General features: G+C 59.6%; 57 protein-coding genes (1 of these 57 only partly in view). 18 read left to right on the forward strand and 39 right to left on the reverse strand.

The window, feature by feature from the left end:
- The 3 genes from RBT76_08510 to RBT76_08520 all read right to left on the reverse strand — a co-directional run.
- On the reverse strand, positions 1-338 hold the 5' portion of the coding sequence (locus RBT76_08510) for a polysaccharide deacetylase family protein (GenBank protein ID MDX9857816.1). Its footprint begins 727 nt before the window's first position; the window shows 338 of its 1,065 coding nt (coding positions 1-338); the start codon lies at positions 336-338; the stop codon falls past the left edge of the window.
- 36 nt (positions 339-374) lie between these two features.
- Positions 375-1,427 (reverse strand): GNAT family N-acetyltransferase, encoded by a 1,053-nt coding sequence (locus RBT76_08515; protein MDX9857817.1) that lies wholly within the window; start codon positions 1,425-1,427, stop codon positions 375-377.
- Between the two features lie 104 nt (positions 1,428-1,531).
- Positions 1,532-2,437, reverse strand: a complete 906-nt coding sequence (locus RBT76_08520) for an SGNH/GDSL hydrolase family protein (protein MDX9857818.1) — start codon at positions 2,435-2,437, stop codon at positions 1,532-1,534.
- Positions 2,438-2,664: 227 nt separating this feature from the next.
- Here RBT76_08520 and RBT76_08525 point away from each other — a divergent pair, with 227 nt between their 5' ends.
- Positions 2,665-3,273 carry a glutathione peroxidase gene (locus RBT76_08525; GenBank protein ID MDX9857819.1) on the forward strand — a complete coding sequence of 203 codons (609 nt, stop codon included), beginning with the start codon at positions 2,665-2,667 and terminating at the stop codon, positions 3,271-3,273.
- Between the two features lie 122 nt (positions 3,274-3,395).
- Here the strand turns inward: RBT76_08525 and asnB are convergent, their stop codons facing one another.
- The 4 genes from asnB to nadE all read right to left on the reverse strand — a co-directional run bounded on the left by asnB (position 3,396) and on the right by nadE (position 8,446).
- Positions 3,396-5,396: an asparagine synthase (glutamine-hydrolyzing) gene (gene asnB / locus RBT76_08530; GenBank protein MDX9857820.1), complete on the reverse strand. Its 2,001-nt coding sequence runs from the start codon at positions 5,394-5,396 to the stop codon at positions 3,396-3,398.
- Positions 5,397-5,429: 33 nt separating this feature from the next.
- Entirely contained in the window at positions 5,430-6,995 is a 1,566-nt protein-coding gene (locus RBT76_08535) for a class I adenylate-forming enzyme family protein (GenBank protein MDX9857821.1), read from the reverse strand.
- Positions 6,996-7,162: 167 nt separating this feature from the next.
- Complete coding sequence (locus RBT76_08540) at positions 7,163-7,426, reverse strand: acyl carrier protein (GenBank protein ID MDX9857822.1); 264 nt, start codon at positions 7,424-7,426, stop codon at positions 7,163-7,165.
- Positions 7,427-7,483: 57 nt separating this feature from the next.
- The gene (nadE, locus tag RBT76_08545; GenBank protein ID MDX9857823.1) at positions 7,484-8,446 is read right to left on the reverse strand and encodes an NAD(+) synthase; all 963 of its coding nucleotides are present in this window, start codon (positions 8,444-8,446) and stop codon (positions 7,484-7,486) included.
- Between the two features lie 529 nt (positions 8,447-8,975).
- On the opposite strand from nadE, the gene RBT76_08550 reads away from it, so the two are divergent.
- Positions 8,976-10,496 (forward strand): Wzz/FepE/Etk N-terminal domain-containing protein, encoded by a 1,521-nt coding sequence (locus tag RBT76_08550; GenBank protein MDX9857824.1) that lies wholly within the window; start codon positions 8,976-8,978, stop codon positions 10,494-10,496.
- Here RBT76_08550 and RBT76_08555 read toward each other — a convergent pair.
- Both RBT76_08555 and RBT76_08560 read right to left on the reverse strand, forming a co-directional pair.
- Positions 10,493-11,947: an O-antigen ligase family protein gene (locus RBT76_08555; GenBank protein ID MDX9857825.1), complete on the reverse strand. Its 1,455-nt coding sequence runs from the start codon at positions 11,945-11,947 to the stop codon at positions 10,493-10,495. The genes RBT76_08550 and RBT76_08555 overlap by 4 nt on opposite strands.
- Positions 11,948-12,013: 66 nt before the next feature.
- Positions 12,014-12,205, reverse strand: coding sequence for an ATP-binding protein (locus RBT76_08560; protein MDX9857826.1), 192 nt, complete (start codon positions 12,203-12,205; stop codon positions 12,014-12,016).
- Between the two features lie 39 nt (positions 12,206-12,244).
- On the opposite strand from RBT76_08560, the gene RBT76_08565 reads away from it, so the two are divergent.
- The 3 genes from RBT76_08565 (at position 12,245) to RBT76_08575 (ending at position 16,545) form a co-directional block, all read left to right on the forward strand.
- Positions 12,245-12,382 (forward strand): hypothetical protein, encoded by a 138-nt coding sequence (locus RBT76_08565; protein ID MDX9857827.1) that lies wholly within the window; start codon positions 12,245-12,247, stop codon positions 12,380-12,382.
- A gap of 146 nt (positions 12,383-12,528) precedes the next feature.
- Entirely contained in the window at positions 12,529-14,502 is a 1,974-nt protein-coding gene (locus RBT76_08570; GenBank protein ID MDX9857828.1) for a DUF3857 and transglutaminase domain-containing protein, read from the forward strand.
- A gap of 3 nt (positions 14,503-14,505) precedes the next feature.
- The gene (locus RBT76_08575) at positions 14,506-16,545 is read left to right on the forward strand and encodes a DUF3857 domain-containing protein (protein ID MDX9857829.1); all 2,040 of its coding nucleotides are present in this window, start codon (positions 14,506-14,508) and stop codon (positions 16,543-16,545) included.
- A 10-nt stretch (positions 16,546-16,555) separates the two neighbouring features.
- Here the strand turns inward: RBT76_08575 and RBT76_08580 are convergent, their stop codons facing one another.
- The 14 genes from RBT76_08580 to RBT76_08645 all read right to left on the reverse strand — a co-directional run bounded on the left by RBT76_08580 (position 16,556) and on the right by RBT76_08645 (position 26,513).
- Positions 16,556-18,262, reverse strand: a complete 1,707-nt coding sequence (locus RBT76_08580; protein ID MDX9857830.1) for an ATP-binding protein — start codon at positions 18,260-18,262, stop codon at positions 16,556-16,558.
- A 53-nt stretch (positions 18,263-18,315) separates the two neighbouring features.
- A complete protein-coding gene (locus RBT76_08585) occupies positions 18,316-18,765 on the reverse strand; it encodes a hypothetical protein (protein ID MDX9857831.1) in 450 nt (149 codons plus the stop codon).
- 10 nt (positions 18,766-18,775) lie between these two features.
- Positions 18,776-19,936: a hypothetical protein gene (locus tag RBT76_08590; protein MDX9857832.1), complete on the reverse strand. Its 1,161-nt coding sequence runs from the start codon at positions 19,934-19,936 to the stop codon at positions 18,776-18,778.
- A gap of 186 nt (positions 19,937-20,122) precedes the next feature.
- Positions 20,123-20,611, reverse strand: coding sequence for a DNA starvation/stationary phase protection protein (locus tag RBT76_08595; GenBank protein ID MDX9857833.1), 489 nt, complete (start codon positions 20,609-20,611; stop codon positions 20,123-20,125).
- A 78-nt stretch (positions 20,612-20,689) separates the two neighbouring features.
- Positions 20,690-21,103 (reverse strand): Fur family transcriptional regulator, encoded by a 414-nt coding sequence (locus RBT76_08600; GenBank protein ID MDX9857834.1) that lies wholly within the window; start codon positions 21,101-21,103, stop codon positions 20,690-20,692.
- 195 nt (positions 21,104-21,298) lie between these two features.
- Entirely contained in the window at positions 21,299-21,628 is a 330-nt protein-coding gene (locus RBT76_08605) for an RNA-binding protein (protein MDX9857835.1), read from the reverse strand.
- A 243-nt stretch (positions 21,629-21,871) separates the two neighbouring features.
- Positions 21,872-22,207 (reverse strand): RNA-binding protein, encoded by a 336-nt coding sequence (locus tag RBT76_08610; protein ID MDX9857836.1) that lies wholly within the window; start codon positions 22,205-22,207, stop codon positions 21,872-21,874.
- Between the two features lie 434 nt (positions 22,208-22,641).
- Positions 22,642-23,142 (reverse strand): GNAT family N-acetyltransferase, encoded by a 501-nt coding sequence (locus RBT76_08615; GenBank protein ID MDX9857837.1) that lies wholly within the window; start codon positions 23,140-23,142, stop codon positions 22,642-22,644.
- 3 nt (positions 23,143-23,145) lie between these two features.
- Positions 23,146-23,559: a DUF4440 domain-containing protein gene (locus tag RBT76_08620; protein MDX9857838.1), complete on the reverse strand. Its 414-nt coding sequence runs from the start codon at positions 23,557-23,559 to the stop codon at positions 23,146-23,148.
- Positions 23,560-23,662: 103 nt separating this feature from the next.
- Positions 23,663-24,436, reverse strand: a complete 774-nt coding sequence (locus RBT76_08625; protein MDX9857839.1) for a sulfite exporter TauE/SafE family protein — start codon at positions 24,434-24,436, stop codon at positions 23,663-23,665.
- Between the two features lie 52 nt (positions 24,437-24,488).
- Entirely contained in the window at positions 24,489-25,133 is a 645-nt protein-coding gene (locus RBT76_08630) for an HAD family phosphatase (protein MDX9857840.1), read from the reverse strand.
- Positions 25,134-25,148: 15 nt separating this feature from the next.
- Positions 25,149-25,499, reverse strand: coding sequence for a n-acetylglutamate synthase (locus RBT76_08635; GenBank protein ID MDX9857841.1), 351 nt, complete (start codon positions 25,497-25,499; stop codon positions 25,149-25,151).
- A 23-nt stretch (positions 25,500-25,522) separates the two neighbouring features.
- On the reverse strand, positions 25,523-26,053 hold the full coding sequence (locus RBT76_08640; GenBank protein MDX9857842.1) for a 2'-5' RNA ligase family protein: 531 nt from the start codon (positions 26,051-26,053) through the stop codon (positions 25,523-25,525).
- A 10-nt stretch (positions 26,054-26,063) separates the two neighbouring features.
- Complete coding sequence (locus RBT76_08645) at positions 26,064-26,513, reverse strand: DUF3995 domain-containing protein (protein ID MDX9857843.1); 450 nt, start codon at positions 26,511-26,513, stop codon at positions 26,064-26,066.
- A 144-nt stretch (positions 26,514-26,657) separates the two neighbouring features.
- Here RBT76_08645 and RBT76_08650 point away from each other — a divergent pair, with 144 nt between their 5' ends.
- From RBT76_08650 to RBT76_08660, 3 genes are all read left to right on the forward strand, one after another.
- Entirely contained in the window at positions 26,658-27,155 is a 498-nt protein-coding gene (locus RBT76_08650) for a hypothetical protein (protein MDX9857844.1), read from the forward strand.
- Between the two features lie 48 nt (positions 27,156-27,203).
- On the forward strand, positions 27,204-27,728 hold the full coding sequence (locus RBT76_08655; protein MDX9857845.1) for a hypothetical protein: 525 nt from the start codon (positions 27,204-27,206) through the stop codon (positions 27,726-27,728).
- 85 nt (positions 27,729-27,813) lie between these two features.
- Positions 27,814-28,038, forward strand: a complete 225-nt coding sequence (locus tag RBT76_08660; GenBank protein MDX9857846.1) for a (2Fe-2S)-binding protein — start codon at positions 27,814-27,816, stop codon at positions 28,036-28,038.
- A gap of 105 nt (positions 28,039-28,143) precedes the next feature.
- Here the strand turns inward: RBT76_08660 and msrB are convergent, their stop codons facing one another.
- The 5 genes from msrB to RBT76_08685 all read right to left on the reverse strand — a co-directional run bounded on the left by msrB (position 28,144) and on the right by RBT76_08685 (position 32,818).
- Positions 28,144-28,569, reverse strand: a complete 426-nt coding sequence (gene msrB / locus RBT76_08665; GenBank protein ID MDX9857847.1) for a peptide-methionine (R)-S-oxide reductase MsrB — start codon at positions 28,567-28,569, stop codon at positions 28,144-28,146.
- Between the two features lie 659 nt (positions 28,570-29,228).
- Complete coding sequence (locus tag RBT76_08670) at positions 29,229-30,542, reverse strand: PAS domain-containing protein (protein ID MDX9857848.1); 1,314 nt, start codon at positions 30,540-30,542, stop codon at positions 29,229-29,231.
- A gap of 141 nt (positions 30,543-30,683) precedes the next feature.
- On the reverse strand, positions 30,684-31,097 hold the full coding sequence (locus RBT76_08675) for a hypothetical protein (protein MDX9857849.1): 414 nt from the start codon (positions 31,095-31,097) through the stop codon (positions 30,684-30,686).
- A gap of 95 nt (positions 31,098-31,192) precedes the next feature.
- Positions 31,193-31,930, reverse strand: coding sequence for a glycerophosphodiester phosphodiesterase (locus RBT76_08680; protein ID MDX9857850.1), 738 nt, complete (start codon positions 31,928-31,930; stop codon positions 31,193-31,195).
- Between the two features lie 138 nt (positions 31,931-32,068).
- Entirely contained in the window at positions 32,069-32,818 is a 750-nt protein-coding gene (locus RBT76_08685; protein ID MDX9857851.1) for a peroxiredoxin-like family protein, read from the reverse strand.
- A 410-nt stretch (positions 32,819-33,228) separates the two neighbouring features.
- Between RBT76_08685 and RBT76_08690 the strand changes: the two genes are divergently transcribed.
- Together RBT76_08690 and RBT76_08695 are read left to right on the forward strand one after the other, a co-directional pair.
- On the forward strand, positions 33,229-33,648 hold the full coding sequence (locus RBT76_08690; protein ID MDX9857852.1) for an Hsp20/alpha crystallin family protein: 420 nt from the start codon (positions 33,229-33,231) through the stop codon (positions 33,646-33,648).
- 109 nt (positions 33,649-33,757) lie between these two features.
- Positions 33,758-35,263: a DegQ family serine endoprotease gene (locus RBT76_08695; protein MDX9857853.1), complete on the forward strand. Its 1,506-nt coding sequence runs from the start codon at positions 33,758-33,760 to the stop codon at positions 35,261-35,263.
- Between the two features lie 80 nt (positions 35,264-35,343).
- On the opposite strand, the gene RBT76_08700 is transcribed toward RBT76_08695, so the two are convergent.
- Positions 35,344-35,817, reverse strand: coding sequence for a VOC family protein (locus RBT76_08700; GenBank protein ID MDX9857854.1), 474 nt, complete (start codon positions 35,815-35,817; stop codon positions 35,344-35,346).
- Between the two features lie 282 nt (positions 35,818-36,099).
- Between RBT76_08700 and RBT76_08705 the strand changes: the two genes are divergently transcribed.
- Complete coding sequence (locus RBT76_08705) at positions 36,100-37,506, forward strand: serine hydrolase domain-containing protein (protein MDX9857855.1); 1,407 nt, start codon at positions 36,100-36,102, stop codon at positions 37,504-37,506.
- A gap of 122 nt (positions 37,507-37,628) precedes the next feature.
- On the opposite strand, the gene RBT76_08710 is transcribed toward RBT76_08705, so the two are convergent.
- The 6 genes from RBT76_08710 to RBT76_08735 all read right to left on the reverse strand — a co-directional run bounded on the left by RBT76_08710 (position 37,629) and on the right by RBT76_08735 (position 43,161).
- Positions 37,629-37,988: a VOC family protein gene (locus RBT76_08710; protein ID MDX9857856.1), complete on the reverse strand. Its 360-nt coding sequence runs from the start codon at positions 37,986-37,988 to the stop codon at positions 37,629-37,631.
- Between the two features lie 34 nt (positions 37,989-38,022).
- Complete coding sequence (locus RBT76_08715) at positions 38,023-39,411, reverse strand: acetyl-CoA hydrolase/transferase C-terminal domain-containing protein (protein ID MDX9857857.1); 1,389 nt, start codon at positions 39,409-39,411, stop codon at positions 38,023-38,025.
- Positions 39,412-39,628: 217 nt separating this feature from the next.
- Positions 39,629-39,928, reverse strand: coding sequence for a hypothetical protein (locus tag RBT76_08720; GenBank protein MDX9857858.1), 300 nt, complete (start codon positions 39,926-39,928; stop codon positions 39,629-39,631).
- Between the two features lie 241 nt (positions 39,929-40,169).
- On the reverse strand, positions 40,170-41,819 hold the full coding sequence (locus tag RBT76_08725) for a sigma-54-dependent Fis family transcriptional regulator (GenBank protein ID MDX9857859.1): 1,650 nt from the start codon (positions 41,817-41,819) through the stop codon (positions 40,170-40,172).
- A gap of 146 nt (positions 41,820-41,965) precedes the next feature.
- Positions 41,966-42,664, reverse strand: coding sequence for a pirin family protein (locus RBT76_08730; GenBank protein ID MDX9857860.1), 699 nt, complete (start codon positions 42,662-42,664; stop codon positions 41,966-41,968).
- A 62-nt stretch (positions 42,665-42,726) separates the two neighbouring features.
- A complete protein-coding gene (locus RBT76_08735) occupies positions 42,727-43,161 on the reverse strand; it encodes a MarR family transcriptional regulator (protein MDX9857861.1) in 435 nt (144 codons plus the stop codon).
- Positions 43,162-43,360: 199 nt separating this feature from the next.
- Here RBT76_08735 and RBT76_08740 point away from each other — a divergent pair, with 199 nt between their 5' ends.
- Positions 43,361-44,179, forward strand: a complete 819-nt coding sequence (locus tag RBT76_08740) for a class I SAM-dependent methyltransferase (GenBank protein ID MDX9857862.1) — start codon at positions 43,361-43,363, stop codon at positions 44,177-44,179.
- 18 nt (positions 44,180-44,197) lie between these two features.
- On the opposite strand, the gene RBT76_08745 is transcribed toward RBT76_08740, so the two are convergent.
- The 4 genes from RBT76_08745 to RBT76_08760 all read right to left on the reverse strand — a co-directional run bounded on the left by RBT76_08745 (position 44,198) and on the right by RBT76_08760 (position 47,216).
- The gene (locus tag RBT76_08745) at positions 44,198-44,860 is read right to left on the reverse strand and encodes a hypothetical protein (protein MDX9857863.1); all 663 of its coding nucleotides are present in this window, start codon (positions 44,858-44,860) and stop codon (positions 44,198-44,200) included.
- Positions 44,826-45,431: a L,D-transpeptidase gene (locus tag RBT76_08750; GenBank protein MDX9857864.1), complete on the reverse strand. Its 606-nt coding sequence runs from the start codon at positions 45,429-45,431 to the stop codon at positions 44,826-44,828. Before RBT76_08750 ends, RBT76_08745 begins: the two co-directional genes overlap by 35 nt.
- Positions 45,428-46,492: a L,D-transpeptidase family protein gene (locus tag RBT76_08755; protein MDX9857865.1), complete on the reverse strand. Its 1,065-nt coding sequence runs from the start codon at positions 46,490-46,492 to the stop codon at positions 45,428-45,430. The genes RBT76_08750 and RBT76_08755 overlap by 4 nt, the downstream gene beginning before the upstream one ends.
- A 118-nt stretch (positions 46,493-46,610) precedes the next feature.
- A complete protein-coding gene (locus tag RBT76_08760; GenBank protein ID MDX9857866.1) occupies positions 46,611-47,216 on the reverse strand; it encodes a hypothetical protein in 606 nt (201 codons plus the stop codon).
- A 438-nt stretch (positions 47,217-47,654) separates the two neighbouring features.
- Here RBT76_08760 and RBT76_08765 point away from each other — a divergent pair, with 438 nt between their 5' ends.
- The 6 genes from RBT76_08765 (at position 47,655) to RBT76_08790 (ending at position 56,376) form a co-directional block, all read left to right on the forward strand.
- The gene (locus RBT76_08765; GenBank protein ID MDX9857867.1) at positions 47,655-50,543 is read left to right on the forward strand and encodes an AAA family ATPase; all 2,889 of its coding nucleotides are present in this window, start codon (positions 47,655-47,657) and stop codon (positions 50,541-50,543) included.
- 232 nt (positions 50,544-50,775) lie between these two features.
- Positions 50,776-52,230: an APC family permease gene (locus RBT76_08770; protein ID MDX9857868.1), complete on the forward strand. Its 1,455-nt coding sequence runs from the start codon at positions 50,776-50,778 to the stop codon at positions 52,228-52,230.
- Positions 52,231-52,240: 10 nt separating this feature from the next.
- Complete coding sequence (locus RBT76_08775) at positions 52,241-53,356, forward strand: class I SAM-dependent methyltransferase (GenBank protein ID MDX9857869.1); 1,116 nt, start codon at positions 52,241-52,243, stop codon at positions 53,354-53,356.
- A gap of 123 nt (positions 53,357-53,479) precedes the next feature.
- Complete coding sequence (locus RBT76_08780; protein ID MDX9857870.1) at positions 53,480-53,656, forward strand: hypothetical protein; 177 nt, start codon at positions 53,480-53,482, stop codon at positions 53,654-53,656.
- Entirely contained in the window at positions 53,646-55,583 is a 1,938-nt protein-coding gene (locus tag RBT76_08785) for a sigma 54-interacting transcriptional regulator (GenBank protein MDX9857871.1), read from the forward strand. The genes RBT76_08780 and RBT76_08785 overlap by 11 nt, the downstream gene beginning before the upstream one ends.
- Before the next feature lie 214 nt (positions 55,584-55,797).
- Positions 55,798-56,376, forward strand: a complete 579-nt coding sequence (locus RBT76_08790) for an OsmC family protein (protein ID MDX9857872.1) — start codon at positions 55,798-55,800, stop codon at positions 56,374-56,376.
- Positions 56,377-56,567: the final 191 nt, after the last annotated feature.

Consider the following 56,567-nt stretch of genomic DNA (forward strand, 5'->3'; position numbering starts at 1 on the left):
AGGGCGTAGTCTGCAAAATCGCTGTCGGCGTCGTCAAATGTGATCAGCGCCGTGCGTCGCTCGATAGTTTTCTTGCCGTCCAGAATATCGATGAACGCGGGTAGATCGACAACGTCGAAATACCTCCCGATAGCATCGAGATGATCGGCGAACAGCCGGTAATCGAGCCCCCAGTCGTATCCGAGGAAGCCGACTTTGCCCTTGTCGTGGTCGACCACGCGATGATAGGTGAAAACGACCAGCATGGGCTCCGACGGAAATCGCAGTCTCTCGAGAGCGAATGCGAGTCGCCAGAGTCCGCAGCGTTGTCCGATACGGTCGATGAGTTGTGCCAGCATCCCTGCCATCAAACTACGTTGGTTGCGTGCCGCGGGCTATACGTCGTTGTCGCCGTTGGTGAAGTGCCACTGCTCGGACGAGTACGCCAGTTCCCGGTACGGCGCTCCCTGATCGGCATACACGATTACCTTGATTCGATCATCAGCGCGCATTTTGAAACCGAACTCCTCGAATTTCGCGTACATGGCCGGATTGCCGAAGAAGAAGAAGGTCAGGGTATCGATTCGTTCGGCGCGCGACCAGAGGATGAATTCTCCGATCAGCGGCTCAAGTACGGTCCGGTTGTCGACAGTGAAAATGTCGTTGATGCTGATGTCGTTGTCACTCGTGCGAAAAACGATGTAGCCGAGCAGCCGCGACGCTTTCGCGTCGCTGAGGGCGAACACCCGATAAGACTTGTAGGGACACTCGGCAAACCGCCAGTTCAGAAAGCGACTGGAGCGCGCGGCAACCATGGCATACTGCCGTGATCCTTCCTCGCTGAGGGTATCGAAGCGACCATCGAACTCGGTAAGGATTTCGTAGCGATACATGCCGTTATCACGGTATTTCCGCTCCTTTGACGCCAGGGCCATAACACCATCGACGGGTTTCGCCAGAAGCCCGGACAACGCGCCGATTTTCACCACGCGCTGGACATAGGATCGGGCGTGTAACACTTTGACCATGCGTTTCAGGCCGCCGATGATCGTATACCCTGCCCGCTCCGTGATGCGGGCCGAATTGGCGTTGGGAGTGCCCACCAGAAAGGGGTACCCCGCGACGTCCTTGTGCGCAATCATCGCCTTCCGCAGGGCGAGGGCCAGTCCCTGGCGACGATGCTCGCTGTTGACGCCGAGGTCGCCGCCGAGGCCAATCATGACTCGCGTGCCGCCGATAATCATCTGCTTCGGAAAACAGGCGATCGACCCGACTATCGTGTTGTCTTTCGGCTCGCGGACGATCCAGCAATCACCGGGTCCCGCAGGATTATCCTGATAGAACCATTTGAATTTCTTTACCGGCCAGCCGTGAAACTGGGTATCCCAGAATCGGACGATGTCTGCGCCGTCTTTGGCCAGGTCAGCTCTGAGGATTTTGTATTCCATATCGCCGTATGCTTTCGCAAGTAGTCAACGTCTCCGAGTAATACCGGTTGTCATTTCCGTGTATCGACAGAATCTCTGGACGGCTGAGAGCCGCCCGCATTGCCTCAGGATTGCGCGTGGACCGCGGACCACTGGGGCCAAAGCGCGCGGAACATGGTCATAAACGCGGCAACCGCGGCCTTTGCGCCTTTCTCGTTGGGATGACTGTCGCCGGTCAGTCCTAAACGGTATTCGGCTTTCAGAAACCCCTTGTCATCGGCCAGCGTGCTGAACAAGTCGAAGACGTAGAAATTGTCCCGGCCGGTCTCACGCTGGTAGGCCGGCTGGAACTCGTTGACCAGCCAGTCGTTGAACGCCCGCGCCCGAGCCGCCATCTCGGCGGTCGTCGCTTCGGGCACGCGAGGCGGAGCCGTCATGTAAACGAAAAGCTTGCCCGGATGCGCAGCCATCAACGGTCGTATGTGATTGAACGTTGCCTTGTAGTTGGCGATGGTCTGCTCGACACCGTACGGATCGCCCGGCGGGGTCCCGTCTCCGACGATATCGCTGTTGGGGTAGCAGGGTTTGAACAGCACGATGTCGTTGGTTGTCCCGTCCTTGTGATAGCGATTGCCGGCGGAACTGAATTCGAGGATATCCTGCATGCTGCTGTCGAACTTGCCAGCCCAATGGCAGATGTCGGTGTGTTCGCCGATCTCGTCGCCGTAGGTTGCGCTCTTCACGAGAACCCCCATGGCCAGAAGCTCGTTGCGCAGGCCGCCTTCGTTAAGTAGGCGCCGCCCCACCGAGTGATGCAGGTAGACCATGCGGGCACCGTCATGCTTGTCCAGTTCGGCGGTGAGTTCGTTAACGGAGGCCGTGAGGCCGCGGTTGGCCGCCGCGCAATCAGCCTGTTTGGCCTGCCCTTCGGCAAACCAGGTGCGAAGGTTCATATATTTATAGACAACGTACGCGCCCACCGCGTTGCCAATCAACGACAACACGAGCAGCACTACAAGAGCGGTATTCATGCCCTTTCTCCCACCGGTTGTTACGGTCATAAGTCAGGTCCTTTCGTTGGAGCCGAAAGAATTCGCGCCATATGATGGTACATTTATCGGGTTCGGTCAAGTTTCCTCCATGCCAACGTCGGTCACGCTGGAACAACCGCCCCGGACCCGTGGTTTCTCAAACATCGATCTGTTCAGTCTTTGTACATTGTCACGACAAACCGGTGCCGTGCACCAGGAGACCATAAATGACCCGATTGTACTTTGCGTTCGTCATACTGCTGTCGGCCACCGGCCCCGCGATTGCGGTCGCTGCGGACAGCGCACAGCAGACTTCCCCAGGAAATACGGAGAACTCACCCATGAAGACCGCCACGTATACATCCATTCCTTTCGAGACAATCACCGGCGAAAAGACCAGTCTCGATGCTTACCGTGGGAAAGTGATTCTGATAGTCAACACCGCAAGCAAGTGCGGGTATACGCCACAGTATGACGGTTTGGAGAGGCTTTACCGTGAATACAAGGATTCCGGTTTGGTTGTAATCGGATTTCCGGCCAACAACTTCGGCGCCCAGGAACCGGGGACGAACGAGCAGATCATCGAGTTCTGTCAGACGACATTTGACGTGACGTTTCCGATGATGGCCAAGGTGAGCGTGAAGGGCGACGACAAGCACCCGCTCTTCAAGTACTTAACCGAGGAGTCTTCGTTGCCGGGAGAAATCGCCTGGAATTTCAACAAGTTCCTTCTCGACCGCGACGGCTGCCTTATAGCGCGGTATGAATCCAAAGTGACGCCGCAAAGTGACGAGTTGGTGGAGAAAGTCAGAGAGCTGATTCGAAAAGAAGGGTAGGCAGTCTCACCGAGAAGGGTATTGGTTGCCGAAATGCCGTAGACGTGTCATTGGGCGAGGTGACCTGATGACGTCATCTGTATCCTGTTTGTTGCTTATTCAGCCGGGCACGTCCCACCGGCCTATACGTTGCGCCCTGTCGCAGCGGACTCGTCATGCCACACGGTAAATGCCTCGCGCAGAGCCGGCTCCGGTCGGCGATAGGCATGGATGTAATGATGCGCCAGCAATTGGGTCGACAGAATCCCCACAAAAGACATGTTATCCTTGAAAGACAGGTGCTTCCCTGCCGACCGTCGGCATTTCGCCACCAATCGCTCGACACTGGGCGCATGGAACAGACCCGTCTTTTCCAGCGCTTCTCGCGAGAGCAGTTCCGCGACATATGCCGGCGAGTCATCCTGCACAAAGCAGTTTGAATCCGGCGCCATGTACGGCTGTTTTACGCGTTTCGTGATTTCGGGCGGAAGCTCTCGCGCCATCGCCTTCTTGAGCACGTATTTTTCGTTCAGGCCGAAGATCTTGTAACCGGGCGGAATCGTGGCGGCAAATTCCGCGACGCGGTGATCCAGAAACGGATACCGCCCCTCGATGGAATTCCCGGCGCACACCCGGTCTCCCTGCGACGACAACAGATAGCCCGACAGCAGCGAGCGTGCCTCGAGATACTGCGCTTTCGCGAGGTGGTGCCAGCGGTCGAACCCGTCCGGCAGATCCGATTGAAACGCCCGAAGGGCGTCGTGATCGTCCACAGCCGCTTTCACGTCGCCGCTGAAGAAGTCCTTGATCTTGGTGGTCGTACTGATACGGGGCAAATGCGAGAAACAGTACGTGTCCGGCTGGTCGAGCCCGATCTTGTAAAACTGTTCGAGGTAGAACCCCGCCTGCGGCCCCTGGCCGGGAAGAGTCGGGTAGAGCTTTCGAAGCAGCGCGGGCCGCCACTTGGAGTCGGGATTTTTCGCCCAGAAGGCGCGGATGATCGTTTCCTTGAACAAATCGTATCCCGCCAGCATTTCATCGGAGCCTTCGCCGGTCAGCACGACCTTGAAATCGGTCCGTCGTACCAGGTCCGACAGCAGATACAAAGGCGTCGGCGCCGTGCGCACGACCGGCCGCTCGGTGTGCCAGATCACCCGGGGAAATGCCTCGGCAATCGAGCGATAGGTCGCACAGACGGTGTGATGATTGGTTCCCAGATACTCCGCCATTTGATTCTGATATGCGGATTCGTCAAACGCCTTGTCATCAAACGTCACCGAGAAAGTCTCGATCCGGTTCGGCGTGAAATGCTTCACCAGTGCGGTCGTGACGGATGAATCCAGTCCGCCCGACAAGTAGGCCCCCACCGGGACGTCGGCACGCAGTTGCAGCCGGACGGCATCGACCAGCAGCGCATGAAGCTCTTCGGCGTACGAATCCACAGGCCGGGAGTAGTCAAACGTGGTCGGAAACAGCATCGACCAGTACCGTCCGGTCCGAAGCTTGCCGTGCTCGATTTCGAGCGAGCAACCGGCTTCGAGTTCGTTGATATTTTCGAACAAGGTTCGCGGCGGTGCGGAGGTCCACCAGGTGAACGTTTCGTCCAGTCCTTTCAAATCAAACCGTCGCGGCACGTTCGGATCGCAAAAGATCGCCTTGATCTCCGACGCGAAGTAGAAGCGGCCGTCGCAGACGGTGTAGAACATCGGGCGGATGCCCAGACGATCACGCGCGGCGAAGATTTTTGCATTGCGCTTGTCGTAAATGACGAACGCAAACTGGCCGTTGAAGTGCTGCACGCAGTCGGTCCCGTATTCCTCGTACGCATGCACGATTACTTCGGTATCCGAATGGGTGCGGAAGCGGTGGCCGCGTCGTTCCAGTTCGGGTCGGAGCTCGAGGTAATTGAAGATTTCGCCGTTGAAGGTCACCCACACCGAGCCGTCTTCGTTGCACAGCGGCTGCGAGCCGCCGGACAAATCGATAATCGACAGCCGGGCCTGCCCGAGCGCACAGCGGTTGTCGAAGTAGGCGCCGAATTCATCGGGCCCGCGATGCTTGATCGCGTTGACCATGCGGGCGATCAATTCGTGATCGGGCGCGGCCGGTTCGGTCATCTGGAAGTAGCCGGCTATTCCGCACATGATGTCATTCGTCACGCCCCGGCGGGATCGGTTCTATACCACACCCGACGCGTGCTGTTCCTTCAAAAGCAGTTTGTTCACTTTGCCGGATTGCAGTTTTGGCAGGCTGTCGACAAAGACCACGAAACGGGGGATCTTGTGAACGGCCAGCGTTTTCTGGCAGTGCGTCTGGATATCTTTTTCGCTGAGCGTACCGCCGTTTTTCGTGACAATGACGGCCTTAATCGCTTCGCCGAGGATGTTGTCGGGAACGCCGAAGACGGCAACCTCGGCGACCCTTTCGTGCTCCAGAATGCGCTCCTCGACTTCCTTGGCGCTCACCCGGTTGCCGCCCGATTTGATAATCTCCCGGCGTCGGCCGGTGATGAAGTAATAGCCGTCCTCGTCTTTGCGTGCCAAATCACCGGTATACAGCTTGCCGCCCTTGAGTACCTGGGCTGTCTCCTCGGGCTGTTTGAAATATCCCATCATCACGTTGGGGCCGCTGACGACCAGTTCGCCGGTCTGGTTGACCGGGACCGGCATGCCTGACTCGTCGAGAATCTCCACGGTGACGCCGGGCACTTCGACACCGATCGATCCAAGTTTGTCAACCAGGCGCTCGGGCGGAAGCCAGGTCACGCGTGGAGCGGCCTCGGTCTGGCCGTACATGATGAAAATCTCCTTGTGACCGAAGGCGTCGATAAGCTGACGGATCACCTCGGGCGCCATGGCGCCGCCTGCCTGTGTGAAATAGCGAAGGTGCTCGAGTTTTCGCTTCACGAAGGATGAGCCGTTGAGCAGGATCATGAAATGCGAGGGGACCCCGGAGAATCCGGTGGCCTGATGCTCCTCCATCGCATCTAGTACGACTTCGGGATACATGAAGCGGTTGTCGATAATCAGCGACCCGCCGCACGCCACGTGGGTCAGCAGCAACGAATTGCCGTAGATATAGTAGAACGGCAGGATGACCATGACAGAGTCCCGCTCCGTCAGCCGGAGGTACTCCACGGTGGCGAGCGTATTGGACACGAGATTGCCATGCGAGAGCATCACGCCCTTGGACACGCCGGTGCTGCCCGACGTGTAGAAAATCGCGGCAAGGTCGTGGCGACCGCTCTCGGCGAACGCCGACTCGTCCGGCGCATCGGGCAGAGGAATCGTATCGGCGCTTGCGATAATGTCGCCGATCGTTTCGCCGGGAATCCAGTCGATCACGCCGGAAAGCGGCTTGTCGGAGAAAAGATGTCGCACCGACTCGTTGCCCTCGACGATTTTAGCCAGATGCCTCCGAAAGCGCCCCTGTACGAACAGGACGACAGCCTCGGAGTCCTTGATGATGTCGTTGAGTTTGTCGGGGGCCAGCGACGTATCAAGCGGAACCGCGACATGACCGGCCTGAAAAACGGCGAAAAACGAAATCAGGTACTCGATCGAGTTCTCGAACAAAAGCGCAATGTGGCTGCGCTCGGGCAGGCCCAGGGAACGAATCCGCTCGGACAGTGCACAGGATCGCTGCCACCACTGGCCGAACGTGAGGCGCTCGCCCGAGGCGATCGCCGCCGTGTGCCCGGGACGGGCAGCGGCGGCCCGTGTTAACAGGTCGGCGACGTTCATGTGTTTCGTCGTGGGAACCGGCGGCTTTTCAGACCCGCTCATACTCTCACTGTGTGAAGCGACCATCTCAGGCGCGCCGGACGACGGACACGCCCCGTGACTGTTCGTCTCAGTTCATCGTGACGCCGCCGGCAGCGAGGCCGCTATCCGACGGCTCGCATCGTTTCTCAGCTCTTCTTGCGCTGGATAAAGGCAACCAGGTTTGCCACCGAATCCAGGTTGGCGGGCAGCATCTCGTCGTCGTCCACCGTGACGCCGTATTTCTCCTCGAGAAAAGTCGTCAGTTCCAGCACCCCGGTAGAGTCGATAATGCCATGCTCCATAAAGGAGTCAGTGTCCTCGAATTTCTCGGACTCATCGCCGAAGAAATACGTCTCGTAAATGAAGGCGCGAATTTCCTGCCGCACCGTCGCCTGATCTATTGCAGCCATGATTCTGTCCGTTCTTTCCAATGGTTCTATCCGTTACGCCACCGTGGTCGGTGATCATCATTTCGCCTCAAGCGGCGCGAGCCGCAGATACTCGGTAGCGGTTATCTTGCGCTGGATATTGGCGTATCCTTTTTCGGCCTGATCGGTACCGATGCCGAGCACCCGGGCGGCTTCGGCTGCCGGTACGCCGGTCTCCATGGCATGCCACAGCATGTCCATCGTGTAGAAGTCGAGCCCGAAAAAGAACTCTTCCTGGGTGACTTCGGCGCTGTAGGTATCGGTAGTCGGGGTTCGTTTGATGATCCCCTGCGGCACGCCCAGGTATTCGGCCAGTTGATAGACCTGGATCTTAAACAGGTGAGCAATCGGTTTGAGATCCGCGCCGCCGTCGCCGTACTTCACGAAAAACCCCTGCATATGCTCGTCTTTGTTGCCCGTTCCCACGACCGCCCAGTTGCGCTTTTCGGCGTGGTAGTAAAGGGTGGTCATACGAAGGCGCTGTTTGAGATTCGAGGCCGCAACGATCTGCAGGTACGCCTCCAGCGGCAGCCGCTTCGTCTTCTCGCCTGCCTTGTTGGCGATAGTCAGGTTGAAGAAGTTGAAGCTCTCTTTTTCAAGGATGTTGGACGGGATGGTGATTTTCGACGTGTACGTGTCGTCGAATTCGGGAAAGACGCTTTTGACCGCCTCGTCGCGCCGCTGATAGCAGCCCAGACCGGCCAGCCCGGCTGAGATATTCTCTTTAATCGTTTCGAAACCGAAGGTGGCGGCCAGTTCACGGGCCAATCGCTCGCTTTCGGGCGAGGAATCGGTCTCGGGCATCATGATTCCGACCACGCGTTTCGGACCAAGCGCCCGGGCGGCAAGCGCGGCGCACACCGATGAGTCGATGCCGCCGGATATTCCCACCACGGCGCCGGTTTTCTTGAGGTCCCTGCGGATCTGCTCGCGCAATGTCTGACACAGTTGATCGGCAACCTTCGCGGCGTCGATCCGTAGACTGTCTTTCGTGAAAGCCAACGCGTCACTCCTTATTCTCGGTTACTGCAATTCCACGTGCTGAACAGGAAACGGGGCATACCAGTCCGCCCCGTGGGGCGCCTTGCGGCCGGCTGTCCCGTCCGTGGGGCGCTTAGTCGATTGTATCGGCAGCCGGGCAAATCCCCTGAGCCGCTGTGACACAAAGAGTTTGGCTCGCCGGAAGGCAGGGCGCCCCCGACCGGATCCCACTCAATCATGTACCGGGTTACTCCCCAAATCGCTGCCGCCGGGCATGCCAATAGTACGTCGAACCCCCGAAAAAGCAATACTTTTCTGGACCCGGTGCCGACATACCCTTACAGGGAATCGCGGCCCGGTCCGGGGCTCCTTTTGACGTTGGATCATGACGTGAGAAGACCTATATTTTCCACGGGCAATCCGGCATTCGTCAGCCCCCGCAGGAACTTCCTGTTCGTCGGATGTTACAAGGTACAAACCGGCCGGGGTAGCCGGAAGTGCCCGGAAAAACCGCGCTTTTATCAAATAGTACAGACAGGACGGGACGGTTATGGACCTGACCAAGATCGATAAAGCACTCGATATCCGCGAATTGATGGGCATGGCGTGGCGCCGCAAGTGGCTGATCGTTATCCCGCTGATCCTCGTGGCCGCCGTGGCCTTCGGCAGCTCGTACCTGATCACGCCCGCGTACGAGGCGGCGACCATCATTCAGATCGATGCCGCCGTGTCGCTGACGCGAGAATTGGAAGCCATTGTCGGCGAGCAGGAGGGCCTTCGCCGTATGGGCAACAGCGAACGCCGCGAGAAACTCCAGGCCATTTTCAACGAAATCACTTCCCGCGCATACACGACCATTCTCAACGAGCGGCTTCGCCTCGAGCGGGTACCGATGATCGCGGAAGAGGCCCGGAAGATCGTGTCCTCGCGGCCCAACATGCCGATCGCCGATGCGCAGTCACGCGCCCTGCAGTCCTTACTGAAGGAGTCGGTCACCGTAGACTGGGCGGCCGGCGACCAGATCATGATCCGGGTCGAGGCAACCGATCCTCTGATGGCCCGCGACATTTCCAACACCCTCGGAGAAATCTACATCGGCGAGATGGTGAAACAAGAGCTGTATCAGATCCGGTCGTCGCAGGACTTCTCCGATATCCAGCTCGAAAAATATGAAAAGGAACTTCGGGATAAGACCGCCGAACGTACCAACCTCGAAAAGGAATACATGGCGATCCAGCTCGATGAGTCGATCACGTCGGAGTCCAACCGGTCGGAGATCACCGGAGAGATAGACAGGTCCTCGCGTGAGATGGAGAACCTTCGCGACGATGAAAAGCAGATACTCAACCGCCTCGCCGCAGCGGGTTTGAACAATTCGAAGATCGAACTCAAAAGCTCCGAGAAGAAGGATGAGCTCGAGCAGGACCTGAAATCGCAGCTTCGGCAGGTCGGCGACCTGATGATCCGCTATACCTGGTCCGACCCGCAGGTCATCAATTTCAAACTGAAACTGAACGGCCTGATCTCATCGATCGAGACCGAGAACCGTCGCCTGGTCAACGACCAGTTCGCGGACCAGAGCCAGGAAGTGCGCGACCAGCTGACACAGCTGTTTAACGTTCGCTCATCGCTTGATTATCTCTATTCGAAGAATCCGTATCTCCAGTCGGCGCTGGACGAACTGACCTCCAAAATGAACCTCATCCCGGAGTATGAGGCCCGCCTGGCGCAGTTGGAACGCGAAGTCGCCGCCAAGACCGATATTCGCGATCGGTTCAAGAGGCAGCAGGAAAGCTCGACCATTTCGCAGGCGCTTGTGCAGGACATGTCGTCATCCAAATACCGGGTGGTGGAACCCGCCAAGGCCGCGCTGTCGCCGTTCAAACCGGACCGCAAGCAAATCCTCCTGATGGGAATCATGCTCGGCCTGGTGGTGGGGGGCGCGGTTGCCGTGCTGGTCGAGCTGCTCGACAACTCGTTCAAGAAGGTCGAGGATGTTGAGGAAGCGCTGGACCTGCCGGTGTTCGGCGTGACCCCGCGCATGGATTTCCTGAAGAAGATGCCGTCTTAAGTCGACGGCGGAGCGCCCGATGGGCCGCGGAGTGCCTGGTTGGCCCGCGAGATGAGGGCCATGAAGAAGGAGGCCAGGAAACCAGCCTGTCCACCGAACAACCAACCCGCCTCAATCAGCGTTGAGACCAACAGCAGCAGACCAATCGCATAAAGGGCGGACGCGGTCGCTGTCATCGTCTTGTCCCTCGTTTTCTTCCATACCCGGCGAGCGATACCGAATTGCGTTGCGAACATACCGACAACGACGCCGGCGCCAATAAGTCCCGTTTCGGCCAGATAGTGCAGCGTCATGTTGTGGGCGGACAACCCGGAGATGTACATGGTGTACGGGTTGAATCGGGCCCCCGGATAGACATCGCCGTAGTGCTGGAACATCGCCGGCCCCATGCCCAGCACGGGATGGTCCAGAAAGGCCTCCATCGCCCGTTCCCACAGTTGTACGCGGAGAAGCAGGGTGCCGGTCGGTTCGAACCGCACCAGCGAGTCGAAACGCTCATAGACGCCGAGCAGCAGCGTCGGCTTCACCGCCACCAGCACCAGAGGGAGCACCGCCGCCAGGACCGCGAGTGAACCGATTCGGCGCGCCACCGAAGCGCTGACCGTAACATCATCGATCTGCGAAGAGCTCGTCGAGCGACTCTTACGACTCCGCCACCAACCGACGAGCAGCACGAACCCAGCCGCCAGCACGCCGAAGCCGATCGGAGCCCGACTCTGGGTACCGACGAGGGCGCCGAGCACGACGAGACTGCCCAGAAGGTAGGACAACCTCCAGCGCGGCGACCACACGGCGAAGCTTACCCCGACAGGCAAAGCAAGCATGCTCAACTCGTCAAGAATGCGAAGACTGAATCCGAATGAGCGTGCAATGCCGCCACTGGCTATGAACGGCACCAGCGCTATAAGCGAATGCGCCACACCGAGCCAGAAAAAAGCCTGGAGCAAACGGGTGGGCGATACGTGACGCGAGAGCCGGTAAGCGCCGAGGAACGCGCCAAGAAGGAACACCACACGGGCCAGCGGTCGAATAACTCGCTCGGGTGCGTACCCGAAGATTCCGGAAACACAGAGGACGACCACGAACGCAATGTACCACCACGCGATCACCGGCATCCGGCGCGGGGGACGGTCCGACAGGGTCACATCCAGGAACGCAGCCACGATCAGGATCAACGCGCTGATATCGAGCAGAATGAGCGGTACCGACTCAACCACAATGAACAGCAAATAGCAGCAGAAAACGAACTGGTAGAGCGCCCAGCGCGGATTGGTCACCAGAGCAAGGCCGACCGGAGTCGCGACTAGCACGGCTGCCAGGGAGGCGCGGTTGATCATCCAGAACACGAGCGCGGCAAGGACAAACACGAACACCGCCAGCAGCACAAGCAGTCCCATCCGGGATGGGGCGATGACGTGATCGGACCCCACTGACAAGCCCTCGGTCTTCATGCCGCCAAAGATACGTGCTAACCTCGGTTTGGTCAACGAATGGCGAGAGGCGGTTGTTCACCGCTGTTAGCGGACCGGGAGGGTGATCGTTACGGTCGTCCCTTTGTTCAGTTCGCTGTCGATCGCAATCCGGCCCCCGTGTTCCTGAATCACCCGGTTGGCGGTCCCGAGCCCCGAACCCATGCGTACCCGCTCCCCGGTCGCCTGGAAGCTTTTGTGCACTCTACGATGATGCCGGCAATTGTCGTCACACCGCACTCGGAACGCGCCCGGTCGCCGGAGCAGAGTGGTTAGCCCATGCGTTTCATCGCCGCCCTCACCGCCACCAGACGCACTCTCCGGAGATTAAAACCGGAGAACCGACAGCGCACGGAATCATCGAACCAGATGTCGACGCTTGGATCGGATATTGACATCACGATCCAGATTCTGTAATTTGACTCCGACAGTGATAACGATCCCGAACGTAGCGTCGGACGACGAATCGCACCAGACGGGGAAGCGCATGCGGATTCCAGGGCAACTCGCGGACCCGGTCAGCGATGCGGAATCGCCGGACGCAAAAGAGGGGGAGAAGCATCATGCCCAAATATCGACGGACCACCGGGTTGCGCGGGCCCGTTGCGTTTCTCGCCGCTTTTTTCATACTTCTTCCTGCCGGAGGTGTCGCTGGCGCTCCCGGTTGGGTCAAAGCAGCGATTGCGGCTGCCGAGGGAATCGAGGTGGATCCCGAGGCTCCTGCTTTGATCCTGCTTAACAATACAGACATCGAGATCAAAGCGGACGGTGGAGCCCGTACGAAGTCGCTGCGTGCGGTCAAAATCCTTTCCCCCAGCGGGGTAGCCGAGTCAAAGCTGGTTGTGCAGATCAGCGACTACACCCGGCTCGTCTCGCTGAAAGGATATCGCATTCGGCCTGACGGGAGTGAAGAGAATCTCAAAAAAGAATACGTCGTGGTTGTCGGCTTGCAGGAGAGCGCGGGATACCACGACGACCTCCGCCGTACGGTAGTGGTATGGCCGGATGTTTCCACGAACGATGTCTTCGCGTATGAATACGAACTCGACGAGAAGGATCGGTTTGACGGCTTCTTTCAGTCTTTTCTGTTTCAACGAGGATTACCGGTGGCGCGAACCCGGCTGACCGTATCGGTCCCTGCCGGCTGGGAACTGCATACGTCGCAACAGGCGCTGGATCCACTTACCCAGCGAGTCGAAATGGGAACACACATATGGGAAGGGGGGCCGCTGGCATACCGTCCGGAAGAGCCCTGTATGCCGCCCTGGAAGTACGTCGACCGCAGGATTTTGCTCAGCTGCTACAAGCCCGGATCTGTCGGCGGCTCACACTTCGCTGACTGGGGTGCGTGCGGCAGATGGACCATGCACCTTCATCGGGAACCATCGATCTGCGACTCGGCACTCCGTACCGCCACAAATGAAATCATCGCAGAAATCGACACCCCGACCGAGCGGCTGCGAGCAATCGCAGCGTATGTTCGAGACAATGTCCGCTATGTCGCGGTGGAAATCGGCGATAACCGATTCACTCCGCGATTCGCTCATGAGACTTTCGAGAACCGATACGGTGACTGCAAGGACAAAGTGACGTTGATGCGGGCGATGCTCGAGGCGGTCGAGATACCCAGCCGCCCGGTACTGGCCTCGATTGGCGGATGGGTAGACCGGGACTTTCCGACGCCGTTCCAGTTCAACCATGTTATCGTCGCCGTTCCCACTGCGAGCCTCCCGGGATGGGCGATCGAATCGAAGGCGGCCGTGAACGGTTGGCTCTACTTCGATCCTACCGATCCAGCGATCGCGCTGGGTGATTTGCCTACTGCCCTGTACGGCAGCCATGTGCTTCGATCAAGCGATTCCGCATCGGAACTTCTCACTTTGCCGGGCCTCTCGCCCGATGACCGGTTCCGCTCCTGTTTCGCCTCTCTCGTGCTAGACCGCGACGGCAGCATATCAGGCGATCTAAGGATCACCGACCGAGGCGCACGGGCGGCAGGTATCGCATATAATCGCGCGACAACACCGGTCACCGATCAGATCAGCGACCTTCAGGTTCGCATGAGTTCTGTCTTCCCCCAACTGACAATCAGCGACTACGCCGCAGATTCGGACGGCGATTCCGCCTGGATCACTTTGAGAGTATCCGGAACGGTGCCTCTGGTTCACGCCGGCGATATGATACTCCTTCGCGCCAATGTGTTCGAGACCGACATATGGGATGACCTGCCCAGAGGTCGGCGCGTGCACCCGGTCTGGCTTGGCGCGGCCGAAAGGACTGAGAGTGAAATACACTGGCACTTGCCGGAAGGATGGTCGTTGGCCGACCGTGCGGATTCTATCTCGTACCAGGGAGAACCCGGCGAGGTGACGTGCATGTACACGTTCGATCAGTCCAGGCTGACTGTTGACATGTCCACGACCAGCAACGGAGTCCTGATCGACCCGGAGCAGTATGAGTCGGCCAGACAATACGTACAGGTTCGCAGGAAGACTGATGATTTGACAGTGATGCTCAGCAGTAACGGAAAGGAGTGAACCGTGATTGGTCCCTGGATTCGCCGTGGACTCGTTGCTCTCGTACTTGCCGCCGTGACTTGCGGGCCGGCAGCGGTTGCCGACGACTTCGAGTGGGACGAAATCTCTAATGAGGATTGGGCCGTGGGTCCGGACTCAGGGAAGGGGATTTTCGATGCGGTCATGCTGTTCGAGAAAGTGACTGCCGACCACAAGAAACTGATGAAAAGCGATCTCAAGCACTCCGTATACAGACGGATTCGGATCATCGGCGCAACCGGTCGCGAGTGGGCTGATGTCGAAGTGCCGTTCCTCAACCTCGATCAAAAAGTCAAAGAGATCAGGGGGCGAACGGTCCTCCCGGACGGCAGTACGGTAGAGTTTGATAAAACCAAGATTCGCGAAAAAGAGACGTTCAAGAGCAAAGGGCAGAAGTATACGCAGGTATCTTTCTCGCTGCCTGGGGTGTCCGAGGACTGTATTGTCGAGTATTACATTCGCTACGACCTCGACTCGTATACGGCTGAGTGGATAATCCAGAAAGACATTCCGCTGCTACGTTTTGAACTCAACTGGATACTGCCGACCTTCAATTTCACCGTTACCGAAGAGATTGAAGAGGAGCTCCGCGACCTCGTGACCCCCAACTACCTCTGGTTGAACACACACTCGCCGATTGACGTGCAGCAACTCCCCAACCTGAAGGCTCCCGAACGGCTGGTGGTCAGTTGTGGATTTGTGCCGGCCTTCAAAGCAGAACCATTCGCGCTGCCGGCGAATTCGCTGAAAACAAAGCTTTACACCTATTACGGATCCCGTGTTCCCCCCCCAACCTACTGGGGCCGAGAAGCGGCAGACCTCGAGAAGATGAGTCGCGACTTCTGCAAGAAGAACAAGGAACTGCGCAGGATCGTGCAGCGCTTTGCTGACCTTCCGACCGACGAGGCCAAAATCGAAGCCGCCTACAATTGGCTGCGTGACAGCATTCTGAATCTCTCGGCCTACGATCTTGTCGAATACGAGAACGGCGTGCGAAAGAAGTTGACGCCGAAGGACATCGCGGATGTGAATGACCTCTTCAAGTATCGATATGGATGGCGCCCCGATCTCGACAAAGCACTTGTCGACATGCTTCGCGAAATGAACATTGACGCCAAATACTGCTATGCCAAAGACAGATTCGACGACCTTTTTGTATCGGAAGCCAAGTACTGGCAATTTGACCGGTCGCTGGTGGCCGTTCCCCTGCCGCAGCCGGGGAAGTACTCGTTCTATGCGGTCGGGCACGAGGTTACGCCTTTCCGCTCCGTGCCGTGGTACCTCGAGGGCGTGCAGGTATTGCTGGGAGGCGCCAATGATTTGATGGCAGTCGTGCCGTTTTCAGGACCCGACTACAGCACTTCCGAAATCAACTACTCCGTCTCGATCCTGGATGATCTGTCGACCGACGCTGTTATGCAGGCTAGACTGACCGGTCACGACGCCCGCGACGTCCGAGTAACACTCCTGGATGCCGATTCCACCGATTTCGCGCCGTTGCTGGCGTCGGAAACCGAGGAGCGGTACCGAAACGCGAAGGTTGATTCGATTGTTGTCGACCAACTCAACGACATCACAAGTCCGGTCGTTGTTTCGTGCCGGTTGTCGTACCCGGACCTCACGACCGTTGGAACGAGACTGCTACTCAAACCCTTCGACTTTTGCACGATTGCCGACAACCCGTTCAGCGCCCCGGAACGTAAAACAGTGGTGCTCTTCGATTATGCCTGCCAGTTGAATGAAACTGCGTTTATAACGCTCCCTACCGGGTATCAGCTGCAAGCCCTGCCGCACGATACGTCATTCGAAAACGAGATCGGGCGGTGCGTGGTCGGTTTTCAACAGAACGGCAATTCAGTGGTGGCTCAGCGATTCTTCACGTTGAATCACCCTTTCTGGGGGGCCGCAGATTATTCCAGAATCCAGGCGTTGTTCCAGGCTCGGCAGGCATTTTCCGGAAGTATCGTAGTGTTGCAGCAGGTGGAAGACGGCGACGGCGGCATCAAGCAGTCGTCGGGCCGCTAATCGATTGAACTCAGCGAACCGGGAGGGTGATCGTTACGGTCGTCCCTTTGTTCAGTTCGCTGTCGATCGCAATCTGGCCCCCGTGTTCCTGAATCACCCGGTAGGCGGTCCCGAGCCCCGAACCCATGCGCACCCGCTCCCCGGTCGCCCGGAGTCCGATGTCAAAGATCCGCTGGAGGTTCGCGCGTGGGATACCGCGCCCGGTGTCGCTGATCGTGATGCGAATGGTGCGCTGCTCCGCCAGAGTGCGGATCGTGATGACACCGTCACCCCGGATCGATTCGGCGGCATTCTTGATCAGATTCAGAAAGACCTGGTTGAGCCGCGCCGGGTAACACAAGACCCGCGGTAGTTCGCCGTACTCCCGATGCACGGAAATGTGCTGCATGAGATCCGATCCCAGAAGGTGAAGACTGGCATCGAGCCCTTCATGAATGTCAACCCGCTGGTACTGCGCTTCATCGAGCCGGGCAAAATTTTTCAGGCTTCGCACGAGTGTCGCGATCCGCTCCGACGCGGTCGTCATGACCCGGATATTCTCCGACAGCACGCCCATCGACTTGGCGCGCTCCTCGTTCGAGCGATCGTCCTCCTCCAGTCGGACCAGGCAGCGGCGCGCAATATCGGTCGAGCTCAGGATCGCCCCCACCGGATTGTTGATTTCATGCGCGACCGCCGCAACCAGATCGCCCAGCGACGCCAGCTTCTCCTTCATGAGGAGCTGCTCCTGGGTCTCGCGAAGTTGTGCCATGGCGAGTTCGAGATCCCGGTTGGCCTGCTCGATTTCACTCTTCTGCTTTTCCAGACGGTCGGACTTCTGCTCCAGTTGCGCGTATGTCTTCTGAAGCTCCCCATGGCGCAGGTGAAGTTGCCGCGCCTGCTCTTCGGTCTTGTCGCGGGCGCGCCGCAACGAGCCGGTCATGTCGTTGAATGAATCCGCGAGTTGCCCGATTTCGTCGCCGCTGAGCACCGGCAATCGCACGTCCAGATTACCCGCCGCCACCTGCCCGGCGGCTGCCGCCAGCAATCGAACGGGCCGGGTCATCAGCCGAATGAACACGGCGATTGTGCCTCCCGAGACCAGCACGGAGATGATCAGCAGCATCACGGCGAACCCGCGCGTGCGATGGTACGCCTCGGCGGCGCGGTTGCTGGCCAAATCCGAAGCCTGTCGGTTCACCCGCACCAGTTCCACCAGCCCGTGACTGACATCCGCGAACACGTCTCGCGCGGCGCCGTTCAGCAACGCCATCGCGGTGTCGCTCCCCGCCACCGTCGACAGGGCAAGGAAATCCATGCTCAGGCTCTGGTACTCGTCCCAGCGGCGGTCGTACTCGTCGTACAACGCAGCTTCTTCGGCAGCGTACACGTCGTGCTCCCCGAACTCGTCGCGCAGGTCTTCGTAACTGTCGCGGTTCGCGTTGATCCGATCGACCAGCGCAATCATCCGTTCCTGCAGCTGGCGCCGCTCCGCGTTGTCGGTCGCTGCCGCGAGCTGCAACTGGGTCAGGCGAAGTTCCGCGGTAACGCTGTTGATATCGGAAATCGCGATCACCCGGGGTATGCGCGCAACCGTCAGCCGGTCGATTTCGTCTTTCAGTTCGCCGACCCGCGTGATGAAGTACCCGTTCAGCATCACCATGATAAACAGGATCAGCCCGAAACCGATCATCTGTTTGGTGATGATGCGATAATCCCTGAAGCGCCTGATATGCATGTCGCCAGTCGTGCCTGTCGAAACCTGCGGATGGTGAACGAAGCGGCGGTGCGTCACTCGGAGATCGTGAGCAGCACCTTTACGTTTTCCGGAACCTTTGCCTTCGAGATGAAGCCGATCGCCCCGGGCGTGGCGAGCACTCGGCGCACGACCTCTTCCTCGTCGCGAAGGGCGTCGGGAGGACGCCCCTCCCCGGAGAGCATGTTCTTGAGCCAGATAGACCGCATGCGCGAAGATGTTTTGCCGAGATAGTCGAAGAAGCGGTCACGGAGATCCTGATGGTCATCCAGATCCAGCACCACAACCCGGGTGCCGTCGCTCCACGCCGTGATGTCACCGGTATAGAAGTCCAGAAGGGCGTTCTTGTCCAGGACCGTGTCGGGCGCGGACCGGTGTGCGATCACGACAATCGCCGAGTCTGCCGGATCGGCCGCGGCCTGGCCTTGACGCTCGGCCGCGAGCATGGTCGTTGTGATCAGCAGGATCGTGAGCAGTCGTCTCATCAGTCACTCCCTAGAAAAACGCCGAAACGGCGACTCCGACATAGTGACTGGCCGTGAATAACTCGAATCCCTCCCCCTCAAGCTCCCCCATTACCCGTGCCCATTGCGCCTTGACCGTAATGCGGTCGTTGATCCTGCAGGCAAGGCCGACGGTTGGAATCTCCAGTTCAAACCGCTGATCGACATGCAGCGGATTGAATGTCTGCGCGCTGAAGAGGTCGAGAAAAAACTCTTCCTGCGTTTTCCAGTAGCTGACATACGCGGTCCAGCGGCTGTCGATATCGAACCCCGCCGTCGCATAATAGAATGCCAGATCGAGATCAACTTCCGGACCTTCGTTGTCGAACTGCACGGTGATGATTTCGCCCTCGAGGAACAAGCCCTGCGACCGGTAGGAAAGATCCGCGCCGAGCCGCAGCCGCCCCAACTCCCGCCCGGCATCGATCTCGCCGAACTGCTCCTGGATGATCTCGTAAAGCAGATTGCTGCGGTCATAGCTGGCCGAGAACCCGAATTTCAACTCGTCCCTGCGGAACCCCACGCGGCCGCCGAGCAGGAAGGTGTCGGTCGTGTCAACGCCGGTCTGCCCCTCGTTTGGATCGCTGTTGATATTCGGGCTGTTGCCGACATAGGCCGCATAGTCCAGCTTGTACCCCTGGTACGGCACGAATCCATAGGCCTGCACGTAGGCGCGGTTCGGTACATACTGGTCGATCGGCACGATCTCCTCGAGCGAGGATTCGTAGGCGATCGGCCGGATGATGTATGGAAGGATCGGCGTGCGATTTTTGATCTCGTTCAGGTTGTTGAAGATGGGAATCTGAAGCCCCAGTTTCACGTTGAGTCGGTTGTCCAGTCGGTACCGTACCCACGCTTCCTGAATATCGAGCGTTCCCCAGTTTTTGTTAGCCGAGAAATTGTTGGTGAATTCGAAATTGACAAAAGACGTCCAGTTGGAGGCCAGTTCCTTTTGCAGGAATACATTGAGATGCTGCAACAGAAAGGAACTGGACTTGTTGGCGTCTTTTGACTCTTCGTGCTTGAACGTGCTCTGGAAGTAACCGAACAGATACAGATCACCGTTCTCGTCGGCCGTCGCCGGTGAGCTCGGCCACAGACACACGATTAGAAGACATGACAGAGCAAGCGCTTTGGCGGTATTCAGGGACATAGACTCCTCAGAGGTTGCCGCGCTGCACGGGCGGCGGCTCGCGAGTCAATGTACGCAGGAGTCGTCAGGAGGACAAATGAAAAGAACGCGCTCGTTTCACTCGGAGCCGGCCGAACGCAAAAGCCGCCGGGCCAGACGCCCGGCGGCCGAAGTGAATCGTAGAGCAGTGCGTGGTTGGGACGCGGCCTACGCGTGGCGGCCGGCCTTCGACTTCTGCAGGTACGCCCGCAACATCCACATGTCTTTTTCGAGCCCGTCCGCCATCCCGTCCAGCAGATTGGCCGTGCCGCGATCGGAAGCCTTTTCCGCTTCTTCGATCGCCTTTCCCATCTGGGTATGGAGGATGACGAAATCGCTCAAGACCCGGTTGACCATCTCATCGGCCGACGGTATCTCGCTGTCCTCTTTAATCGTGGCGTTCTTGACGGCTTCGGACAACGTACCGATCGGCGATCCGCCGATCATGAGGATCCTCTCGGCGACATCGTCAACGATGTCGGCGAACTTGTTGTAGAAGTCCTCGAACTTCGCGTGGAGCGCAAAAAAGCGCTCGCCCGATACCTGCCAGTGGTAATGATGAAGCTTCTGGTACGCGACGATGGCGTTGGCCAGGATGGCGTTTAATCCGTTGGTGACGTTACTGTTGGACATGGTGTCCTCCTTCTTGGTTTTCATTGTTTCTCATACGCGATCAAAACTATTATAGTAACTATTCTGTATTAAGAATTGTTCCTATTAAATCGGCAAATTTTTTTAATTCTTCCGCCGGCATGTCTCGCACAGGCCTCTGATTTCCACCGACGACAGATGCAGGTCGCTCCAACCGGGAACCGACGGCACGCGCAACGACTCCAGGCCCTCCCAGTGGATATCCTCGATCCGCCCGCAGGAAGCGCAGACGAGATGCTGATGCAGATCGACGTTTGTATCGAACCGATAGCGGCCGTCGGGCGCCTGGAACCGGGACACGAGTCCGAGTTTCTCAAACGTATCCACGGTCCGGTAGACGGTGTCGAGCGATATCGACGGAATGCGGCGGTGGACAACGTCGTAGATCTCCTCAACCGACGGGTGGTCCTTGGCCTTATAGATGGCCCGGAAGACCTCCACCCGCTGGTGGGTGATCTTGAGCCCCTGCTCGCGACAGGCGCTCTCGAACCGGGTCATATGAGCTTTCATATCCTGCATGATTCTTGTGCCCTTTCAAAGGCTGAAACAGCAATTAAATAGGAATGGTTCCGAAAAGCAATCCGGTCCGGCAGCCGATGTCGATTTCCCGACTCGTATTGAAAACAGAAAACGGGGGCCGGCGAAATGCCGGTCCCCGTTCTTACAAGCTTGGCGCTCCTGATAAACCGGGGTTTACCAGTTGTCGCGACGGCCACCGCGATCGCCGCCACGACCACCGCGGTCACCACCACGGCCGCCGCCGCCGCGATCACCACGGTCATCGCGCGGGCGAGCTTCGGAGACGCGAAGCGTCCGGCCGCCGACGTCCTTGCCGTTCAGGGCGGCGATCGCCGCCTTGGCTTCTTCGGAGCTGGGCATTTCAACGAAGCCGAAGCCGCGTGATTCGCCGGTGAACTTGTCTTTGATCACCGCCGCACTCGACACCTCGCCGTACTGCGAGAAGGCGTTGCGAAGCTCTTCTTCGCCGGTTCCGTACGCCAGGTTGCCAACGTAGATATTCATGAGAGACTCCCGTTCTGTTTATCCCTTCGCGACCCCATGTACCAGTGGACATATCATCGGACAAGATAAACGTACTGTGCGCTTTGTAGCGCGTTTGCGTATCCGGCGTCCGGATCAGGCGGGGTCGCAGGGATACTTCTCGAACCTCGCGGCAGACCGTGCGGCAGGATACCGTTATCGTTACCATGCAGTGTCGCCACTGCGTTTGTGTTTTGACTTCTTTCCAATCTGGAGAATCGGACGTTACCAGCTCTCGCGATCGCGACCGCCGCCACCACCGCTTCGATAGCCGCCGCCACCTCCGGAGCCGCCTCGACGGCCGCCGCCGCCGCGCTCCGGCCGGGGCCGGGCCTCATTCACGGTCAACGCGCGACCGTTCAGATCTGCACCGTGCAAAGCGTCCAGTGCCGCCCGAGCCTCGTCGTCGTTGGCCATTTCAACGAAACCGAATCCGCGCGGTTTACCGGTCATGCGATCGGTGATGAGATTTACCCGCGTCACGGTCCCGAAGGCCTCGAACGCCTGGCGAACATCGTCTTCTGTCGCGTTATACGACAGATTACCCACGTAGATATTCATCTGACTCTCCACTAACAGATTGCCCTGCACGGCAGACGTACCCCCGACGAATGCGAAATGCAGAAAACATCACACTGTGCGCACGACTGCGCCTATATGTCTGGATTAACATGTCGAAATGAAAGATACTGGCAGAAAAATCGTCCTGACACTTGACCTAATAAAGACGGGTTAAGATCATGCTCTATGATATCGGCAGAACCAACCCAAGTCAACACTTTTTTGCATAACCCTCTGTACCACGGTAGGCTGGGCGGGAGCCCGCAACGGTCGGTCCAGCTCCCAGTAAGCCCGCGGTCAATACGTTCCCGTTAAACGTACGCTGCCGCCGTTGAGTGCCCGCGAAGACGCCAGCCCGGACCAAAATCGCTTTAGCAGGCTGTAACAGGCTTTGCGACAAGCTCTTACGGGCGATCCATCAGTCGCCAACGGAATCAACACACGATCGCATATACCGGGTATCGCCCGTGCGCGTCCTGCTCCCATCGATCAATACGCATCCCCAGTTTCTCCAGAAGCCGAACGGCGGCCTCATGATCCGGGTCAACCGTGGCGGTTAGTCTCACACCCGGATTGTGCTTTCGAGTCACGTCAATCAAACACGAGCCGATTTGACGTCCCGATCCTTTGCGCCAGAAACGAGGGAACAACGCAATAAACATCTCGCGTTCGCTTGCGTGTGACGACTCGGATATCGCGGCATGGCCGAGGTATTCTTGTCGCACCCGGTGCACGACGGCCCACGACTGCAACGGACCGTTCATCTCGCAGACGAGGAACGACTCGAACAGACGCGCTATCGACGCGACCGGCATGGGGCCGCCCGTATGCAGGGTTACCTGGGGATCACTCATCAATGCAGCGAAGTCCGCGAAGTCGTCGCGTACGTATCCCCGAAGGAAAAAATCGTGGGCATCGAGTATTGGGACCGGCATGTGTCACTGCCCGGAAACGTGGCGTCGGGGCCCCGGATGCCCCGTGTCGAAGACGAATTTCCAGCTTCCGTCGGCCTGGCGTTTCCAGATGGAAACATAATTGCCGGTTGACTCCTGCTTCACGCCGGTCGAGTCGGGCGCGCTCATCGTGTACGACCCGAGGGTGTAGCCAATATCGCCGGACGCCGCGACATCGGCAAACCACGGCTCCCACTGAAGTACAAGCTCAGGGTTGTCGGGATACAGCGGCAAAGCGACAGTCCGGCCTTCGATGGGCGCCGCCCCTCCGCGATAGATAACGACATCGTCGGCCATATACGCACCGAACGCCGCGCGCATGCCTTTCTCCACCGAGAGGGCCGAGAAGGTCCGATCGGCGGACAACAGCTCCTGTTTGGCTTTTTCCGTATCAACCATTTGACTGCACCCTGCAAGAAGCGACAGTACAACCATGACTGTCGCCGCGTTAGTTGGTATGTGACGTCTCCAGTTCATCGAACAGTCCACCTTCCATCCGTTTTTACAGCAGCCTCTTGATTAACTCAGGCACGCCCAGCAGTACGGCGGCGGAGAGCAGTACGACCGCGATCAACAACCAGCGCACGAAAGCGGCGCCGCGCTGGACCGCCATGCGCGCGGCCACCCAGGCCCCCAGCATGTTGCCCGCCGCCAGTATCAGACCGACGAACCAGTCGACCTGATCGTTCAGCAGGAACACGCCAAGCGCAAAGACAGTGAACACAAGATTGATCAGGACCTTAACGGCATTGGCCTTGACCAGATCGAAACCCGCTCCGAGCACCAGTCCGGCCAGCAGAAAAAGCCCGACTCCGGCCTGGATAAACCCGCCATAGAAGCCAATGGCGAAAAACACAAGCAGTTGCACTACGCTCACCGGCTTGTCGGTTAGTCCCTGATGGCCCTGCAGCCATCGTTTCGGGCGAACCAGCAGGATAACAAACATAACCAGCATGAGCACGCCGATGGCGTGGCGCAGCATCCGCTCATCGAGATTGACAGCCACCTGAGCGCCCAGTACGGCTCCAACGATCGCGGGAAGGGCAAGGATGAGGCCACGCTTCAGATGAAGCACGCCCTGCTGGTGGAAACTCCAGGTGCCCACGGCGGTCTGCAGAAGGATCGCCACCCGGTTGGTGCCGTTGGCCACGTTGGCCGGAAGCCCGAGGAATATCAAAAGCGGAAGCGTTATCAGCGATCCGCTGCCCGCCAGCGTGTTGATGAATCCGCAGGCGAATCCAGCGGCGATCACGAGGGGATAAATGTACCAGTCCACGCCGTCACTCACTCACAATGTTAGTCGTGCAACCGCCATACGCCGGATCACCTCACCCGAGATTCTCCAGCAGGGCGGGCGTAATGTCCGTCAGCGAAGATACGACGCCGTGAGCTAGCGAGAAGTCATTATCTCTGGTAAACCGGTCGGGCACCGCAATACACGCCATCCCCGCCGCGTGAGCGGCCCGAACGCCTTTCTCCGCGTCTTCGAGCACGAGGCACTCACCTGCAGGCAGTCCCAGCCGCCCGGCCACAAACAGGAATACATCGGGCGCCGGTTTCAACCGGGACGCGTCCTCGCGTGCGGCGATCAGGTCGAATCGGTCGGTCAGGCGCAGCGAATCCAGGACACAGTGCACGTCGCGCCGGTACGACGAGGACGCGACCGCTAATCGCATCGTTTTTCTGAGACGTTCAACCAACTCCCGCGCGCCCGGCATGGGCTGTGCGCCGTTTCGAACCAGGTCATGATACACCTCGGTCTTCTGCTCGCGGATAATCGCCGGCTCCAGTGGCAGATTCTTCGAGGCAATGTATTCGGCAATACCGTAGCCGGCGCGAATCCAGTGTTCCGCATACTCACTCTCGGATAACGAAAGACCATAACGGGCAAACACCCGGCGATAGGCTTCGACATGAAGCCGCTCCGTGTCGCTCAGCAGTCCGTCGAGATCGAATATCACCGCACGTATCAAGACGAGCCGCTCCGTTCACTCTCGTACTTCTTCAATCGCCGATGTTCCCATGGCGTCGCCGCCCACCGTAATGCTCCAGGATTCACGGACACGATACCGGCCGTCCGCAAGCACTTCGGGCCGCGAGATGCAAATGCCGCCGACGAGGTGGGCATCGATATTCACATACTGCCAAAGCATGTCGAGTGTCCCGTCGTCGCGCATATGTGCCACGAGGTTGCCCTTCGCGATTCGTCCGCCGTGAAACTCTCCCCACACGACGTTATCGCGCTGATGGTATTCGAACAACACCTCCCCTGTCAGATCCCCGTCATCGTAGTTTTCCACACCGCGAAAAAGCCGGCTGTCGAAGTTGAAGTCGCTCATGGAATCAAATCCCTTCAGTGTGTTCATTCGGGACGCAATTCAAACCTGTCCACCGATGTCGTGTGACCGTCGGTATAATCCACTATGTCGATTGTGCGTACTTTCCCCTCGATACGGAATCGCCGGGTGTCGAGCCGCTCGGCGGTCTCGCCCGCCGCCTCCCGCGTGTCGAACTTTCCCACCGTCACGTGCGGTACATACGGCTCGTCGAACCGTTCCTTGTCCGCAAGCGGTCCCGTATACAGATCCCGGTGAAGTCGCACAAGTCCGCTATAGCCCTGATCGGGCGAAAGAAACACGTGCCACTTGTCGTTGTACCTGCCGTAGACCACCACGGCGCAGCGAAGTTCGAACGGAAATGCGACGCTCCGGCGTGAAACGGTACGCACGTGCTCGGTAAAGGTACTCCTGTCGACACCGTCCACCGGGAACACAAGCGTAAAATGCGGGCCGATCATCTGGTAGTCGGGCTGGTCGTACTTCTCGCGAATGGATTGTATCCAGTCATAGTCGGCTTCCTTCAGGTCGGGGTATGTCAGAGCGAGCAGCGCCATGTTCCAGAACTCACGAAGCGATGAGGTTGAGTACGAATATCGTGATGCTGAGCAGAAGAGACAGCGGTGTAAACAACCGCGCGTCCCATCGCGCATAGACCGTGCCATGAACGCGCCGCGTCAGCCCGGTGTAACGGAAATCGCCCAGTGCCCGCAGCAGGAACAGCCCCGCCAGGGCCCAAAGGGAGTATTCGACAAATCGCCCCTGCACCGGCAGTGTCACGATACCCACTCGCGCGAGTACAAGCCCGGCCGCGATGAAACACACCAAACCGATAGACCGCATGATCACCCGCTTTCGGCGAAATGCGGGATCCCCGAGCAGGGTCTCGCCCGCTTCCGGGAATTCGCCGTTCGACTGAGGATATCCCCACGCGCCGCCGGAGGCCCAGTACACATGCAGGATACCCGCGGCGATCAGAATGACGCTGTCGATGACGGCAAGTATGGCGGCTAACATCCTGTCTCCCGTGCAAGTACGATTCCTCGAAAGAAGTCTTATTCGTTGCCGGGTGTCAAGTCCGTCCCGTACCCGGGCGTGCAGTTCGCCATTGACGCGCGCGCTCAAATGTGCAACTTTGACGGGAGCACGGAGCATCCTGAAATGCGTCTCTCGTTTCAAGCGCATATGACATTTACATCGCCGCTCGGACCGATCGAAGTCCGGCGAAAACTGGGTGAAGTTACCCGGCAGGCAGATGTCGTGGAGGCCTCGCTCGAGGGGGGCGCCCGGCCCCGTTTTGACGGTCGCCTCGATGAATCGTCCTTTCATCTGATCGACCGCCGCAGCCCGTCATACTACGGCTGGGTTGTCCTGGCAGGATCGATAGAGCAACTGCCACCGTCGGTGGGCGGGGTCAGCATTACGATTCGAGCGGGCATGCACGGGCGAACGGTCAACTTCCGGCTCGGCTTCTGGAGCGCCTGGCTCTTTTTGCTCATTACCATGATCTCCGCGGCCGAGACCATGCCGATCGCCGGATGGCTCTGGATGGGTCTGTTTGCCGCCGTTCTCGTCGGGATGCATTATCTTGACTATCGAAGCTGTCTGCGCGAAACTGAATACGTACGACGGCTGCTGCAGGGGTCTGAACCATCCTAACCCGTGCGCAGCGAGGGTTTCACATACTCGTAACGGGGAGCGCGTGTCATGGACGAACAGCCTTACCAAAAACCGGCGCCGCAGACCGGTCAGATCGATCAGATGCGGCTCCAGATGCTGATGAACCAGATCCGGGACAACCAGAATCTCTCGCTGGCGGTCATCGGGGGCCTGGCAGCATCGCTCATCGGCACCGCCATCTGGGCCGCAATTACCTACTTCACCAACTATCAGCTCGGTGTTATCGCAATCGGTGTCGGCTTTCTTGTCGGCTTCACCGTACGTCGCCTCGGCAACGGAGTCGACAGGGCGTTTGGCATGGTCGGCGGCATCCTGTCCCTGCTCGGATGTGCCGCCGGCAACCTCATGACCGTATGCGTTATAATCGCCGATCAAAACGGCATCAGTTTCATGAGCGTCCTCGGAGAGCTCACACCCGACATCGCCTGGGAGTTGATGGTCGAGTCGTTCAACGTCTTCGATCTAATTTTTTATGCGCTGGCCGCTTACTACGGATACCGCACCTCACTGCGAACGCTGACTGAGGAAGAGATCCGCTCGGTCATGCGGTAACGCCGCCGGGAACATCGCGCGCGATCCACGGTTGAGCGGCGTGAGTCTGAATTTGCATCGAGAAGAAGAAGGTAGGCAATAGCCGGTGGTCACGCGTTGTGTGTGTTTCAACCAGTCCTTCGTTGATCTGCGGAAGATCGCACGAAAAACAAAGGCTCGGACCATTGGCGAGTTGCAGCAACACGTCACCTTCGGCCGCAACTGCTGTCGGTGCCACCCGTACGTCATCAAGATGCTGGTCACCGGTGAGACGGTCTTCGCGGTGATGGATGAGGACGAGGCTGCCCGGTGGCTTGCCCAGGGGTCGTAAGCACTCGGGATTTTTCAGACGAAGACGGCGGAGCCATACGGTTCCGCCGTCTTCTCTATGATAAACTGCAACGGGGCGCGTGAATCGCCCGTGCAGGTTGGGGAATCACTTCTGCTCGCCGCTCGAATCACTCTCCGTCGAACTCTTGAACTTCAGCGCAGCGGAGTTCACACAATAGCGCAGTCCGGTCGGCTTGGGACCGTCCTCGAATACATGCCCGAGGTGTCCTCCGCAGCGGCTGCACAAAATCTCCGTGCGATTCATCCCGTACGAGGAATCTGACTGGGTATCAATGGCGGCGCTGCCGGCGGCGTCGAAAAACGCCGGCCAGCCGCATCCCGAATTGTACTTGGTCTCCGAGGTAAACAACACGGCGCCGCATCCGGCGCACGTGTAGACGCCATCTTCGAAAAACTCATCGAACACGCCGGAAAACGCGCGCTCCGTCCCCTTCTCCCGCAGGATACGGAACTGCTCGGCGGTCAACCGGGCTCGCCACTCAGCGTCGCTCTTGATTACTTTCTCACTCATAGTTGTGTCTCCCTGCCCGGCGCCGGGCCGGGCCGCCGCACGCTCCGCCGTGCCCTCGCCTGATAAAGGCGGGGTCAACAAGAGGCCACACGTCGCGACGGCGAGAATCAACGGCCGTACAACGCGAAGGTCCGTGATGTACTTTTGAACGTCCATAGTTATGCGTCCGGCTGAGCTCGGTGCATCCTTTCAACCATCGATACGCATTCGGGGTTCCACTGACCGACTCGCGTCATACTCACGCCGTTCTTGCCGTTGTGGCATGGTCCAAGAAAAAACGGCGGGACTTGTTAAGTCCCGCCGTCACAGACTGAATGCTGTAGGTGTCTTTCCGTCCAGCCGGGGGCGAGGCCGGAGCCGGTGTCGGTTGTTCAGTCAAGTCGGGGAATCGCGAAAGTTGTACTCACTGATGTCCAGTTTCCCGACGGAGAACCCGCGAGAGATGCCGACGGAATCCGTGGCGGCATCTCGACGCCGCGCAGGCGCGGTGTCCGGTAGCAAGGGCGGCATTGCGGGCCTCCGCTAAGAACATCGACCAACTCAGGCAATTATACAAGAGACGACCGTGATACACGTATGGGATACTATAGCTATCCCATCGTATCGGTCGTAGTCGCTTATCAAAACGTATTATATTGCGCAACAGCAACTTACGGATTCTACTCGGACCCTGAAGTGGTCGCTTCTCCTTCGGAAAGCTGCTGCAGATACAGACGAAGGTTGATCTCTTCGTTGTCTATTCCGAGCTTCCGCCTGATGCTCTTTCGTTGATTGCGCACGGTTCCTTCGGAGGTATGCAGGGCGGCGGCGATGTCCTTTGAGGACAACCCGTTCTTGATCATATGGCAGATTTCAAGCTCTCGGGGAGAAAGCGATGCGGACAATCCTCTGAGTCGCTGCAGGAAAGGGGAGGTCAATTCTTGAAGGGACTGCCGGATGGTAGCGACTAGATTCAGGTCGGACGGCTCCAGACGGCGTTCCAGATCGGCCAGTAAGGGTAGCACCATACGATCGACATTGGCGCGAATGTGCTCAGCGATTCCCCGGCGCTCACTGTCGATCTGGTCGAGCACCTCACGAAGAGCGGTGTTCTTGCGCCGCAGCGCTTCCTGATCTTCTTCCAGCGCTCGATTGGCGTCGGCCAAAGCCTGCTCGGTCTTCTTTCGGTTGGTAATGTCCTGTATGATCCCGAACAAGCGGACTATTCTTCCCGCCTCATCCCGTGCCACCTTAATCAAAGCGGCGTGATACGCAGTGCGGCCCGACGGCAGATTGACGCGAAGGTCGAGCTGGCACTCGCGTCCGTGCTCGGTCGCTTCCCGCAGACTGCGGCGCAGCAGGGCCGCGTCTTCCGGATGATGACAGGCGATATGCTGTTCCAACGATGGCGCGCCGAGTTCCGGTCGCCGCTCGAACAGGTGAAAGACCTCGTCGGACCACGTCATGACACCGGTGGCCAGGAGCAGTTCCCAGTGACCGATTTTGCCGAGTACCTGCGCCGCCTTCAGACGCGTTTCACTGTCTTTCAGGGCCTGTTCGTATCTTTTGCGGAGGGTGATGTCGCGCGATACGCAAATGATCTCCCCCGACTCCCCGCTGCTGTTGTCGCACACCACCGTGGAGTTCGTCTCGTACCAGATGTAGGTGCCGTCCTTCCGACGGATTCGATACTGCACCGTGTACACGGTCGGCCGCGTAAGTATCGTATCGTGGCTCGTCCGGACGTTTTTGATGTCTTCGGGATGAATGTAACTGTACGGGTCCGTGCCGACCATTTCCTCGGGCTCATACCCGAGCAGTTGTCGGCAGGCCGGCGAGACATACAGGTACGACCCATCGGGAGCGTGGTGCGACATCATATCAATCGCCTGCTCGGCCATCAGGCGAAAACGCATCTCCCCTTCACGACGGCGATACTCCTCAGCCGATCGAGGACTGCGATCCCCTCCCGGTTTCCGGTGCTCGTGATCCATGTCGTGGCTCTCTTTCGGCTACACTTGCCTTGCCGAAGATGGGGTGCGATACCGGTCGTTCGCGGCAACCCGCGTCCACCCGCAAGTAACTATAGTCCACAAGCCCGGCGAGGTCAATCTGATTAACGACTCCGCGTCGAATCAGAACACCAACCGGACGCCGAACTGATTGATCGACTCCGGTTCGAATGTCGAAATGACGCGCTGATAGTTCACGCTGACAAACGATGTCACCGGCTTGACAAACGATAGTTCCACGTAGTGGTCTTCATCGAGACCCGGTGTCAGGTCGTAGTTGTAATCGGCCGTGAATTCGATAGTGAACGAAGTCAGCACCTTGAACGAGTTTATGAGAACCAGCTGCAGCGTGTGACCCCGGTTGGCGCCGCTGTCATCGACGTTTGCGTAGACGGACAATTCGTTCGAGATCGGCTGGAAGCCAAACCGTTTCGAGCTGTCTTCCCAGGATGGAATGAGGCCGGACTGCGCCGACGCAGACCTTACGAAGAAGAGACTCAGTGCCGACATGCAGACGAGCAGAACAAGCTTGCGCATGTAAGCCTCCTGTGTATTGGTTGAGAGATTGACGGGAACGCGACGTCAGTATACGCCGGTCCAATCGGATGCGCAATTACTGGAAGAGCCCGCCGTTATGGACGAACGACGGTGAGAATACGGTCCGGCACGTTGGTGACAATCCCTGCGACGCCCTTGCGGGCGAGCAGCCGGGCCATGGCCGGACGGTCCACGGTCCAGACGATTATCGGCAACGCGAGCGAACGCATCTTGCGGACAAACCCGAAACGCAGCCTCCCCCAGTGAGGGGCTACAAATGTTGCGCCGCAGTGCGCAAGGCGACGCTCGATAGTGAGATCGCGCACCCGCGATCGCAAGGCAACCGACCTCGGAGCCCCGATCAACAACCCCGCCTGCAGCGCGGAGTCGATTTGTCTCACGCGGGCTACCGTGGAATCCCGGAAGGACTTGAAGATCGCGTGGTCGGCGCTGTATCGGTCCAACACCTGCGCCACCACCGCCTCTTCATAACCGCTCTCCTTGAGTTCGATATCGAGCGCGATACGCCCGGCACACAAGGCCACCGTTTGCTCGAGCGTCGGAATCTCGTATCCCGCGCCGGCGGCGAGCCCGCATACTTCCCGATAGCTCTGCAGCGCGATCGGGATCGGGGATCCATCCACCGCCGGGTCGTGGTGTACGACAATTGTTCCGCATGCGGTTCGCCGGATATCGCACTCTATTGCGTCGGCGCCGATAGCGATGGCTCGCTCGAAAGACTCGAGCGTATTCTCGCGCGCCTGTTCCGACGCTCCCCGGTGGGCGATAACCAGCGGGAAAGTCCGCCGTTCAAGTGAACGAAATGAAATCATGCCGTGCTGTCCGGGCACTGACTGCCGCAGAATCCTCCCGTGACAGCCCCATCATACGCAGAACCGACGTGCGATTCCAGCACTACCTTCGAGCCCGGCGCCCGCCATTGCCGGGCGCTATACGAGCGGCGCGTAGAATCAGGCGCCGCCGGAAAGCCGCTCCAAAGCCATAATGATTTCCGCCGGTTCGGCACGCCTGCGATAATCGGGGTCCACGAACGCGTAACGAATGACGCCCTCGACATCGACAACGTACGTGACCGCAAGTGGGAGTTCCCACGACGCATCGCCGTTGTACGCCGGAAGGTCGAGCCGGCCGGCAAAAGCATCCTTAACTCCCGCAGGAATCGTATAGACGATCCCGAATTGCCGGGCGACCGCATTGCCCCGGTCAGACAGCACCACATACTCCAGCGACGACTTCTGCTTCGTGCTCAACGAGCTGTCGGGGAGTTCCGGGCTGATCGCCACCAGCGTTGCGCCCAGCTCGCGAATGCGAGGCAGGATGTCCTGCATGGCATTCAACTGAAGATTGCAGTATGGGCACCATCCGCCCCGATACCAGACCAGGACGACCGGTCCGCTGCCCAGCAGGGAATCGAGTGAAACAGGGTTGCCCACGGCATTCGGCAGGGAAAACATGGGCGCCATGTCCCCTTCGGTCAGCGCAGTCTCCAACACGCCTGACTCCGCCACCTCGATCACGCCGCGTTCAAGCGTGTTCACCATTTCGGGAGGCGCGGTCTCGGAAAACTGCATCTTCATCCCATCGAGGTCGGCCTGAAGCGATGGCTGGGAAAGAGGCGGCTGTGGCGACGGCTGCGACTTCTCCTGCGACTGCTGCGTGTCACCGCCGCATCCGATCTGGACGAGGCATAACACTGCCATAAGCAGTATCCCGACCAGAGTCCTCGTTACAGAATGGGCTTCCCTGCTGATCATAGTGATTCCTTTCCGTGAAGGTTCTTCCCCTGCCTGATGTAACATCGTCCGCCGTTCGGGGTTTCATGGCGTGCGAGGACGGGACGCGAGGACAGTCGTCCGTGTGATCAGTCCCGCCGCGTGCGAGGTCACCAAGTCGAATCGGCAGTGCGGCTGTCAATGTGACATAGAAGATCGTCCATTGTGACACGCAAATCCGGTCAAAATGACAGTGCAATCCTGTCCGGATTCCGGGCAAAGAATGCAATTTATTGTACGGCAATAACATGCCGAAACCGGCACAGTCTTTGACTCTCAATCGCTCGAAACTATCTCAAAGAGCCAAACAAAAGGAGGAAAGACACATGAAGAGCCTTATGAAACGCACTCCAGGTACCAACCGGTGGTTGGACCCGTTTTTTGAGGACTTCTTTTCCGTCCCGTCCATGTTCAACCGCTGGGAATCCGAGTACACTCCTCGCGTAGACATCGTGGATAAAAACGACTATCTATCGATGTCGTTCGAGGTGCCCGGAATGGACAAGAAAGACATCAAGGTACAGATCAAGGACAACATTCTGAGCATCTCCGGTAACCGCGAGAGCAGAATCGAAGAGAACGGCGACAGCTACGTGCGCCGCGAGATCCGAACCGGCTCGTTCTGCCGGCAGTTCACGCTTCCGCGGACGGTCGACACGAGTTCGATCAAGGCGGAGTACAAAAACGGTATTCTTGAAGTTCGACTGGACAAACGGGAAGAGGCCAAGCCGAAGGAAATCGACATCAAGGTCTCGTAATTCCTTCTCCCCGGAAGACACCAAAGCGCACGGTGACGGCCGGCCGGCAAGGTCGGCCGTTGCTGTTGATACACGGAACGAACCGACGCCTTTGTGTGTACTTAGGAACATGGATACACAAACACATGAAACCGTCCGGGCCCGGCGCCTGGTCCTTCGCGGCGTACTGGTGAGCGCACTGCTGTTTGCGCTGGTCGCTGCTGTCGGTACCGGCGTGGCCCAGCAGCCGATCGGTCCGTCACCTGCCGGCCAGGATCGGCCTCTGATGACCCTTCGCGATCTCAATCGCGCCTTCATCGACCTCGCCGCTCAGGTGAAGCCGGCGGTAGTCACCGTGTCCACCGAACGGATCCTGACCATGCAGCGGCGCAGCCCGTTCAGTTCGCCGTTCGCAAACGATCCGTTTTTTGATTTCTTCTTCGGTCCGCGCGACAACCGCCGGCAGCCCGAAGAACAGGAGTACCGACAGGAAGGGCTCGGTTCCGGCGTGATTGTCAGCGCCGACGGCTATATCCTGACGAACAACCACGTCGTCGCAAGTGCTGACAGCATTTATGTCGGGCTCTACGACGGCAGCCGCCACACCGCCGAAGTAGTGGGCACCGACCCGCAGACCGATATCGCGGTACTCCGGATCGATGCCGACAATCTCCCGTTCATTACGATCGGGAACAGCGACAGCCTGCAGGTGGGTGAGATCGTTCTGGCGATCGGATCGCCCATGAGCGAAAACCTCGCCGCGACCGTCACCCAGGGGATTGTCAGCGCCAAGGGGCGCTCGAATGTCGGCCTCGCCGACTACGAAGATTTCATTCAGACCGATGCCGCTATCAACCCGGGTAATTCCGGAGGCCCGCTGGTGAATCTCGACGGCACCCTGGTGGGGCTGAACACCGCGATTGTCAGCCGCTCCGGCGGCTTCCAGGGGATCGGATTCGCCGTACCGTCGAATATGGCCATGCGCGTCATGAACTCCCTTATAAGCGAGGGACGCGTGGTGCGCGGCTGGCTGGGTGTCAGTATTCAGGATGTCGACGAGACTATCGCACAGGCCATGAAACTGCCGCAGACCACCGGCGCGCTGGTCGGCGATGTCAGCGAAGACAGCCCGGCGGCAAAAGCCGGACTCGAAGCCGGCGATCTTATCACGTCGGTCGATGGTCGTGAAATCAGGAATTCTTCGCAACTCCGCAACCAGATCGCCGCCACGCCGCCCGGCTCGTCGGTCAGACTTGGCGTTATTCGCAACGACCGGGCTATCACGCTGACCGTGACGCTCGGTGAACTTCCGTCGGAATTGGCCCGCGGCGGAGTGACAACCGATATCGAAGATATGCTCGGGTTTTCGGTGCAGACCATGAGTAACGATCTGGCGCGTCGATATAATATCGATCAGCGTGCGACCGGTGTGGTGGTGACGTCACTGGACCCGCAGAGTCCCGCGTACGAGGCCGGTCTGCGCGAAGGCGACCTGATCCGGTCCGTGGAGCGCCAGCGTGTCCAGAGTTCCGATCAGTTTTACACGGTGATAAATGAGAAGAAGCGCGGCGACAGCGTGCTGCTTCGCGTCATTCGCGGAGGCAACGCGTTCTTCCTCGCCTTTGCGCTCAGATAACACACCCCCGGTTTACAACTCACACTCGGCGCCGTCGGGCATTCTGCCTGACGGCGCTAAGCCGTTACGCGTCGCGGCGGCTACTTCCCGTCGTATGCAGCCCGCAGTGCGGCGATATCGAGTTTGACCATCTGCATCATGGCCTGCATGACGCGATTCACTTTGGCCTGGTCTTTGTCCTGAATGAAATCCATAAACACGGCAGGTATGATCTGCCACGCCAGGCCGTACTTGTCCGTCAGCCAGCCGCACGCCATCGCCTGGCCCCCGTCGAGCAGTCGATCCCAATAGTGATCGACTTCTTCCTGCGACTCGCACCTTACGAGAAGGGAAACTGCGGGCGAAAACTTGAATTGCGGACCACCGTTCAGTGCGACAAATTCCTGCCCGAACAGAAGAAACGAGACGGTCATGACGGTTCCGGCCGGAACCGGCGCACCCTCGCCATAGCGACTGACATGTTTGATTTTCGAATCTTTGAAGATCGACGTGTAAAATTGGGCTGCCTCTTCGGCCTGCCCGTCGAACCACAAAAAGGGCGTAACACGTTGCATCGATGACTCCTTTGTAGCGCTCTTGCGAGCATGTTTCCCCGCCCCGTCAAGCTACGTCCCGGGAAGCCGCTTCGCAATCACATTGTAGACTTTATCAGGTCACGTTCCCCACGGTATATCAGACTAGTGTATTGTGCCTCTTCCAGTTGCGCCGCGACAAGGTCGCCCGGCGGTACCGTACTGCCGTCAGCCAAATACGGTAGTCCTGCGATTGTTGCCCTGCCCGTTTATGCCGTTTCTATCCTCACGAGCAACGATCAACCTAAAACCAGGAGGTCTCTCATGAACAAACGGGCATTCTTCACAGCGCTTGTCGCCGCCCTGTTGCTGATTTCGGCCGCAACCGGACAAGGTCTGCCGACCGGCGACCCGGGGCAATTCGGCCTCGATCCGGATCGACTTGAACGAATCGATCGTCACTTTCAGGAGGAGCTGAGCGCCGGTGCTCTTCCCGGCGCGGTCGCGATAGTGGCGAGAGACGGCCACGTCGTGTATCAAGGAGTCTTCGGATATGCCAACCGGGAATCCCATACGCCGTTGACGCCGGATTCATTTTTCCGTCTGGCGTCGATGACCAAACCGATTATCTCCGTGGCCACCCTGATGCTCCACGAACAGGGGTATTTTCAACTGACCGATCCGGTCTCCCGGTTCATACCGGACTTCGCCCATCCGCGGGTGCTCGCGGAGTTCAGTTGGGATGACACGACTTTTACCGCGGTGCCGGCAAGTCGCGAGATCACGATCCACGACTTGCTTACCCACACGTCGGGGATCGGGTACGGGCTTTTCAATGACACTCTCGCGGCGCTGTACGCCAGGGCCGGCATCCCGGATCTTGTGACGGTCCGGGACAAGCGAATCGGCGAGGCTGTGCGCGCCCTTGCAACCCTGCCCCTGCTTCACAATCCGGGTGAAAAGTGGACGTACGGCTTAAGCGACGACGTTCTCGGATACCTTATCGAAGTCGTATCCGGGCAGCCTCTCGATCGGTTCCTCCGGGAGCGCGTGTTCCAGCCGCTGCGGATGTTCGACACCTACTTCTACCTTCCCGAGCGCAAGAAGGACCGGCTCGCGACACTGTACACCGAGAGAGACGGCGCTCTCGTACGGTGCAATCAGGAACGCATGGACGAACTCTTCACCGGCGTTTCCCCGGATTATCCTGTTGATGGTGCGCAGGTGTATTTCTCCGGTGGCGGGGGGCTTTCCTCGACCGCTGAGGACTACGCCCGGTTTGCTCAGATGCTGCTCAATCGCGGCGAGCTTGACGGCGTCCGCATACTCCGGCCGGAGACAGTCGACCGCATGACGACCAACCAGATCGGCGACTTGCCTATCCAGTGGTGGACACAGTGCGGCTACGGCTACGGCGTCTGGGTCGCCAAAGACATACCCGGCGCCAATCAGATTTGGAGCGCCGGTTCGTACGGGTGGGACGGCATCTTCAACACGGTCTATTGGGCTGATCCGAAAGAACGGCTGTTCGGAATTTTTATGAGCCAGGTGCTTCCAACGACCTACCAGTCGGATCAAATTCAGTCACTGGTCTATGACGCGCTCAATGCTGACTTTGCCGGCAGCGATGTCAAGTCCGCATCGGCGACTATCGCTCCTGCGGAGCACTTGATTGGTCCGGATCTCGTGTGGAATAGCGGTGGAGATCAGACTTTCCATCTGCTGGACTGACTCTTTCGAAACGCCGCACTCATATGTTGTATGCGGACGGCGGGGCCATCAGGAGCGCAGCCTGATGGTCCTGCCGTTCTTGTCTTACAGTGAGTGTGCATCGGGCTCGAGCACAGCCGACCCTACTCAGCCCTGGGGGTAAACAAGCCGAGAAGGTTCCCGTCGAGATCCTTGAAGTGCGCGTACCAGCCGGTCCCGGGGATTTCGCTCCTGGTGACGACGATCCTGCCGCCTTCCTGCTCGATTCGCCGGCAGCAACCATCGATGTCTTCCACGTAGATATAGGGCACGATACCTCCGCCCGGCTTGACTGTGTCGGTGCGGTATATGCCTCCGCCGATCCCGCTCTCCCCGGACGAGAATGTTGCGTAGACGCTTTGACGAGGGTCGGTGAATTGCCAGTCAAACACGCGACTGTAAAACGCCGCGGCCCGGGCGACGTTTGTGGAGCCAAGTTCGAGGTAAACGATCGGTCGTGGCAAAAACCAGTCTCCTCCGGACGACCGAGGTTCCGTCCTACAGGCGCGCCAGCGCCTTCTCGTATGAGGTGAACCCCGGCACCGTATTCATGGCGAGTCGCGGCTTGTGAAATGCCGGGTTATCGCTAATGATCTTGAGCAGTTTTTCGCGCTCTGCAGGCGCGGCCAGATGCGCGATTCCGACCGCTCGCTCGCCCAGCGACAGGCCGCGCGGATCAAGCGCGCCGTTTTCGGTCACCAGGATAACCTGGTCCGAAGGTGTGGCGGTTGTCGTAATTCCCGCCGGACAGAGATCGAGAATTTTCGAGATGCCCGCCTTGGTAGTGGACTTGAGAGCGATGATCGCCACGCCGTTCTTGGAAAACTGCGCCCCGCGGATGAAATCCGACTGGCCGCCGACACCACTGTAAATCTTGCGCGCATCGAGCGAGTCGGCCCACACGTTGCCGTGCAGATCGATCCCGATCGCCGAGTTGATCGTCACCATGCGCGGCTGCTCGGCGATACGGAAAACAGAATTGGTGTAGTTCGACGGGCGGCTTTGAACCGCGCTGTTGTACGATAGCCAGTCGTACCCGGCCTGATCCTCGGCGAGAAAGATCGACGAGATCGAGAAGTTGATGGCCTTCTTCCACCGGTTGCTGACCACGCCCTTTTGCACCAGCCGTATCATGGCGCCCGCAAACAACTCGGTGTGAATACCGAGGTGCTTCACCCCGCGCTTCAAGATCGCGTCGGTGACCGCCTCCGGTACCTGTCCGATACCGTACTGCAGGGTCGAACCGGGCTCGCTGCCGGAACCGTCCTGAATGTACAGCGCGGCTATGATCTCTCCGATCCGCTTCGCCATGTCGTCCGGTGACGTTACGGGCGATTTGGGAAGAGGGTAGTCCGTATCGTAGATGTAGTCGATGTAGCTTTCGGGAATCGTGTCGCCCAGCACGAACGGCATCCGCGCGTTTCGCTCGGCAATGACCACCCCGCCGGACTCTTTGGCGACCTGCACGGCCTTGAGAACGCCCTCGACGGTTGTGCCGAGTACGTAGTTGCCCCCGCGGTCCGGTCCGGCAACCGAGACAAGGGCCACCGTGGGCTTGATCCGGTGCTTGACCCATTTCGGAATCTCGGACAAATGAAGCGGGTGATATTTCGCCCATCCACGGTTGACCGCGTTTCGTGTAAGGTAGCTGTTGAAGATCACGCGATGCGTAAGCCTCTGACATCGCTCCTCGGAGAACAGCGCGTTGAGCGAGTCGTCCCCCAGCAACAGCACGGCGTACATCGAAACGTCTACTATCGACAGGTCTGCCGCCAGCTGCCGCAGCAAATCGCGTGGCGTCGCGGCGTTGCCGGCGCAGTAGATGACACTACCCGGTTTGATTACACCGGGATTGATCGCCTCGGACGGATGTTTGATCTTGATCATGGCCCATAGAGTACACGACTAGACACTTTTCTTCAAGCGGAAAGTGCGGTTCAACACAAAGGTCGGGCCGCCGAGTGTCCGGCGGCCCGACCTCTTGGGAGACGGCGGAGCCGAATTCCGGGGAGAAATCCGGCCCACCTTTGCTGCTGCGGCGAGTCGGTAAGTAGGATACCGACCCGTGAGTAACCCTAGTTCAGTTGGCTGAGCGGCGCGCGTATCAGACCGGACACACCGTCTCCGGTCGCATCACCAGCTCGATTACATCGCCGACCGACATCCCCGACATCTCCCGCAGACTACGCCCGGAAAGCCACTCCGTCCCGCCCATAGCGAGCGTGGAACCGTCCGAATCGCTGCAAGTTATCGGTTCAGTCGGACGACGGCCGACATGACCGCTGTCGCAGACCTCATACGTATGAGTCGCAGTGTCGTACACGATCCAGAAGCGCGGCGGCCGATGGTCGAGAGCGGCCGCTGCCGTTATATCCGGCCCCTGCGATGCAACGGTGATCTTCATAAACCAACCTCCGCTTGCCTTGCTTACAAATGTTGTGCCGGGCGGGCATTTAGATTGACGCGTCGTCCGGGGCAACCTCCCTGCAACCGCATCACGACCCTCGTCCACCCACTCATTCCGCTGGTAATCAAGCAGATACGGCGGCTGCGACGGGCCTGGACGGCTCACGAACAGTGGCCCATTCGTTGGAGCAGCGGACCCTTTTGATTGGCGAATTGGACTGGCAGGCGAGAGCGTTATTTCATTTTGAAATGCTCAGTTGGCCTGTCGTTCCCAGGGCCTTCAGCTTTCGCCAGAGCGTCGCTGTACTGATGCCGAGAATACGCGCGGTCCGGGCGCGGTTGCCGCCCGACGCATACAGCACGGACAGGATGTGGCTGTTGACGATATCCTCCAGCGGCCGGGATAACGGGTCCCCTTCGCCGGCTCCTGCTTCCACCTGGGCCACAATCAGAGGCGGCAACGCCTCCGGAAGTATGACATTGTCACGACTCAACACTGCTGCCCGCTCCAGCGCGTTTTCCAGCTCGCGGACATTGCCCGGCCACGAATACGCTTGCAGGTAATCAAGGCAGGTCGCGTCAAGGCGAAGGTTCTCCAGACGAAGTTTGCCGGAAAGCTTTTCGACCAGGAAGCGTGCCAGGGGTAGAATATCCTCTCGTCGCTGCCGAAGTGGCGGTATCTCGATTTCGATCACACGAAGCCGGTACAGAAGGTCATCGCGGAAACGCCCCTCACTGACAAGGGCGTCGAGATCGTGATTGGTTGCGGCGATTATCCGTACGTCGACGGGGCGGGGAACGCTTTCGCCGATACGCATGATCTCTCTCTCCTGCAGGACGCGCAGGATTTTGATCTGCATGGCGGGCGTGATGTCGCCTATCTCGTCGAGAAACATCGTTCCCCCCGCCGCCTGTTCGAACAGCCCGGTCCGGTCACGCACGGCGCCCGTAAAAGCCCCTGCCTTATATCCGAATAACTCACTTTCCAACAGGCTCTCCGGAAGCGCACCGCAGTTGACCGCGACAAACGGCCGCTTCGCCCGGTGCGACACGCCGTGAATGTGCCGGGCCAGAACCTCCTTACCGACACCCGTCTCTCCGGTGATCAGTACCGAGGAATCAAACTGGGCGACCCGCTCCGCAAGATCGATAACCTGCCGCAGCGCCTTACTGCGTCCTTCGACAAAGAACGGCGTGTCACGATGGTTGTCCGCCGAACCGAACTGACCGCGGCTGCGGGTCAATTGACGATCTTTTTTCTTCAGTTCATGGCTGAGACGACGGACAGTCCCGATGATGTCGTCCGCCTCGAAATACTTCAGATGTGGTTTTATTTCGTCCCCCCAGGAATCCAGATCACGCCCCTCTGCGTGACAGAAGGAATCGCCGCACGCCCGACACCGACGCTCCAGGAAGTACACGGGGCGATCCAGCACGTGCGACACGTACCCGCTGGCGTATCCCACCAGCTTCCAGCATGTGGGGACTCTCGTGGCGCCGATCTCCGATACATGCTCCTCGGCTTCGCCGGATTCATGCCAGTCACATTCGATATGGATTCGTCCGCTGCCGCTATCTACATCAAGCACGCTGACCCGCGCCCGCGCGATCCCCTCGATCGACTGCAGCCGGAAGCCCGCCCGCAACAACTCCGTTTGATCGGGCCACTGAAAAACCCGCCGCATCGCCGCTGCATCGGCGTGTCCCCAGAAATACCCGAATCGTGTAAACAGGCGCCGGGTCTGCTCCATTCCCAGCGTCTCCACAAGGTCCCGTCGGAATCGTGCGAATGCATGGATAGAGTGCAAGACGAGCCGGCGCCCCTGAAGACTCAGGTTTCCGTCGGAACTTCCAACCAGCTCGCCGATTTCGAGGTCCTGTGCACGCATATCGTAGCCTTTCAATTTGCAACGTCAATTGTTGCAAATTTAAACGGCAAGGTTGCCCGCGTCAACCGATTTAACCGACTCCGTGCTCCACGAAAAATGCCGCCGGCCCGGCCGATACGTACGGCCGGACCGGCGTGCGTGCCGGATTACGGCAGATCAAACAACAGCACTTCCGCATGCTCTTTTGCCGAAATCCGCAGCTCTGTGACATCACTGATTGCCGCGCCGTCACCGGCCCTCATTTCGGCTCCGTTGACGGTCGCGGAACCGTCCGCCACATGTATCCACCCGTATCTGCCGGGTGAGAATCGGTGCTCGACGGATGAGCCGTCGTCGATGATGGCGGCATACAGGAAAGCATCCTGGTGCATTGCCAGCGACCCGTCGCGACCATCCGGCGATACCAGCAGCTTCAGCACGTTGTGCTTGCTCTCGTCGGGGAAGTGCTTCTGATCGTACGAGGGCTCGAGACCACGTTCCGACGGGTATAGCCAGATCTGCAGAAGGTGAACGTGGTCCTCCTGCGACGGGTTAAACTCGCTGTGGAGAACCCCTCGTCCCGCACTCATGCGCTGGACATCGCCGCGACGAATCACGGATCCCGTACCCAGACTGTCCTTGTGTTCGAGAGCGCCGTCCAGCACATACGTGATGATCTCCATGTCGTTGTGCGGGTGCGTGCCGAACCCTCCACCCGGCGCGACCCGATCATCGTTGATCACCCGCAGGACACGGAACCCCATATGGGCCGGATCACGATAGCCGGCAAACGAAAACGTGTGCCACGTATCGAGCCAGCCGTGGTCGGCGTGGCCGCGCTCGGCGGCAGGGCGGACAGTAATCATCGTGTGCTCCTTTCGTTATGCGTAATATGTGTTCAAACACGTTTTTAGCCTGAATAATCATTTCACCCCGGCTGGTATGCTTTGGCCAGCAGGCCCGCCAGCTGCGCCAGTTCCTGTCGGGTCATGTGGAGAAAACGGGTCCGATGGTATTCGCGCATCGGACGATCCAGCGCAGACAGCAGCGATAAACCCTCTTCCGTAATCCTTGTCTGAACCACCCGTCGATCAAAGTCGCTTCGCTCGCGCCTGACCAACCGGCGTCTTTCGAGGCGATCGAGCAGCCGGGTAATATCGGGCACCCGCGTAATCATGCGCTCACCGATCTGCTGGCACGACAGCGGCTGCTGTTGCGACCCGCGGAGAATCCGCAGGACATTGAACTGCGGTTCGGTGATCTCGTGCACCTTAAGCACACTCGAAAACTCATCTCGAAATCGTTCGGCCGTCTTCAACACGGCAATCACTATCTCCTGCGACTGTGTCTCAGCTACCGCCATGGGCCACCCTTATCGGTCTCATGTGACGTTCAGATACACTCGTTGTAACGACATTTGTTATAACAAATAACTCATCTCAGAGTTCCCGCGCGTTCCCCCATCGAACTTCAGTCGCGCCCCCGCTGTTTGACAGTCCAAAGATACCCGCTCGGGACAACCCTGAAGCGCCTCATCTGGAAACGAATAGAAACCGCAGGTCATGACGTATCAACGACCCCGGCATTATGCGCCGACCGATATAATCGCTCGGATACGTTCGGCGGCCGACTCTGTCGGACTGCCGGTGGAATCGCTCACCCGCGACGATATGGCCTCGTTTGATGAGTTCCATATTGGCGGCCGCGACCAGACCCGACAGCTGGCTCGAGCTGCCGATGTTCGACCGGGCGAACACGTCCTCGACATCGGATGCGGGGTCGGCGGTCCGGCACGCACGCTTGCGGCCGAGTTCGGCGCTCGGGTTACGGCGACCGATGTTACGTTCGAATTCTGCCGCGCAGCAACATGGCTCAATCGGATCGTCGGACTGGAAAACCGCATCGCCTGCGTACGCGCCGATGCATCACGGCTGCCGTTTGCGGCGGGAAGCTTCGAGATTGTCTGGATGCAACATCTTTGCGCGAACATTGCAGACAAAACCGGGCTCTTCGAGGAGTGCCGTAGAGTAATGCGGCCGCATGGTCGGCTGGCGCTTTACGAGGTGGTCGCAGGTGAATCGCCGGGTATTCATTTTCCCGTCTTCTGGGCCGAATCGGCCGAACACAGCCACCTCTTGTCAAAAGAGACGTTCTTTTTCACGGTCGAGCAGGCAGGGTTTGAACCGGTGTCGACATGCGATCTGACCGGCGAGGCAGTCGCCTTCTTCCGGTCGGCGATGCGGATTGCCCGAGCGGTGCGCCCTCCTCTGAGCCCTTCAATCATCATACCGGTCGATGCCGGACGAAAGGCTGCCAATGTCCTGCGGAATCTTGAAGAGGGCCGGATAGAAGTCGTGAGCGGGGTATTTCGGCCGCGCTGAAACGGGGCCTGCGTTATCTCATCGAACCAGCACGGCCACGCCGGGCCGGCTGGCGCCATAAAGCGACATGCCTTCCTTGCCGGGCAATTGTATGCGAAGTCTCGATCCCCCGGCGAGAGAACGCCACAACGAGCGGCCGGTTTCAAGAGCGTTATCGAAGCGCGATACGGCCTCTCCGGAAACATCGGTGATGACGTCGATACTCGAGCCGTTGCTCAACTCGATCAGGAAGCGTTCCGGCAAATAGCGCTGCAAGTGCTGGAGCGGAAGGTTTTCAGCACGGGCCACTATGGTCAGGATTGAGTCGGGTACGGGACGGCTGCCGCCAAAAAGATGCACTCGCCGAATGAACGCCGCCCCGATCTCATCGCGACTGAGGGTTTCCGCAAACGATGCAACTTCATCGGAGTCCGATGCGAGAATCAACGGTGTGTCCCACACCGTCGTACCGTCCATGCTGAGCCGTAACTTGCCGCGCGTGAGATCCACAATCAGCGAGAGAGTGGACGCGACCGATGACGGCGTACTCTGGGCCGACGACTCCGTCGTTGCGGGCGCAGCTTTCCGATCACGCATCGAAACGACCACCAGCAGGGCTACCACGAGCAGGGTGACAGCGAGGCCCGCGACGGCCGCATGTGTTCCCTTAGTAAATATAGACGGGCGTTCCGATCGTGACATAACGAAACACCTTCTCCAGGTCATCGGCGCCAAGACGCACGCACCCATGCGTAACGCTCACACCGAGCAGACGTTCGTACAAGGTTCCGTGTATGAAGTAACCGTCCCCGAAACCGATCGCATACGCCCCCAGCATTTCCGAGTCGAACCGTTCATGCTCCGAGGTCGGGATGGGCAGGCTGTCTTCCAAAAACGCCCAGTCGGGCTTGCGCCACCACGGGTCGACCAGCTTGCTGTCAACTTTGTACTTGCCGGCAGGCGTATCAAACACCCAGCGACGGCCGGTCACGCTGTCGGTGAGCATGGCCCCGGAGCCGGTGGAACACACGGCGTCTATCAGCACCGAATCCTCGGTCCGAACGAAAAGCCGGTTCGCGTAGCGATCGATCACGATATACGGGCGGGGAAGCCTGCGCGACCGACGGACCTCCGTTTTTGTCGTTGTGTCCGTCACGCCGACGGCTGGGGGAGCGCTCGATGTCGAAAGCGAATCCGCACCGATCGACAGCGGTGCTGCAACGAGCAACGCGACAACCCCCGCTTTCCAGACGGTAAGATTGTGTCTGCTCATGGCACCAGTCCTGACCGACGGACGATGGTCACCGGCGTGCCGACCTCGACATATTTCATCAGTGTGTCCATATCTTCGTTTGAGAGGGCTACGCACCCGTTGGTCCAGTCACGCCCCTGCCCGCCGTAGCCGTGAATTTCGATAAGTCCGCCGATTCTCGCACTGTTGTTTATCAGGCCCGACTCCCGGTTGGCCGAGAACCGCGTGCGGTCCCGGTCATTGGGGTAGTTCAACATCAGGGCCTTGTAATACTTGCTCCCTGTCGGGCGCACCCACGTCACCCGGTACATCCCCTCCGGCGTGGCGCCGTCGCCGCTCTGTATCTTCTGTACGGCCGGGTTGAACCCCAGATCACAGGAAAACGTCTTGCTGATTTTCCCACGCGAAACCAGCAGCAACCGGTGCGCCGACTTGTCCACGACTATCGCCCGGGTACCTGTTGCCTTCGATGTCGCGAGCGTCTGTGACACCCACTCGTCCCATTCGGCCTGTCGCGATGATTCCTCGGAACGATGTCGATCGAGTCGCCGCTTGAGGGCCTCAAGGCTCTCCTCGCAGCTGTCGAGCGCCGCCAGCGCTTCGCTGGTGTGCCCCTCGTCCATCAGATTTGCCGCCACATCCAACTGCGTGCTGGCATGTGTGAGCAGGCGGTACGTGTCGAGGCGGAAGAGCGATGTATCGAGGTCTTTCTGCCGCACTTCGATTCTTCGGGCCAGCTCCCGGTGACGTTTTGTCACGGTGTCGCGCTCGCTGCGCGCGGCATCGCGCGCCAGCTTCATCGTCTCGCGGACCTGGCCGGATGCGCTGGCCAGAAGTGAGTCTGCCACCGAATAGTCCCGCATCAGCAGCCACCGCTGATTCTGGCTGTCGAGTTCAGCCTGGGCGGCGTTCAATTGCGACCGCGCCTGAGCGAATGCGTTCGGCGCCCAACGCGCTGACTGGTTGAGCTGCGCGTCCTGCAGAACGCTCAGGGATTCGCGGTAACGGGCGAGCGTACGCTCGTGATGGGTCGTTATCGCGTGCCATCGGGCTGCCAGCGAAGCGGCGACAGCGATGCCCATTGTAATCGCCAGCGCAAGCCACCGATGCCGTCGTATGAACCCAGGTAATTGCATCGCCAAACAACGAAGGACCGTCGAGCGACGGTCCTTCGAATCATATCCGTTCCTTCGGCGTCAATCAGGTCTTGGACCTGGTTGTCTTGCGCGCCTTGGCTTCCTCGATCTGCGTCATGATGCTTTGCAGTTTTTCCATGGTCGAGTTAGCTTTGGTGCGGGCGGTCAGGAAACTGCCGGCGTCAAAATCGGCCCGCGCATCGGAGAACGAGGTCTGGGCGGCGGTGAAATCGGCTTTGAGCAGCTCGATATCGGCCCGCGTACCCTTCGCCACCGGGGCAGCCTTCACAGCCGCGTCAACGGTCGCCATCAGCGTCTCCGCATCGGCAAGCAGCGTCCGAACCTCTTCCTGGACGCGCTGCTTCTCGGCTGCGGCGTCGGTTACCGCCTGGGCGGCCAGCCGTTCGGCCGCGGCGTACAGGTCACGGGACTTGTCGTAGCTGCGCAGCAGCGAAAACTTGCCGTCCTGCGCCTGCTGCTCTACCTTCGCGGCGTTCAATGTATCCATCGCCATCTGGAACGACATGGCGGCGTACTGTTCTGCCTCGGCGGCTTTGGCGCTTTCGAAAGCCTTGTCAGTGGTTGCGATCTGTTCTGTAGGGACGCTGCTGCAGCCAACGACCCACAACAGCGCGAGTGCCACCAGCACCGACGACACACGCGTAAACATACGTTGATTCCTCCCGCCGGCTGTTCTTCTCGAACACTAAGGTTACAAAAAAAGGACATGCGTCGGTCCGGCGACCCGTTGCATATCCGTCATGTTGACCGCGAACGGTCTGTTCTCATCTATTTGGTTTTCGCTAACGTCTCTTCCCGGTATCCTGTCATCGGACAGTCATCCCGGCGCCTGACCACCTCACCGAGCGGCATGTCTGCTTCCCCGCTCTTCGGCGGCCGGGCACTTTCAGCCGCCTAATAGACACGGTAACAGCTCACTTGTCAAGGGCTTTTCCTGCAGCGCGGCATTTCCTCTCCGGCCGATTTTGCCTTGTCCTTCGAGATAATATGGAGTATAATCATCTACATACAAACCGGCATCGACCGGCTAACCCCAACACATGTCGACTCTTGCCGTCACGGAGCCCGGTTGATCGTCTGACTTACCATGAACGCACCTGCATACATCGCCGAACTGGTCGGCCGCGATCAGGAACTGGCCCTGCTCACCGCCGTCTTCGAGACGGTGGCGGCCGGAGAGGGGCGGATTGTCCTTCTTACCGGCGACGAAGGCTCCGGCAAGACTGTGCTCGCCGAGGCCGCGCTCACTCGGTTTCCCGGACCCGCCTTCACCGGCCGGGCGCGCGAGCGCTCCACCCCGCCGTATGGTCCGGTTGCCGCCGCGCTTCGCGAGTGCCTGCGACACACCGACGTCACGCTCGTTCAGGACTCTCTTTTGCCCTATCTGGCGCTCCTCCTTCCGGAGTTGGGGCCGCCACCCGAGCACGTAGACCCCGAGACGATCGTGGAGGCAATCTCATCGACCTTCTCCGCCGCCGCGGCCGACCGGGGGGCCGCGATCCTCTTCGATGATCTGCACTGGGCGGACAACGCCACGCTGGAACTTCTGCCCGCGCTCGCCGATCGACTGGCGGCGGAACCGATCGTTATCATCGGCACCTATCGGGACGACGAAGTCTCTCGCGCACACTTGATCCGTCGGATGCGTTATGAACTTCGCCGCACGCGTCGTCTCGAAGAGATCGCGGTGCAGCCGCTCGCGCATGAGCACGCCGAGGCGCTCATTGCGCGCTGTCTGGGTTGCCGCCCCGGGCCATCTCTCACCCGCGAAATCGTCGACCGCACCCTTGGTATTCCCCTTTTCGTCGAGGAGTTCGTCCGGGCGCTTGAATCGGGCGGACGCCTTCAAATCGAATCCGGCCGGGCCGAACTGGTCCCCGGTGAGTCGGTGCCGGTGCCTGACAGTGTGCGCGATGCCATCCTCCTGCGTCTGGACGGCCTGAGCCCGGAAGGCCGCGCTCTCCTGGATCTTGCGGCGGTCATGGGTCTCGAGTCCGATCTCGCGGCGCTGACGGTGCTGCACGGCGGAAACGTACCGCTGGAGGAACTGCTGGATCGCGGTGTCCTGCGCGAGACCGAGACCGGACGAGCCGCCTTTCGCCACGCGCTCATTCACGAAACCGTGCGCAACCAGATCTCATGGTCGCAGCGTCTCTCGCTGCACGCCAGAGTCGGCGCATATCTTGAAGCCAACGGAGCGCCGCCCGAAGAAGTCGCCGAGCACTGGCTGGCCGCCCATGAATCGACACGTGCACGCGCCGCCCTGCTCAAAGCCGCCGAACATTCCTGCCGGCTCCATGCGTATCGCGATGCCGCCCGGGCAATCGACCGCGCCCTCGAGATATGGCCGCCCGGCGATGACGACGACTCCCGTTTGGCGGCGGTGGAGCGCTTCGCCCGCTGTGCCCAGATAGGCGGACAGCTTACCGAAGCGGCACGTGCCTGGCGCGAAGTAGTCGACAGCCCGCTGCTGGAGGGCGACTTCCGACGTCGCGCCGAAGCCCTTCGCGCACTCGCCACGGTCTACGGCCTCCAGGGGGCGGTTGAAAAAGCCGTGGAGGCGCGCCGCCGGGCTGCCGAAGCATTCCGCGCCGCCGATTGTCTTGGCGACGCCGCATCGGAAATGCTCGCCGCCGCCCTGCGCCTTAACGCCACCACGCAGCTGACCGCCGCCCTCGACGCCGTGCAGCAGGCCGTCGCATGGGCCGAGCTGGCCGGCCTTGTCGATATCCAGGCGCGGGCGCTCGGCCTCAAAGGAGACATCCTCGCCATGCAGGGGAAGTACGATGCCGGGCGCGAGACAGCACACGCCGGCCTCACACTCGCACTGAAGCACAACCAGACGGAGGCGGCTTCCGAAGTCTACCGCCGCCTCGCCATTGCGCTGGCCAGCGCCTCCGACTACTCCGCCTCCCGCAAAGTCTTCACGACTGCGGTAGACTATTGTCGTTCGGAGGGTGTCGATGTGCACACGCAGGTCTGCTTGAGTTGCATGTCGTATGTGCTCTTTATGACGGGCGACTGGAAACGAACGGTCGAGGTCTGTTCTGAAGTGCTGGCGTCGAAGGCGTCGCCGCCCGGGTCGCGTGTGACCGCCGAAGGCGTGCTGGGTATTGTCCGTGCCTACCGGGGCGAGTTTCGCATGGCGAGGAAGAACCTTGCCGACTGCATTACCTCAGCCCGGCGCCTGAACATTGCCGCTATGCACATGACCGCGCTCTGGGGGATGGCGCTCATTGACGACTACGAGGGCGCGTCGGAATCCGCCGCCGAGCGCTACCGCACGCTGCTGGATTTCTGGAAGCAGACGCAGGACCTTCACGATGTTATCCCGGCGTTGTGCAGCGCGGCCACCTTCTTCGCCGGAACGGGCCACGAGGCGGACACCAGCCGGTGCGCTGAATCGCTTGCCCACATCGCGTCGGCTACCGGCAATCTCGAAGCGCTGGCCGGGCTTGCGTACGCGCTGGGCGAACTGTCGATGCTCGGCGGAAAAATCTCCGACAGCGTGCAGCAGTTCGCACAGGCCGTGCAGAATCTCGATCGGCTGGAGATACCCATCGGCCGCGCGCATACCGAATGGCGCTACGGCGTAGCGCTGTCTCGGGCCGGTGACAATTTAGAGGCCATCACGCACCTTCGCGCCGGCTACCGCACCGCCCGCAAACTAGCGGCGCGGCCGTTGGCCGCCCGAATCGCGGAAGACCTGGCCGCCCTCGGAGAGACTCCCGAAGAGCGTCGGTCGATCGACGCCGCCGAACGCGCCGATAAGGCCGGACTTACTTCGCGGCAACTCGAGGTGGCCCGCCTGATCGCCGACGGACTCACCAACCGCCAGATCGGCCGCAAGTTGTTTCTGTCCACGCGGACGGTCGACATGCATGTGGCCAATATCCTCAGCCGTCTGGACTGCCGCAGCCGCACCGACGCTGTCCGACGTATCGCCGACCTCGGACTGATCGACAAGAGCGCGTAAGTAATCCCACTCATCGGCTCACGTACCGTAATCTCCGTCCAACCCGAAGACTCCCTTAAGGTTCCGGCACACAAACTGGCCGGCGGCCGGCGTGGCGGTACGGTAGCCGATGTCTTCAAATACGGTAGTCCCCCCGATTGTTGCCGGCCGGCCGGAAGCCGATCTTTTGGCACGTAATCGATAACACGGGTCCATGACTCATAGAATCACCCGGCAACCGACGGAGGTCCGCATGTCCCAACAGAACATACCAACCGGCCGCACCGCACCAATCGGCACCTGGCAGGTGGCAGTCGCGGGAGTTGCGCTGGTCGTGGCATCAAGCACGATGGTCAGCGAATTCACCGGATTCTTCCGCCTGGGTCTGGCGTTCGTGCCGGCGCTGGCGGCAGGGTTTGCGATCAACCTGCTGCTGGGGATTTCGGCGGCACGCCTGAGTGTCGTCTATCCCCGCGCCGGCGCGTTGTATGACTACGCCCGTGCCGTAATCGGCGGATCCGCCGGCCGGTTCATCGGCGCCGTTCTCGGCCTGACCTTTGTCGGCATGTTTGCCTTTGCCGCTTCGGGCGAAACGGCCGCGGGCGCATTCGGGCTCAAGGCGTTGATTGGATCGGATCTTCCTCTCGGCGTCTTTGTCGTGGTTCTTACCGCGCTCGCCGTCCTCCCGAATATCCTGGGAATCAGGACGACCGCCTGGATCTCCGCGCTGCTGCTGTTGGTCATGCTTGGTATTCGCTGGTTCTTCGGCCTGGCCGGTTTCCTCGGCGTCAGTGACACCGGCGCATGGTCCTCCGAGCATATGATTGATGCAGCCACGGCCGCGAGCTGGTTTGGCGGCGATGGCATCCTCACCGCGGGTCTTGCGCTCGCCCTGTGGAGTTTTGTGGGAATCGAATTCGCCTGCTCGCTGGCCGAGGAAGTCAAATCACCGAAAAAGTCAATGCCGCGCGGGCTGCTGATCGGTCTGGCCGGAGTCCTGCTCACCACCATCGTCATGGGACTCGGCGTGGCCGGCACTGAACCGCTCGCGGCGTGGCGCACGGCGGTGGAGTCCGACCTCGGCTACGGCGGCGACGCGCCGCAGTTGGCCGTGGGCAGCCTGATGTTTGGACGGGTCGGGTACCTGCTGATGGCTTTGTCGTCGGTGGCGGCGACCCTGGGCACCCTCACGGTCGCCTATGCGGCCATGCCGCGGATCATCTACAGTGTCGCCCGCGACGGCTACTTTTTTGGACCGCTGTCGAACACCTTCGGTACGCTGCATCCGAAATTCGGCACCGCTGTGAAGGCCACCCTGCTCTGCGCCGCGCTGTATGTCGGGCCCGCTCTGTACAGCAATTCGGTAATCGACTGGTTGTTCACCGCCGCGTATTGCTGGACGGCGCTGTACGGTGTGTTCCACGTGTTGGCGGTCGTCGATTCCTACCGCCGCCGCAAAACAGAACCGGCGCGCCGCACGCGCTGGTTCATCGCAACCGGCGTTTTTGGAATCGCTGCGACAACCTTCGGTCTGTATGTAGCTTTTGCCGGCTCACACGCGCACTACGGCATGCGGTCTCTTCTCATGTGCGCCGTCGTAATCGCGTGCACGGCGATATCTTTTGCCCTGAGCAATCGTCGCTCAACCGTCCCGTCGCTGGGGACCGCAGTTGAATTGAACTATGCACCGTCTAACTCGAATAACTAAGGAGTCTGTCATGTGTAACTCTATTGGCTGTAATCCGGGACGCTTTGACAACATCAAAGCCGAGGCCTTCGCCTACAAAATGATGAGCACGCTCAACAGCGCCGCCGTCGCATTCATGGTGTCGATCGGGCATCGCACACGTCTGTTCGACATCATGGCGACACTGGAACCCTCGACCAGCGAGCAGATCGCGCACGGGGCCGGTCTCAACGAGCGCTATGTGCGCGAGTGGCTCGGCGCGATGGTGTCCGGACGTATTGTCGCCTATGACCCCGAGTCCCGCACGTACTGCCTGCCGGCCGAACATGCCGCCTTCCTCACACGCGAGGCGTCGCCGAATAATATCGCGGTCACGGCGCAATACTTCGCGGTTCTTGGATCAGTAGAAGACAAAGTGGTCGAATGCTTTCAGACGGGCGGTGGCGTACCCTACTCCGCGTATCCTCGATTCCATGAAGTGATGGCCGAGGAAAGCGCACAGACCACTGTGTCGGGGCTTTTTGACGCCATTCTCCCGCTCGTACCCGGCCTGGACGACCGCCTGCATAGCGGGATCGACGTGCTCGATATCGGCTGCGGCCGCGGAAAGGCGTTGATCGCAATGGCGCAGCGGTACCCCAACAGCCGGTTCACGGGCTACGACCTGTCGACCGAGGCAATCGCCTCGGCGGTGGAACAGACTGAGCAGCTCGGGCTGACCAACCTGAAGTTCGCTCCGGTTGATCTCACGCATTGGTCCGAGGAATCCGCATTTGATCTGGTGACTGCGTTTGATGCGATTCACGACCAGAGCCGACCGGACATCGTGCTGGACAACATCAACCGTGCGCTTCGCGATGACGGTGTCTTCCTGATGCAGGATATCGCGGCCTCAAGCAATGTCGAAAACAATATCGAGAACCCCCTGGGCGCCTTCATCTACACCATCTCATGCATGCACTGCATGACCGTGTCGCTGGCTCAGGGCGGACTCGGTCTCGGCGCCGCCTGGGGCGAAGAGCTGGCGCGCTCCATGCTCGCCGAGAGTGGTTTCGAACACGTGACCACCAGCCGCCTCGAGCACGATATCCAGAACACCTATTTCGTCGCGCGCAAGCGGCAGGAGAAAGCAACCAGGGCCGCCTGATTTCTCGCGCACCACACTGCAAACACTCCTTACCGCGCGCTGCGCGTCGGCCGAACTTCGGTCGGCGCGCGGCTCATTTTGCGGGGCCGCTGATCCGACCGCGCCGCAGTGGATCACTCGTTCATGAGACTGAAAGAGCGGCCCCGCAGCAGCCACGTGTTTATAATGGATATTGCGGATCGCCATACTATCTATTATCTTCCCGTCACGCGCCGTTTGCCGGGCGCGCTCAAACCGCCGAATCGATACCGGGTATCATTGACGCAGGAAGATCTCGACTGTTCGACCCATGACGAATGACACATCATACGATCCGCTGCCGGGCGACGATGAAATTGCGTTGCGGCGAATTCTCGAAGGCACGGCGTCAACCACCGGCACACCGTTCTTCCGTGCTCTGGTCGAAAACCTGGCCGGGGCGGTCAACACCGACGGGGCGTGGGTCACGGAGTATGAAGCGGACACCCGCCGTCTCAGAGCATTAGCCTTCTGGATGGTCGACGGCTTTGTCGAAGACTACGCCTACGATATCGAGGGAACGCCGTGCGAACCGGTGATCGAAAACGCCCGGCTGGTTCACTATCCCGACAACATCGTTCATCTCTTTCCGGGCGATAACGACCTGCCACGGTTTAATGCCGTAAGCTACATGGGCGTGCCGCTCAAGGATCTCGACGGCCGTATCCTCGGCCATCTCGCGGTCATGGATTCCAAACCCATGCCCCGGCAGCCGCGCGGCCTCGCGCTGTTTCAGATCTTCGCGGCGCGGGCCGCGGCGGAGTTGCAGCGCCTGCGGGCCGAGGCCGATGTTCGCGCGCGCGAAACCAAGCTGGAACGGCTCATCGACAGCGCCCTCGACGCCATCGTCGAACTGGACCACGATCTCAGCGTGCTCCGTTTCAATCCCGCGGCCGAGAAGTTGTTCGCTCGTCCCGGACCCGAAAGTCAGGGACTGTCGTTCTCCGAGTGCCTCCATGACGAAAGCTATACCCGCCTGCGCGAACTGGTCCGGGAACTGAATGCGCGGCCTGAAGGCAGCCGGTATCTCTGGGTTCCGGGCGGATTCCGGGCGGTCCGGGCCACCCAGGAGGAATTCCCCGCGGAAGCCTCCTTGTCGCGCTACGACGCGCAGGAACGGACCTTCTACACCCTCATCATCCGAAACGTCAATGACCGCATCGAAGCCGAACGTCGGATTCAGACGCTCACCGTCCAGACGGAGTATCTTCGCGACGAGATCCGTGCGCTGCACGGATTCGACGATATCATCGGCGAAAGCCGTCCCATGCTCCGCTTGATCGACGATCTGAACCAGGTGGCCGCCACCCAGGCTACCGTGCTGATTCTCGGAGAAACGGGAACCGGCAAGGAAGTGGTCGCGCGGGCCATTCATGCGGCGAGCAGGCGCAGGGACAAGCCGCTCATCAAAGTCAACTGCGCGGCCATTCCCGCCACGCTGATCGAGAGCGAATTCTTCGGACACGAACAGGGAGCGTTTACCGGCGCCACGAAGCGCCGCGAGGGTCGGTTTGCTCTGGCCGATGGCGGCACGATATTCCTCGATGAGGTGGGGGAATTGCCGCTGGACTTGCAGAGCAAGCTGCTGCGCGTACTGCAGGAAGGAGAGTTCGAGCCGGTCGGAAGCTCGCAGACACGGCGAGTCGACGTGCGCGTTATCGCCGCCACCAACCGCGACCTGCAGCAACAAATGCGCTACGGGTTGTTTCGCGAAGATCTTTTCTACCGCCTGAACGTCTTTCCCCTCCACGTGCCGCCGCTGCGCGAACGCGGGCGTGACGTCGTCATGCTGGCCGAGTCCTTCACATCGAGTGTCGCCCGACGTATCGGCCGCGACATCATCAGCCTTACTCCCGAGTGCATGCGGCGGCTGTGCGCCTACGACTGGCCGGGCAATGTGCGTGAGCTCCAAAATGTCATCGAACGCGCCGTGATTACATCCCGCGACGGACACCTCAACCTCGACCGTGCCCTTCCCGATGTGTCCCGTCCCCCTGCGCCTGTGCCGCTCCCGGGCGGCAACGGCAGCCACGACCGCATCCGCACCATGGCCGAGTTGCACGAACTCGAGCGGGAAAACATCGAACGCGCCCTCGACCAAACCGACTGGCGCGTCTCCGGCCGCAACGGCGCGGCAGCGCTCCTCGGCATGAAAGCATTCACGCTCAGCTCGCGCATCAAGGCGCTTGGCATCAAGCGACCGCTCTAAACTGACTCACCTTCTCACGAGTTCTCGCGATGCCGGATTACGAGATTTCGTTACTCACGAAATCTCGCGACCCCAAGGGCAGCGTCACCGAACATCTAGTACGCTCACAATCAACGACTTATAAGTCTCCTGACGATCCGGCACGGGTTCTGCCTATGACATGGACGTAACCAGTCAACGTTTTACCATGTATCACGGAAAAAGGAAACATCCTATGAGCACCCAGAACACGACGACGCCGACCACCCTCAACGGCATCAATGTCACACAGGTGGTCGCGACCATGAATGAAATCAAGGACAAGCCGATGCTGGCCCGGTTCACCTTCCGCTCCGACAACACCTGGCTGTCCGGCGGTCACAACCGGTCGTCCATCAAGGGCTTTTACGGCTACTGCAAAGAGGATACGTCGCGCGCCGACTCCTTCGAGATGGACAACGATGAGCCGCCGGTCCTGTTCGGGGAAAACCGCGGCGCCAACCCCGTCGAGTACATCCTGCACGGCCTCGCCGGCTGTTTGACGACCACGCTGGTGTGCTACGCGTCGGCCATGGGAGTCGAAATCGACGAAATCACGTCGCACTACGAAGGTGACATCGACATCCGTGGACTGCTCGGCCTGAGCGACGAAGTCCGTAATGGCTACGACAACATCCGCGTAACCTTCTCGATCAAGTCCGACGCACCGCGTGAAAAGATCGAGGAGTTGATCGGGCTCGCGCAGGCGCACTCGCCGGTCTTTGACCTGGTATCACACGGCACGACCGTTTCCGTGCGGTTGGCCGACCGATAGCGATTGCCCGCCCAACCGGTCACTATCCGGCCTGACTCATTTCTTCGGTTCTGTCGGATGCGCTCTTGCCCGCCGCCGCGGGCGAGTCGCATCCGACAGTTCCCGTTTGCCGCCCTTTCCCTTGAATCCGACCACAAAAACGGATATATTGGTCGTCGCGCATCGAGGCGCGGCAAGGATAAGGAACACGC

Source organism: Candidatus Zixiibacteriota bacterium (assembly GCA_034003725.1).
GTDB lineage: Bacteria > Zixibacteria > MSB-5A5 > GN15 > FEB-12 > WJMS01.

What these genes read in the sequence shown, in the direction of transcription:
- RBT76_08515 (MDX9857817.1), bottom strand. Translation starts at nt 1,427, where the DNA reads ATGGAATACAAAATCCTCAGAGCTGACCTGGCCAAAGACGGCGCAGAC.
- RBT76_08520 (MDX9857818.1), bottom strand. Translation starts at nt 2,437, where the DNA reads ATGAATACCGCTCTTGTAGTGCTGCTCGTGTTGTCGTTGATTGGCAAC.
- RBT76_08525 (MDX9857819.1), top strand. Translation starts at nt 2,665, where the DNA reads ATGACCCGATTGTACTTTGCGTTCGTCATACTGCTGTCGGCCACCGGC.
- asnB (MDX9857820.1), bottom strand. Translation starts at nt 5,396, where the DNA reads ATGTGCGGAATAGCCGGCTACTTCCAGATGACCGAACCGGCCGCGCCC.
- RBT76_08535 (MDX9857821.1), bottom strand. Translation starts at nt 6,995, where the DNA reads ATGAACGTCGCCGACCTGTTAACACGGGCCGCCGCTGCCCGTCCCGGG.
- RBT76_08540 (MDX9857822.1), bottom strand. Translation starts at nt 7,426, where the DNA reads ATGGCTGCAATAGATCAGGCGACGGTGCGGCAGGAAATTCGCGCCTTC.
- RBT76_08550 (MDX9857824.1), top strand. Translation starts at nt 8,976, where the DNA reads ATGGACCTGACCAAGATCGATAAAGCACTCGATATCCGCGAATTGATG.
- RBT76_08555 (MDX9857825.1), bottom strand. Translation starts at nt 11,947, where the DNA reads ATGAAGACCGAGGGCTTGTCAGTGGGGTCCGATCACGTCATCGCCCCA.
- RBT76_08565 (MDX9857827.1), top strand. Translation starts at nt 12,245, where the DNA reads ATGCGTTTCATCGCCGCCCTCACCGCCACCAGACGCACTCTCCGGAGA.
- RBT76_08570 (MDX9857828.1), top strand. Translation starts at nt 12,529, where the DNA reads ATGCCCAAATATCGACGGACCACCGGGTTGCGCGGGCCCGTTGCGTTT.
- RBT76_08580 (MDX9857830.1), bottom strand. Translation starts at nt 18,262, where the DNA reads ATGCATATCAGGCGCTTCAGGGATTATCGCATCATCACCAAACAGATG.
- RBT76_08585 (MDX9857831.1), bottom strand. Translation starts at nt 18,765, where the DNA reads ATGAGACGACTGCTCACGATCCTGCTGATCACAACGACCATGCTCGCG.
- RBT76_08590 (MDX9857832.1), bottom strand. Translation starts at nt 19,936, where the DNA reads ATGTCCCTGAATACCGCCAAAGCGCTTGCTCTGTCATGTCTTCTAATC.
- RBT76_08595 (MDX9857833.1), bottom strand. Translation starts at nt 20,611, where the DNA reads ATGAAAACCAAGAAGGAGGACACCATGTCCAACAGTAACGTCACCAAC.
- RBT76_08600 (MDX9857834.1), bottom strand. Translation starts at nt 21,103, where the DNA reads ATGACCCGGTTCGAGAGCGCCTGTCGCGAGCAGGGGCTCAAGATCACC.
- RBT76_08605 (MDX9857835.1), bottom strand. Translation starts at nt 21,628, where the DNA reads ATGAATATCTACGTTGGCAACCTGGCGTACGGAACCGGCGAAGAAGAG.
- RBT76_08610 (MDX9857836.1), bottom strand. Translation starts at nt 22,207, where the DNA reads ATGAATATCTACGTGGGTAATCTGTCGTATAACGCGACAGAAGACGAT.
- RBT76_08615 (MDX9857837.1), bottom strand. Translation starts at nt 23,142, where the DNA reads ATGCCGGTCCCAATACTCGATGCCCACGATTTTTTCCTTCGGGGATAC.
- RBT76_08620 (MDX9857838.1), bottom strand. Translation starts at nt 23,559, where the DNA reads ATGGTTGATACGGAAAAAGCCAAACAGGAGCTGTTGTCCGCCGATCGG.
- RBT76_08635 (MDX9857841.1), bottom strand. Translation starts at nt 25,499, where the DNA reads ATGAGCGACTTCAACTTCGACAGCCGGCTTTTTCGCGGTGTGGAAAAC.
- RBT76_08640 (MDX9857842.1), bottom strand. Translation starts at nt 26,053, where the DNA reads ATGGCGCTGCTCGCTCTGACATACCCCGACCTGAAGGAAGCCGACTAT.
- RBT76_08645 (MDX9857843.1), bottom strand. Translation starts at nt 26,513, where the DNA reads ATGTTAGCCGCCATACTTGCCGTCATCGACAGCGTCATTCTGATCGCC.
- RBT76_08650 (MDX9857844.1), top strand. Translation starts at nt 26,658, where the DNA reads ATGCGTCTCTCGTTTCAAGCGCATATGACATTTACATCGCCGCTCGGA.
- RBT76_08655 (MDX9857845.1), top strand. Translation starts at nt 27,204, where the DNA reads ATGGACGAACAGCCTTACCAAAAACCGGCGCCGCAGACCGGTCAGATC.
- msrB (MDX9857847.1), bottom strand. Translation starts at nt 28,569, where the DNA reads ATGAGTGAGAAAGTAATCAAGAGCGACGCTGAGTGGCGAGCCCGGTTG.
- RBT76_08670 (MDX9857848.1), bottom strand. Translation starts at nt 30,542, where the DNA reads ATGGATCACGAGCACCGGAAACCGGGAGGGGATCGCAGTCCTCGATCG.
- RBT76_08675 (MDX9857849.1), bottom strand. Translation starts at nt 31,097, where the DNA reads ATGCGCAAGCTTGTTCTGCTCGTCTGCATGTCGGCACTGAGTCTCTTC.
- RBT76_08680 (MDX9857850.1), bottom strand. Translation starts at nt 31,930, where the DNA reads ATGATTTCATTTCGTTCACTTGAACGGCGGACTTTCCCGCTGGTTATC.
- RBT76_08685 (MDX9857851.1), bottom strand. Translation starts at nt 32,818, where the DNA reads ATGGCAGTGTTATGCCTCGTCCAGATCGGATGCGGCGGTGACACGCAG.
- RBT76_08690 (MDX9857852.1), top strand. Translation starts at nt 33,229, where the DNA reads ATGAAACGCACTCCAGGTACCAACCGGTGGTTGGACCCGTTTTTTGAG.
- RBT76_08695 (MDX9857853.1), top strand. Translation starts at nt 33,758, where the DNA reads ATGGATACACAAACACATGAAACCGTCCGGGCCCGGCGCCTGGTCCTT.
- RBT76_08700 (MDX9857854.1), bottom strand. Translation starts at nt 35,817, where the DNA reads ATGCAACGTGTTACGCCCTTTTTGTGGTTCGACGGGCAGGCCGAAGAG.
- RBT76_08705 (MDX9857855.1), top strand. Translation starts at nt 36,100, where the DNA reads ATGAACAAACGGGCATTCTTCACAGCGCTTGTCGCCGCCCTGTTGCTG.
- RBT76_08715 (MDX9857857.1), bottom strand. Translation starts at nt 39,411, where the DNA reads ATGATCAAGATCAAACATCCGTCCGAGGCGATCAATCCCGGTGTAATC.
- RBT76_08720 (MDX9857858.1), bottom strand. Translation starts at nt 39,928, where the DNA reads ATGAAGATCACCGTTGCATCGCAGGGGCCGGATATAACGGCAGCGGCC.
- RBT76_08725 (MDX9857859.1), bottom strand. Translation starts at nt 41,819, where the DNA reads ATGCGTGCACAGGACCTCGAAATCGGCGAGCTGGTTGGAAGTTCCGAC.
- RBT76_08730 (MDX9857860.1), bottom strand. Translation starts at nt 42,664, where the DNA reads ATGATTACTGTCCGCCCTGCCGCCGAGCGCGGCCACGCCGACCACGGC.
- RBT76_08735 (MDX9857861.1), bottom strand. Translation starts at nt 43,161, where the DNA reads ATGGCGGTAGCTGAGACACAGTCGCAGGAGATAGTGATTGCCGTGTTG.
- RBT76_08740 (MDX9857862.1), top strand. Translation starts at nt 43,361, where the DNA reads ATGACGTATCAACGACCCCGGCATTATGCGCCGACCGATATAATCGCT.
- RBT76_08745 (MDX9857863.1), bottom strand. Translation starts at nt 44,860, where the DNA reads ATGTCACGATCGGAACGCCCGTCTATATTTACTAAGGGAACACATGCG.
- RBT76_08750 (MDX9857864.1), bottom strand. Translation starts at nt 45,431, where the DNA reads ATGAGCAGACACAATCTTACCGTCTGGAAAGCGGGGGTTGTCGCGTTG.
- RBT76_08755 (MDX9857865.1), bottom strand. Translation starts at nt 46,492, where the DNA reads ATGGGCATCGCTGTCGCCGCTTCGCTGGCAGCCCGATGGCACGCGATA.
- RBT76_08760 (MDX9857866.1), bottom strand. Translation starts at nt 47,216, where the DNA reads ATGTTTACGCGTGTGTCGTCGGTGCTGGTGGCACTCGCGCTGTTGTGG.
- RBT76_08765 (MDX9857867.1), top strand. Translation starts at nt 47,655, where the DNA reads ATGAACGCACCTGCATACATCGCCGAACTGGTCGGCCGCGATCAGGAA.
- RBT76_08770 (MDX9857868.1), top strand. Translation starts at nt 50,776, where the DNA reads ATGTCCCAACAGAACATACCAACCGGCCGCACCGCACCAATCGGCACC.
- RBT76_08775 (MDX9857869.1), top strand. Translation starts at nt 52,241, where the DNA reads ATGTGTAACTCTATTGGCTGTAATCCGGGACGCTTTGACAACATCAAA.
- RBT76_08780 (MDX9857870.1), top strand. Translation starts at nt 53,480, where the DNA reads ATGAGACTGAAAGAGCGGCCCCGCAGCAGCCACGTGTTTATAATGGAT.
- RBT76_08785 (MDX9857871.1), top strand. Translation starts at nt 53,646, where the DNA reads ATGACGAATGACACATCATACGATCCGCTGCCGGGCGACGATGAAATT.
- RBT76_08790 (MDX9857872.1), top strand. Translation starts at nt 55,798, where the DNA reads ATGAGCACCCAGAACACGACGACGCCGACCACCCTCAACGGCATCAAT.